The organism is Psychrobacter muriicola 2pS (assembly GCF_904846535.1).
Classification (GTDB): domain Bacteria; phylum Pseudomonadota; class Gammaproteobacteria; order Pseudomonadales; family Moraxellaceae; genus Psychrobacter; species Psychrobacter aquimaris.
Map to the genome: position 1 here is coordinate 346,029 of NZ_CAJHBC010000004.1, position 57,671 is coordinate 403,699.

45 protein-coding genes and 1 pseudogene (2 of these 46 cut by a window edge) are annotated in these 57,671 nt (G+C 42.1%); 22 read left to right on the top strand and 24 right to left on the bottom strand.

Annotation, left to right across the window (positions count from 1 at the left end):
- Positions 1-562, top strand: partial view of a DNA repair protein RecO gene (gene recO / locus JMX93_RS08330; RefSeq protein ID WP_499204425.1) — the 3' portion only. Its footprint begins 221 nt before the window's first position; 562 of the gene's 783 nt are visible here — the last part of the coding sequence; its start codon lies beyond the left edge, outside the window; the stop codon is at positions 560-562.
- 119 nt (positions 563-681) lie between these two features.
- Positions 682-1,514 (top strand): annotated as a pseudogene (locus JMX93_RS08335) (pyridoxine 5'-phosphate synthase).
- Between the two features lie 54 nt (positions 1,515-1,568).
- Here JMX93_RS08335 and JMX93_RS08340 read toward each other — a convergent pair.
- Entirely contained in the window at positions 1,569-2,297 is a 729-nt protein-coding gene (locus JMX93_RS08340; protein ID WP_499204426.1) for a GspH/FimT family pseudopilin, read from the bottom strand.
- A gap of 561 nt (positions 2,298-2,858) precedes the next feature.
- Between JMX93_RS08340 and JMX93_RS08345 the strand changes: the two genes are divergently transcribed.
- From JMX93_RS08345 to mscL, 3 genes are all read left to right on the top strand, one after another.
- Positions 2,859-4,166: an OmpA family protein gene (locus JMX93_RS08345; protein WP_193013230.1), complete on the top strand. Its 1,308-nt coding sequence runs from the start codon at positions 2,859-2,861 to the stop codon at positions 4,164-4,166.
- Positions 4,167-4,527: 361 nt separating this feature from the next.
- A complete protein-coding gene (typA, locus tag JMX93_RS08350) occupies positions 4,528-6,378 on the top strand; it encodes a translational GTPase TypA (protein ID WP_193013229.1) in 1,851 nt (616 codons plus the stop codon).
- A 287-nt stretch (positions 6,379-6,665) separates the two neighbouring features.
- A complete protein-coding gene (gene mscL / locus JMX93_RS08355) occupies positions 6,666-7,109 on the top strand; it encodes a large conductance mechanosensitive channel protein MscL (protein WP_499204427.1) in 444 nt (147 codons plus the stop codon).
- Between the two features lie 125 nt (positions 7,110-7,234).
- Here the strand turns inward: mscL and JMX93_RS08360 are convergent, their stop codons facing one another.
- The 6 genes from JMX93_RS08360 to cysM all read right to left on the bottom strand — a co-directional run bounded on the left by JMX93_RS08360 (position 7,235) and on the right by cysM (position 15,422).
- Positions 7,235-7,675: a hypothetical protein gene (locus tag JMX93_RS08360; protein WP_499204428.1), complete on the bottom strand. Its 441-nt coding sequence runs from the start codon at positions 7,673-7,675 to the stop codon at positions 7,235-7,237.
- Positions 7,676-8,003: 328 nt separating this feature from the next.
- Positions 8,004-8,942 (bottom strand): bifunctional DNA-formamidopyrimidine glycosylase/DNA-(apurinic or apyrimidinic site) lyase, encoded by a 939-nt coding sequence (gene mutM, locus JMX93_RS08365; RefSeq protein WP_499204429.1) that lies wholly within the window; start codon positions 8,940-8,942, stop codon positions 8,004-8,006.
- Positions 8,943-8,995: 53 nt separating this feature from the next.
- Positions 8,996-11,548, bottom strand: coding sequence for a RelA/SpoT family protein (locus JMX93_RS08370; RefSeq protein WP_198332486.1), 2,553 nt, complete (start codon positions 11,546-11,548; stop codon positions 8,996-8,998).
- A 384-nt stretch (positions 11,549-11,932) separates the two neighbouring features.
- Positions 11,933-13,474: a 23S rRNA (uracil(1939)-C(5))-methyltransferase RlmD gene (rlmD, locus tag JMX93_RS08375; RefSeq protein WP_499204430.1), complete on the bottom strand. Its 1,542-nt coding sequence runs from the start codon at positions 13,472-13,474 to the stop codon at positions 11,933-11,935.
- 88 nt (positions 13,475-13,562) lie between these two features.
- Positions 13,563-14,387, bottom strand: a complete 825-nt coding sequence (locus JMX93_RS08380; protein ID WP_193013224.1) for a 3'-5' exonuclease — start codon at positions 14,385-14,387, stop codon at positions 13,563-13,565.
- 60 nt (positions 14,388-14,447) lie between these two features.
- Entirely contained in the window at positions 14,448-15,422 is a 975-nt protein-coding gene (gene cysM, locus JMX93_RS08385) for a cysteine synthase CysM (protein WP_499204431.1), read from the bottom strand.
- Between the two features lie 496 nt (positions 15,423-15,918).
- Between cysM and JMX93_RS08390 the strand changes: the two genes are divergently transcribed.
- From JMX93_RS08390 to tsf, 10 genes are all read left to right on the top strand, one after another.
- Positions 15,919-19,452: an ATP-binding protein gene (locus tag JMX93_RS08390; RefSeq protein ID WP_499204432.1), complete on the top strand. Its 3,534-nt coding sequence runs from the start codon at positions 15,919-15,921 to the stop codon at positions 19,450-19,452.
- 161 nt (positions 19,453-19,613) lie between these two features.
- Positions 19,614-20,426: a crotonase/enoyl-CoA hydratase family protein gene (locus JMX93_RS08395; RefSeq protein WP_443214828.1), complete on the top strand. Its 813-nt coding sequence runs from the start codon at positions 19,614-19,616 to the stop codon at positions 20,424-20,426.
- A gap of 252 nt (positions 20,427-20,678) precedes the next feature.
- Positions 20,679-21,938, top strand: coding sequence for a multidrug effflux MFS transporter (locus tag JMX93_RS08400; protein WP_193013220.1), 1,260 nt, complete (start codon positions 20,679-20,681; stop codon positions 21,936-21,938).
- A gap of 357 nt (positions 21,939-22,295) precedes the next feature.
- The gene (locus JMX93_RS08405; RefSeq protein ID WP_496190773.1) at positions 22,296-23,180 is read left to right on the top strand and encodes a transporter substrate-binding domain-containing protein; all 885 of its coding nucleotides are present in this window, start codon (positions 22,296-22,298) and stop codon (positions 23,178-23,180) included.
- A 12-nt stretch (positions 23,181-23,192) separates the two neighbouring features.
- Positions 23,193-25,397, top strand: coding sequence for an ATP-binding protein (locus tag JMX93_RS08410; protein WP_499204433.1), 2,205 nt, complete (start codon positions 23,193-23,195; stop codon positions 25,395-25,397).
- 62 nt (positions 25,398-25,459) lie between these two features.
- A complete protein-coding gene (locus JMX93_RS08415) occupies positions 25,460-25,822 on the top strand; it encodes a response regulator (RefSeq protein WP_045443633.1) in 363 nt (120 codons plus the stop codon).
- Between the two features lie 29 nt (positions 25,823-25,851).
- The gene (locus JMX93_RS08420; protein ID WP_198332479.1) at positions 25,852-26,301 is read left to right on the top strand and encodes a chemotaxis protein CheX; all 450 of its coding nucleotides are present in this window, start codon (positions 25,852-25,854) and stop codon (positions 26,299-26,301) included.
- Positions 26,302-26,342: 41 nt separating this feature from the next.
- A complete protein-coding gene (locus JMX93_RS08425; protein ID WP_193013216.1) occupies positions 26,343-26,792 on the top strand; it encodes a chemotaxis protein CheX in 450 nt (149 codons plus the stop codon).
- A 362-nt stretch (positions 26,793-27,154) separates the two neighbouring features.
- Positions 27,155-27,952: a 30S ribosomal protein S2 gene (rpsB, locus tag JMX93_RS08430; protein WP_499204434.1), complete on the top strand. Its 798-nt coding sequence runs from the start codon at positions 27,155-27,157 to the stop codon at positions 27,950-27,952.
- A gap of 350 nt (positions 27,953-28,302) precedes the next feature.
- A complete protein-coding gene (gene tsf / locus JMX93_RS08435) occupies positions 28,303-29,187 on the top strand; it encodes a translation elongation factor Ts (protein ID WP_499204435.1) in 885 nt (294 codons plus the stop codon).
- Positions 29,188-29,397: 210 nt separating this feature from the next.
- Here the strand turns inward: tsf and JMX93_RS08440 are convergent, their stop codons facing one another.
- The 4 genes from JMX93_RS08440 to hflX all read right to left on the bottom strand — a co-directional run bounded on the left by JMX93_RS08440 (position 29,398) and on the right by hflX (position 33,659).
- Entirely contained in the window at positions 29,398-30,222 is an 825-nt protein-coding gene (locus JMX93_RS08440; RefSeq protein ID WP_499204436.1) for a lytic transglycosylase domain-containing protein, read from the bottom strand.
- Positions 30,223-30,627: 405 nt separating this feature from the next.
- On the bottom strand, positions 30,628-31,317 hold the full coding sequence (locus JMX93_RS08445) for an LrgB family protein (RefSeq protein ID WP_443214824.1): 690 nt from the start codon (positions 31,315-31,317) through the stop codon (positions 30,628-30,630).
- A 22-nt stretch (positions 31,318-31,339) separates the two neighbouring features.
- The gene (locus tag JMX93_RS08450) at positions 31,340-31,774 is read right to left on the bottom strand and encodes a CidA/LrgA family protein (RefSeq protein ID WP_499204437.1); all 435 of its coding nucleotides are present in this window, start codon (positions 31,772-31,774) and stop codon (positions 31,340-31,342) included.
- 421 nt (positions 31,775-32,195) lie between these two features.
- Complete coding sequence (hflX, locus tag JMX93_RS08455; RefSeq protein WP_499204438.1) at positions 32,196-33,659, bottom strand: ribosome rescue GTPase HflX; 1,464 nt, start codon at positions 33,657-33,659, stop codon at positions 32,196-32,198.
- 285 nt (positions 33,660-33,944) lie between these two features.
- Here hflX and JMX93_RS08460 point away from each other — a divergent pair, with 285 nt between their 5' ends.
- Positions 33,945-34,745: a lysophospholipid acyltransferase family protein gene (locus JMX93_RS08460; RefSeq protein WP_499204439.1), complete on the top strand. Its 801-nt coding sequence runs from the start codon at positions 33,945-33,947 to the stop codon at positions 34,743-34,745.
- 166 nt (positions 34,746-34,911) lie between these two features.
- Here JMX93_RS08460 and JMX93_RS08465 read toward each other — a convergent pair whose 3' ends face one another.
- Positions 34,912-35,952, bottom strand: coding sequence for an aldo/keto reductase (locus JMX93_RS08465; RefSeq protein WP_443214820.1), 1,041 nt, complete (start codon positions 35,950-35,952; stop codon positions 34,912-34,914).
- A 49-nt stretch (positions 35,953-36,001) separates the two neighbouring features.
- Positions 36,002-36,499, bottom strand: a complete 498-nt coding sequence (locus JMX93_RS08470) for an FKBP-type peptidyl-prolyl cis-trans isomerase (protein WP_443214819.1) — start codon at positions 36,497-36,499, stop codon at positions 36,002-36,004.
- Positions 36,500-36,647: 148 nt separating this feature from the next.
- Here JMX93_RS08470 and JMX93_RS08475 point away from each other — a divergent pair, with 148 nt between their 5' ends.
- Entirely contained in the window at positions 36,648-37,319 is a 672-nt protein-coding gene (locus JMX93_RS08475; RefSeq protein ID WP_443214818.1) for a DUF1294 domain-containing protein, read from the top strand.
- Positions 37,320-37,469: 150 nt separating this feature from the next.
- On the opposite strand, the gene lspA is transcribed toward JMX93_RS08475, so the two are convergent.
- The 4 genes from lspA to JMX93_RS08495 all read right to left on the bottom strand — a co-directional run bounded on the left by lspA (position 37,470) and on the right by JMX93_RS08495 (position 43,694).
- Positions 37,470-38,105: a signal peptidase II gene (gene lspA, locus JMX93_RS08480; protein WP_499204440.1), complete on the bottom strand. Its 636-nt coding sequence runs from the start codon at positions 38,103-38,105 to the stop codon at positions 37,470-37,472.
- Entirely contained in the window at positions 38,098-40,959 is a 2,862-nt protein-coding gene (ileS, locus tag JMX93_RS08485) for an isoleucine--tRNA ligase (protein ID WP_499204441.1), read from the bottom strand. The genes lspA and ileS overlap by 8 nt, the downstream gene beginning before the upstream one ends.
- A 424-nt stretch (positions 40,960-41,383) precedes the next feature.
- A complete protein-coding gene (locus JMX93_RS08490) occupies positions 41,384-41,935 on the bottom strand; it encodes a protein disulfide oxidoreductase (protein ID WP_499204442.1) in 552 nt (183 codons plus the stop codon).
- 121 nt (positions 41,936-42,056) lie between these two features.
- Positions 42,057-43,694, bottom strand: a complete 1,638-nt coding sequence (locus JMX93_RS08495; RefSeq protein WP_499204443.1) for a carbon-nitrogen hydrolase family protein — start codon at positions 43,692-43,694, stop codon at positions 42,057-42,059.
- A gap of 552 nt (positions 43,695-44,246) precedes the next feature.
- Between JMX93_RS08495 and JMX93_RS08500 the strand changes: the two genes are divergently transcribed.
- Entirely contained in the window at positions 44,247-44,876 is a 630-nt protein-coding gene (locus JMX93_RS08500) for a BLUF domain-containing protein (protein WP_499204444.1), read from the top strand.
- 121 nt (positions 44,877-44,997) lie between these two features.
- Here the strand turns inward: JMX93_RS08500 and JMX93_RS08505 are convergent, their stop codons facing one another.
- Positions 44,998-46,440 (bottom strand): D-2-hydroxyglutarate dehydrogenase, encoded by a 1,443-nt coding sequence (locus JMX93_RS08505; protein WP_499204445.1) that lies wholly within the window; start codon positions 46,438-46,440, stop codon positions 44,998-45,000.
- 481 nt (positions 46,441-46,921) lie between these two features.
- Between JMX93_RS08505 and serA the strand changes: the two genes are divergently transcribed.
- A complete protein-coding gene (serA, locus tag JMX93_RS08510; RefSeq protein ID WP_198333389.1) occupies positions 46,922-48,148 on the top strand; it encodes a phosphoglycerate dehydrogenase in 1,227 nt (408 codons plus the stop codon).
- Between the two features lie 411 nt (positions 48,149-48,559).
- On the top strand, positions 48,560-48,991 hold the full coding sequence (gene uraH / locus JMX93_RS08515; protein ID WP_198333390.1) for a hydroxyisourate hydrolase: 432 nt from the start codon (positions 48,560-48,562) through the stop codon (positions 48,989-48,991).
- Between the two features lie 109 nt (positions 48,992-49,100).
- On the opposite strand, the gene trhO is transcribed toward uraH, so the two are convergent.
- From trhO to metX, 5 genes are all read right to left on the bottom strand, one after another.
- On the bottom strand, positions 49,101-50,186 hold the full coding sequence (gene trhO / locus JMX93_RS08520) for an oxygen-dependent tRNA uridine(34) hydroxylase TrhO (RefSeq protein WP_198333391.1): 1,086 nt from the start codon (positions 50,184-50,186) through the stop codon (positions 49,101-49,103).
- A gap of 244 nt (positions 50,187-50,430) precedes the next feature.
- Positions 50,431-51,558: an HNH endonuclease gene (locus tag JMX93_RS08525; protein WP_499204446.1), complete on the bottom strand. Its 1,128-nt coding sequence runs from the start codon at positions 51,556-51,558 to the stop codon at positions 50,431-50,433.
- Between the two features lie 145 nt (positions 51,559-51,703).
- A complete protein-coding gene (locus tag JMX93_RS08530; protein WP_193013197.1) occupies positions 51,704-52,285 on the bottom strand; it encodes a tetratricopeptide repeat protein in 582 nt (193 codons plus the stop codon).
- 389 nt (positions 52,286-52,674) lie between these two features.
- The gene (gene metW, locus JMX93_RS08535; protein WP_045443684.1) at positions 52,675-53,292 is read right to left on the bottom strand and encodes a methionine biosynthesis protein MetW; all 618 of its coding nucleotides are present in this window, start codon (positions 53,290-53,292) and stop codon (positions 52,675-52,677) included.
- Positions 53,289-54,704: a homoserine O-acetyltransferase MetX gene (metX, locus tag JMX93_RS08540; protein ID WP_499204461.1), complete on the bottom strand. Its 1,416-nt coding sequence runs from the start codon at positions 54,702-54,704 to the stop codon at positions 53,289-53,291. The genes metW and metX overlap by 4 nt, the downstream gene beginning before the upstream one ends.
- 488 nt (positions 54,705-55,192) lie before the next feature.
- Between metX and hemH the strand changes: the two genes are divergently transcribed.
- On the top strand, positions 55,193-56,212 hold the full coding sequence (gene hemH, locus JMX93_RS08545) for a ferrochelatase (RefSeq protein WP_499204447.1): 1,020 nt from the start codon (positions 55,193-55,195) through the stop codon (positions 56,210-56,212).
- A gap of 199 nt (positions 56,213-56,411) precedes the next feature.
- Positions 56,412-57,227 (top strand): BPSS1780 family membrane protein, encoded by an 816-nt coding sequence (locus JMX93_RS08550; RefSeq protein WP_193013196.1) that lies wholly within the window; start codon positions 56,412-56,414, stop codon positions 57,225-57,227.
- A gap of 118 nt (positions 57,228-57,345) precedes the next feature.
- On the opposite strand, the gene JMX93_RS08555 is transcribed toward JMX93_RS08550, so the two are convergent.
- Positions 57,346-57,671, bottom strand: the 3' portion of a protein-coding gene (locus JMX93_RS08555; protein WP_499204448.1) for a hypothetical protein. The gene runs 10 nt beyond the window's last position; 326 of the gene's 336 nt are visible here — the last part of the coding sequence; its start codon lies off the right edge, out of view; its stop codon occupies positions 57,346-57,348.

Consider the following 57,671-nt stretch of genomic DNA (forward strand, 5'->3'; position numbering starts at 1 on the left):
CATGGCAAAAGATGAAAGCATTGCCACTGTTTTAGACGCACTGCCTTACGGAAATATCACCGGTCAACATCAATACGCGGCGTTGTATTTAAATGAAATACTATGGCGGCTGTTATCGACTGAATATCCGATGCCAGTATTGTGGCTACATTATCAGGATAGTCTGCGTCAGCTTAGGCAGCCTTTGAGCGCCAACGAACTACGTTTATGTTTGCGCCAATTTGAGCAGCATTTATTCAATGAGCTGGGTTTTACCTTAATGTTGACTCACGATAGTATTGAAAACATCATTGAGCCAGATGGTTCTTATCATTTTTTACCTGATGTTGGTTTAATGCTTGTCTTACAGAGTGATATACAGACTAAGCGTTTAGAGAATGCTGTTGGGCAATGTTTTTTCAAAGGTACTGATGTTATTGAGATGGCACAGTTAGGGATCACTGACAAAACTTTAAATAATTGGTCGAAAATCCATCGACACCTCATTGACCATTTACTGGACTATCAACCGTTGCAAAGTCGCATACTATGGCAGCAGCAACAGCGCTACCAATACCAATAAATAATAGTGCTATCCTCAACGTGCTATAACTAGTTCAATTAGTATTGAGACTGTCTAAAGCTTTATCTTCTGAGCACCGTTTATAAGTGAATTGGGTTTCTTTATCAAAAGAATTTCTTATGATCATTTCTTTATTACCTTCAACCAAAAATGCTTCGCAAAAACCTTTATTAGCTGTAAACATTGATCACGTGGCAACTTTGTGTCAATCGCGTGTGGTTAGTTATCCGAGCCCTTTAGCCGCCGCTCTTTGGTGCGAGAAGGCGGGAGCAGATGGTATTACTATTCATTTACGCGAAGATCGTCGTCATATTCAAGACGCAGATGTTTATGAGATAGCAGGGCAGTTGACGACTAGAATGAATTTAGAGATCGCAGCCACGAATGAGATGCTGGCGATTGCTTGTGACGTCAAACTATTTTAGGTGTGCTTAGTACCTGAAAAACGAGCAGAGTTGACAACAGAAGGTGGCCTTGATGTCGCAAAGCAGATTACGTGGTTGACAGAATATATTGGCAAATTACAAGCGGCAGGCATAAATGTTTCTTTATTCATTGACCCAGAAGAAAAGCAAATTGCTGCTGCTATAGAATGCGGCGCTAATATATTGGCAAATTACAAGCGGCAGGCATAAATGTTTCTTTATTCATTGACCCAGAAGAAAAGCAAATTGCTGCTGCTATAGAATGCGGCGCTGATGCTGTTGAGTTATATACAGGCGCTTATGCCGAGGCAATCTTGGTAGCCAATATAGACATGCAAAATGCTGAGCTTAAACGAATCAAGCAAGCTGTTGCTACTGCTCAACGCAGTGATCACCAACTCTTAATTAACGCAGGTCATGGGCTGACACGTGATAATGTGAATGCAATCACGCAAATTGAGGATGTTTATGAGTTGAATATTTGCCATGCACTCATTGCAGATGCTGTATTTGTAGGACTCGAGTAGGCTGTTATTATGATGAAAGGTGTTATGCATCAAAGTGCTTAATCATTTAATTTTTTATTGTCCACAATCAGTAGGGTGGCTCTCATTAGGCTTATAAGTAACCTGACCACCTTGACTGAACGAAATTTGATACATGGTATGATTGTAGGTAGAGGTCGGACAGTATTTTATATGGCCAAAATGTCCTCGTGGTTTACCGCTATCACCCCAAAATTTGATGTAGTGGCGTCGACTCCCAACTCGTAAACTTAGCTTACTGTATTTAGGGGTTAAAGACTGCCGAATGATCAATCGATCTATTTGTGCATCAAAGTGATTATTGTCATTTTTATCTATGAATAACAAAAGTGTCTTATCGCTGTCTCTATGGCAGCGCCCTCCAGTATCAGACAAGCAAACAATGACATTCTGTCTTCTGATATAACTCTCAGCTTTGGCTAAGGCAAGAGAAGTCTCTAACTGACTTTTAATACGTTTGGCTTCCATGCTTGCTAATTGCGTTCGTATAATTGGGGCGGCGATCGTCACTATAATCGCTAATACGCATACAGTGACGATAAGTTCAACCAGCGTGAAACCCTGCTCTCTACTACTATTAACAGTGCTTGTATCTATTGCGGTATTTGTATTGGGTGTGTTTTTCTCAAAAATCACTATACATATCTGACGCAGATAAATAATCCATCTGCTTTGCACTAGTTTATGCTTATTTGAAGCAAACACCAACAGAATAAATGCTGAGAGCATTTTATAGCGTGATGATATTTTATGCAGCAATGCCATGAGGCTTGTTACCTATAATAAGTAGTTTAGTTCAATAAAACAGTCTCACTTTTTTGAATGTTATTCAATGCAATGATTTTATAACAGTTGAGCCAATAGACTTTTAGAACCTAAAAATAATAATCGAATTTATGATGTATGAAATAATGTTGAGTGCTATAATATAAACAGAATATATGTCTACTGTCAAAAAATGTTTCAATTAGTGAATGACAGGTTTTAATAATAGAGAAAAAATACTAACTGTACTAAAATACGCTCAGACAATAGATACTGTTAGGTTTATTATCTATTGTGAACTGACATACAAAAGATAAAAAGCGTAAGGTGTGTTAGTTCTAGGTAACTTAAGCTGGTTATTGTGTTTTAGTTACGACATTATCGTGTAATAATGTGTAGCTCGTTAACGAAAAAAGTTGTAAACTGAATTGATAATCGCTAAGCTACTCCTTAATTGGTTTTGCTTTGTCACTTAAAATTCGTAAAAGATGTCTATTTTAGAGCATCTTGAGAAGCGGTTTTGCTTAACGCATCACTAAAATTATCCTTTGGAGGAAGTCCATGAAATTGAATAAAATTGCTCTAGCTCTGGTTGCTGTAGCGGCTGCACCTTTAGCAGCTAATGCAGGCGTAACTATTAGCCCATTGTTACTAGGTTACCATTACACTGGCGAAGCTCATGACGAGCAACGCGAAATTCTTAAAACTGGTAAAGATTTATACGAAAATGCTAATGGTGATACCATTGGTGATGGTACTCGTGGTAATAACAATGGTGGCGTAGCTAAAGAAAGCAGCTTATACACTGGTGCTGCACTAGGTATCGAACTAACTCCTTCTACTCAGTTCCAAGTAGAGTATGGTGTGTCAAGTGCAAACGGCGAAGCCTCTGAAGATTCTGCAAAAGCTGGTGTTAACCGCTTTGACGTAGAACAAACCATGCTTTCTGGTAACTTCTTAATTGGTACTGAAGAGTTCACAGGTTACACTGATAGCCCATTCAAGCCATATGTATTAGTCGGTGCTGGTCAGTCGAAGATTAAAGTAGAAAACCAAGAGCAATACGTTGCGACAGGTAATGCCCAGGGTACTACAGTAGGCGAAACAGTACCAGCTGGTACTGAAGTTGCAGAATCTAAAGATACTATTGGTAACCTTGGTTTAGGTGCTATGTATCGTATCAACGACGCTTTAAGCCTACGTGGTGAAGCTCGTGCGATTCATAACTTTGATAACAACTGGTGGGAAGGCATGGCTTTGGCCGGTCTAGAAGTTGTACTTGGTGGCCATTTAGCACCTACAGTAGCAGTACCACCAATGCAAGAGCCAGTTATCGACACTACTCCAGTAGTAGTAGTTGAATCTGATCTTGATTCTGATGGCGATGGCGTACCTGATAGCATCGATGCATGCCCAGGCACTCCAATGAATGTTGTTGTAGATGAGCGCGGTTGCCCAGTACCAGTAGATATTACTGATGAGCTAAAAATGGAACTACGTGTATTCTTTGATAACGATAAATCAACTATCAAAAACCAATACAAGCCAGAAATTGCTAAAGTAGCAGAGAAGATGCGTGAGTATCCTAACTCTACAGCACGTATCGAAGGTCATGCTTCTAAAACTGGTCCTTCAGCACTTTATAACCAACGTCTGTCTGAAGCTCGTGCTGTTGCAGTTAAATCTATGCTAACTAACGAATTCGGTATTGCTCCAAACCGTATCTCAACTGTTGGTTATGGTTATAACAACCCAATCGCTCCAAACGATACTGAAGAAGGTCGTGCTATGAACCGTCGTGTTTATGCCATCATCACTGGTGATAAAACAATGACTGTTGAACAAACTAAAGACATGGTTGTTCAGTAAGTAGTATTGAACCAATTATATTGTTAAATATATAGTTACAAAAAAAGTCACCTAATGGGTGGCTTTTTTTTATTTATGGATTGAGAAAGGCAAGTTATTACATAAATTTATGAAGCAATAATGTTATACTAGCTGCCCAAACATTCTGTAAATTGACAGAATGTACATTAGCATAGCTATCTGTATGATGAATTTATTAGTGTAGATAATTGATTGTATTGAAATTATTTGATTAACAGCACCTATTGTGCGGTCTTCTAAAAGTAAGTACTAAATATCTATCTATCTGATTGATGATAAAAGTTTATCCAGCGGCGCTTATTGCTACTGCATTTTTTTTAAGACGAAACGAGCATTTTATATGGCGAACGATATCAAACACCTGCGTAACATTGCAATTATTGCCCACGTTGATCACGGTAAAACGACTTTGGTTGATAAGTTATTACATCAGTCTGGTACTTTTGGCGACCGTGCAAACATTGCTGAACGTGCAATGGATTCAGGCGATATTGAGCAAGAACGTGGTATTACCATTTTGGCTAAAAATACAGCCATCCGCTGGACAGATAAGACTGATGATACTGAATATCGTATCAACATTGTTGACACCCCAGGTCACGCCGATTTTGGTGGTGAAGTTGAGCGTGTAATGTCTATGGTTGACTGTGTACTACTAGTCGTTGATGCAGTTGATGGCCCAATGCCTCAAACTCGTTTTGTAACGCAAAAAGCATTTGAGCAAGGTCTAAAGCCCATTGTTGTTATTAATAAAATTGACCGTCCTGGCTCACGTCCTGATTGGGTCATGGATCAAATCTTTGATCTTTTTGATAACTTAGGTGCAACTGATGAGCAGCTTGATTTCCCGGTTGTTTATGCTTCAGCATTGAATGGTATTGCAGGTCTAGAAGCTGACGACTTGGCTGATGATATGACGCCACTTTTCAAAACTATCGTTGATGTTGTTCAGCCTCCACAGGTTGATGCAGATGCGCCATTCCGTATGCAAATATCTAGCCTTGATTACAACAGCTTCGTTGGTGTTATTGGTATTGGTCGTATTCAGCGTGGTAAAGTTAAAACAAACACTCAAGTGACTATAATCGACAAAAATGGCAATACCCGTAATGGTCGTATTTTGAAAATTATGGGTTATCATGGTCTTGATCGTATTGATGTTGAAGATGCACAGGCTGGTGACATCGTTTGTATTACTGGTATTGATGCGCTTAATATTTCAGATACGATTTGTGATCCTAGTGCTGTCGAAGCATTACCAGCATTAACGGTTGATGAACCTACCGTTTCAATGAACTTCCAAGTAAATAACTCACCTTTTGCTGGTCGTGATGGTAAGTTTGTGACCTCGCGTAATATCCGTGAGCGTCTTGAGCGTGAATTGATTCATAACGTAGCATTACGTGTAGAAGATACAGAATCTCCTGATAAATTTAAAGTATCAGGTCGCGGTGAGCTTCATCTATCTGTACTGATTGAGAACATGCGCCGCGAAGGTTTTGAGATGGGTGTTTCAGGCCCAGAAGTTATCGTTAAAGAAGTTGATGGTAAATTACAAGAGCCGTATGAAAACGTTGTCTTTGATATCGAAGATGAGCATCAGGGTTCTATCATGGAGCAGGTTGGCTTGCGTAAAGGCGAGATGACCAATATGGAGCTTGATGGTAAAGGTCGTATGCGTATCGAAGCGACTATGCCTGCCCGTGGCTTGATTGGTTTCCGTTCTGAGTTCTTAACATTGACCTCAGGAACTGGCATCATGACGTCAAGCTTCTCACATTACGGTCCACAAAAGATCGGTGATGTTGGTGGTCGCTCGAATGGTGTCTTGGTTTCTATGGCGAAGGGTGTTTGCTTAGGTTTCGCACTGTTTAACCTGCAAAAACGCGGTAAATTATTTGCTGAGCCGCAGCTTGAAGTTTACGAAGGTATGATCGTTGGTCTTAACTCACGTAACGATGATATGGCTGTTAACCCAACGACTGCTAAGCAGTTAACCAACGTTCGTGCTAGTGGTACTGATGAAGCATTGACGTTGACTCCAGCAGTCAAGTTCACACTTGAGCAAGCGCTTGAATTCATTCAAGATGATGAATTGGTTGAAGTAACACCTAAGGCGATTCGTCTGCGTAAGCGTTACTTGACTGAAAGTGAGCGTAAGCGTCACGGCCGTGGTAAAAAAGGTGCTTAATATTGAGTCATAAATTACTGAGTAATTTATTGGATTGATATTTCATAGAAGCATTTGATGCCGTTATCATTTAATAATTGGCATCAAGATAGCTAAAAAATTAGCAGTATAAAGTGAACTTAATATGGTTCACTTTATGCTGCTTTTTTTTGTGTTGTAATTTTCAGAGAATACAGACAGAATAACCGATAGTAGTAGTGTTTTTTGCTATTCTTCTTAAGGCTCCAGATGGGGTCGACTGTTGAGATACTTATTTGATTATAGATTAGTATTTTGAGGAGAAAATAATGAGTATGGTTTCTGAGTTTAAAGAATTTGCTTTAAAAGGTAATGTGATGGACTTAGCGGTCGGTGTCATTATCGGTGGGGCATTTTCGACTATCACAACGTCCTTGGTTGAAGATATTATTATGCCAATAGTTGCCTTCATAGCAGGTGGCGAAATCAATTTCAAAAACATGTTACTAGTGTTGGGTGATGCGCCTGAAGGTGTTGCAATGACATATGATGCACTCAAACAAGCGGGCGTTCCAGTATTGGCCTATGGTAGCTTTATTACTGTTCTTATTAATTTTCTGATTTTGGCTTTCATCATTTTTATGATGGTTAGAATGGTTAACAAAATGCGTCGTAAAGAAGAAGTGCAAGAGTTGGTAAAACAACCTTCAGAAGAGGTGCAATTGCTTCGTGAAATTAGTGCTAAGTTAAGTAATACCACTGTTTCAAAATAAAATATGATGATTTGATTGAAAAAACATAAAAAAGGCTAACACGACGTTAGCCTTTTTTATGGATAATTTATAAATGCATTGTCTTTAGCACAGTTGTATCATTTAACCAGCTGTTAATATAAAGACTATGGCGTAACTACGACATAATCGTTAGTATTAATCAAAATCTCAGATGGTTGGTCAACGACAATACGGATCACATTATCATTAGTTACTTGTGATTTGTAATAGTTATCTTCAGCCACAGTACAACCTAAGCAACGTCCCATCGCGTCCCAAGGTTCAACAAAGAGTTTCTGCTGGGCCTGATCTGCGTTCCCACCGATAAGCGAGAAGGGTAGACTAACCAGATAGGCGGCAGTACCGGCAACGGCACTTACCAGTTGTAAAGGTTTACCCACCACCGTATCAACCACCATTGTCTCATAAGAGGGCCCAAAGTCGGTTTCATCAATTTCTATGGCTGCCAAGGCAGGCTGCATAGTAGCAGCCACTAAACTTAAGCTTGCAGCTATAGTAAAGGCTTTTTGCTTAACTGTACGTTGGATTTTGGCTTTAACAGTCATAACGATGTCCTAAAATGCATAATTGGTATGATTATTGGCTGCTGCTATTTCCACACAGAGACAATTTCCCTATATAAACAATGCGCAACGATAAGTAGGCTAAATATATTACAGCTATATAAACATTATGCACTATTTATGTAAGTGCTCATACTATTAAAGCAAGATGTGTGTCAATAAGCAACAAAAATGGCGCACGATATAATGATCTTAGTGCAAAATAATAGGGCACTTAGTCAGGAGAATTTTGCTGCTATATGATACGACTTAATATCTAAGTTATTGTAGTAGCTAAGGCGAAACAGATAGCAACAGTTCAACATAATATTTAAGCGATTGGCTGACAGTTGGGGCAGAACACACTGGCGCGACCATTAAGTTTGATATTCTCAAGCACAGTATCACAATGCGGACAAGCCTCCCCTTGTCTACCATAAACGTTTAATGTCTGCTGGAAGTAACCGGTTTGACCATCTGCTACGGTGAAGTCTCGTAGTGTCGAACCACCAAGCGCTATCGCCTTTTGTAAAATAACTTTAATATGATCAACCAAAACAATCATCTGAGCACGGGATAGTTGATGAGCAGGGGTGGCTGGATGAATACCTGATAAATATAGGCTTTCTGTCGCGTAGATATTACCAACACCCACGACGACTTGTTGTTCCATGATGACTGATTTTATAGCGCGCGCAATGGGCTGCTTCTTTGATTTGGCTTTGCCGATTGCTATGGTGTCAGCATTGAGATCAAGCAGGTCTGTCCGTTGAATCAATTGATATAGGTAGTCTGCGGTAAATTCATTTGATAATGGCTCAGGACCTAAATGATCTAATAGCTTAGCACCATAATCCTTGTGCCACAATACGGATCCAAAACGTCTTGGGTCATAGTAATGTAGCTGAGATTTTGTGTTATTAGCGCCCTTGAAAACGATTATTAGATGATCATGCTTGCGCTTTTCAGTACCGTAGCTGTGCTGTTGTAGGCTGCCTGACATGCCTAAGTGAACCAAAAGTTGACGCGGTACTAACGTATCAGTTTGAGCTGTAGCGTTATCATCACTGGGTAATAAAGGTACAAAGTTAAGAACCAAATATTTTGCTCGGCGCTCCACGCTATCTAGTGTGTAATCAATCAAGCTATCTAAGTCATCTGGCATCACCCAGCGCAGCTTTGGTTGATAAACTTTTATATCGATAATTTGTTGCCCTAATAATGGTGTAAGGCTAGTCTTGGTTGTTTCTACTTCAGGCAGTTCAGGCATGATGTTTTTATAATAACCTTATGATTCAATGAATGGACTTTGTGGTTGTATATTTAAGCAACAGCGCGACGAGCATGCAAGATTCCATGCTGTTGCTCTAGTTTAGCCAAGAGCTTAGACAGATGTGCCAATCCTGAAACTTCAATATGGAACTTTAAAAAGGCGATGTTATCATCATTGCTGAGCGTCTCAACTTGGCGGATATTGACATTTTCTTTGTCAATGATTTGTGTCAAATCACGCAATAGTCCACGTCTATCATACGCCTCTACATGAATGTCAACTGGTTGATAGCGTCCAGCTTGTACCCGCCAAGCAGCCTCTATTTCGCGTTCAGGATCACGCTCGATCAAGCGTAAGTATTCAGGGCAACCACGATTATGGACACTGACACCTCGTGATAAGGTGATGTAACCCGCAATCGGCTCACCATGTACAGGGTGGCAACAGCCTGCTAAATTGATTTCTATATTATCCAGCCCATCAATACGAATTTTATAAGCATCAAGTTTGCCTATACCTCTGGTATCTACGCTTGGCACAAAATCTTCTGGCGGCTTCTCAGGCTCTAAATGTAGCTGCCGAGAAATATGACTGGTGAGCTGATTAAGACCAATATCACCTGTGACCAAACCGACGATAATATCATCAGTATTATTGACGTGGAAATGCTGAGTATAGTCGTTTAAATCGATGCTATTAGGATGTACCGATAATCGCTCAAGCTCTTTACTGAGCATTTGACGACCAATCTCAATGTTCTTGTCGCGGTCTTGCTTGTTAAACCATTGACGCAGTTTTGAGCGTGCACGGTTGGTATGAATGTACCCAAGGGAAGCGACCAGCCAATCACGGTTAGGCTCACGTGATGCTTTGGTAATAATTTCGACTTGTTCGCCCGTTTTGAGCTGATAGGTTAATGGTACATAGCGCTGATTGACTCGCGCCGCTTGGGCACGATTACCAACTTGTGTATGTACATAATAAGCAAAATCAAGAACCGTTGCGCCTTTTGGCAATTCAGTAATGTCACCATCACGGCTGAAGATATAGATGCGTTCGAGCTCATCAAAATCAACAAGTTGCTCTTCTTCATCAAGCCCCATCTCATCTAGCTCTTCGCCTGTTAATAAAGACGAACGTGGCTGATTGCGTGTTTCATTATTGATCGATAATAGCTGACGCAGCGAGCTGATTCTTTGATTAAGATAATTGTCTTTTTTATTCTTCAGACCTTCTTTATAGTTGACATGGGCACACATGCCGAGCTCAGCTTCAAAGTGCATTTCATGCGTGCGAATCTGCACTTCAAGTGACTTGTTTTCAGCAATCACTGCAGTGTGTAGTGAGCGATAACCATTGGATTTAGGATTGGTAATGTAGTCATCGAATTGTTCAGGGATATAACGCCACAATCCATGTACCAATCCGAGCACGTGGTAACAGTCTGAAGGATTGGTGACCAATACCCGCAGTGCACGAATGTCATAAAGCTGATCAAATGATAAGCCTTTGAGCTTCATTTTCCGGTAGATAGAATAGATATGTTTGACGCGTCCAGAGACTTCGCCTTCGATGCTAGCCTCTGCTAATGCTTCATTGAGCTTATCTTGTACGCGCTGAATATAGGACTCGCGTTCGCTGCGTTTTTCGGAGAGCAGTTTGGCAATCTCTTTATAGCGTTCAGGCGCAAGGTAGCGAAAGGCTAAGTCTTCCAGCTCCCATTTAAGTTGCGCGATGCCCAAGCGATGCGCTAGCGGGGCATAAATAGTCATTACTTCACGCGCCACGCGATTCTGCCGCTCTTCATTAGAAAAGGTTAATTCGCGCATGGCAAAGGTACGCTCAGCCAATTTGATAAGCACGACGCGCACATCATTGGTGACGGAAATTAGCATGCTATAAATATTAGATAGCTGGTCGCGCTGGTTGTTTACGAAGTGATCTTCTAGACGCTTATTGCTTTCAATAATCTCAGACAGCTTACCCATTGCCAAGGTATCTTTGACTAAGGTGGATATGTCTACACCGAATTTTTTTTCAATATCAGCAAGGCTTATGATTGATTTTCGCGCACTGCGATAGAGCATCGCAGCCACAAGGGCATCTTCATCTTGGTAAAGATAGGTCAATATGTCTGTCATGCCAATACCAGTGACATATGCACCTGAGCGCTCAGATTCGCTGGTATTCATATGATTGCGAATGAATTCACAAGCAGCACTCAGATTGGGTACAGATTCTTGTCCGATACGCTTGGCGACGTTGTCTAACCAAGTGGGAACGTCGATGTTGACTTGATCTAGATCAATCGCTTCTAGCTCTTTGTCTGCGAGAGCGTTGTTTTTATCTAAAAGTGGGTTATCAGAATACTCATTCTCAAGCTTTGGATCATGACTATGAAAAGCATGCAGAGCTGAGCGATCAAAAGTGGTGTGTAGCTTATGAGTGGACAGCTGGTATTTAATATCGAGGGGGATTTGGGCATAGCTATTGGCAGACTGGTGCGAGCGTTGGCTCGCGACCAGTTGAGCGGCAAGTGCTGCACTATCGGCTTGCGTGGTCTGTCCATCCACCAGCGGTAATCCTTCACGAATTTTTACCATAGCCGACTCCTCTTAGCTATTTTGAATTGATTATAACCTCATCTACTATGCACACACGTTGAACTTACGATTCATAAAGTGTCAGCTATAAACCAATACAACTGCTAAAAAATCTGTTTTTTAGCAGTTATAAAATGCGCGTAAAATATATAAAGCTATGAGTGCAAACGTCCACCAGGTTTGGAGTAAACCAGCCTAGGAAGATTGTTTGTTATTATCTCATTTTGAGGTAACAAATCAAGCGAGGCTATGTAATGTCTGCGGTTAATCAGGATAAATAACCATCATTTGTTGTCACTGATTGATTCAAATGGTATATCAGTGCTGGTGACTTCTATGATGGCTATGTAATATTCTGAACCGCTGATGTGAGGGAAAATAGAATCAAACCGCTACTTTTTCAAAACGAGCGATGGACTCAACATGACCGGTATGACAGAACATATCCATTACCCCAGCATCAGTCAGACGATAGCCTTGTTCTAGCAATGCTTTTGTATCGCGGGCTAGGGTTGCAGGGTTGCAAGAGACGTAAACAATTCTCTCAGCATTAAATTTCGGCAAATACTGCATAATTTCCCAAGCACCAGAACGCGGTGGATCGATCAATAGCGCATCAAAACCTTGATTGGCCCAAGGTTTATCAGTACAGTCTTGCGTCAAATCTTGGCTATAAAATTCTGTATTATTGATGCCATTGCGACGTGCGTTATCGGCTGCACGTGCGGTCATCGCTTCGCTGCCTTCAACACCGACCACAGAACCCGTCTCACCAACGAGACGCGCGAGTGGCAAGCTAAAGTTGCCTAGACCGCTGAATAAATCCAGTACGCGTTCACCTGCTTTTAAGTCTAATAAATCACAAGCAAGCTTGGTCATTTGACGATTCACAGACAGATTAACTTGGGTAAAATCTGTCGGGATAAACTCAAAAGTCAGATCGTATTCTGGCAGTTGATAATACAAACGACCAAATTGCTCGCTTAGATCATCAGCATCTGTTAGTGCAATACGCTGGATGCTATCAGCGCCTTTCGACTGTAGATATAGTTGCCAATTACGCGCCGCAAAAAATACTTTTAATTTGTCTATATCAGCATCTGACAGCGGTTCTAAGTTGCGCACGATAAGGGCAACGGGCTGATTACCATCTGGCAGCTCAGGTATTTCCTCACCCATGGCCAACTCAAGCTGGGCAATCTTGTTACGACTCTCTAGCGTACTAATCAATGTTTTTAAGTTTTCAATCTCAAAACCAATTCTTGGATCTAAAATATGACACTCATTTAATTCTGCTAAAAAGTTACTTGAGCGCTCACGAAAGCCGACAAGCGCAGTTTCTTTTTTGACGACATAACGTACGCCCAATCGTGCTTTGGTACGATAACCAAGACGATCACCAACCACTGGTGCAAGCCAGTTATCAGGCGCGACATTGGCTTGATGCATCAACATTTCGGCCAGTACGGACTGCTTAAAGTTTATTTGTGCCTCTGGCTCCCAGTGCTGCAAGTTGCAGCCGCCGCAGACGCCAAAATGTGGGCAAGGCGGCACAGCACGTTCAGGATTTGGATTGGCAGTGATGCTGATTGCATCGCCTTCCTCAAAACTGGCACGGCTATTGGTTATTTTGACCAATGCGCTTTCACCTGGCAACGCAAAACTGACAAAGACTGTTTTGCCATGCTTGTCTTCAGCGTGGCCATCATCAACCCCAAAACCATTGCCATAGATGGCAACACCGCGACCATCATGCGACAATCTATCAACGGTAAAAGGAATCGGCTCTGCATCTTTTAGACGGCGGCGTGTCTTTGATGAGGGCTTAGATTTTTTCTTATTAGGCGGAGTAGTAATCGTTTGGGTATCGCTCGTCGGTGGTGTAACATCAGAGGTTATAGACGTTTTTGAATCGGTGGGTTGCATAAACCTGCCTTAATAATAAATGATAAATAACTAAAAAAATGAGGATAAACGCGATGTCTTATAACGCGCCTTCTTATAACTTCATTTGTTATGATGTGGGTGCAGATGACCAATCAGCGATGAAGTCTTGATGACGAGCATGACCATCCGCTTGGGTATATTTTACCAAATAGTCGTAGCTCTGCTGCTGCCAGGCGTCAAAGCCTTGTGAAGATAACTGTCCTGTCAGACGTAACCAGCGCAAATAGATGAGCCATGTATTCATGACGTCAGACTCGCAATATATCGATAAGGTTTGCCAGTCATTAGTACTGACGAGCTCACCAACCATGCTACCGTCAACGGCTGTTTTACCCGGCAGACCATATAAGCTTGCCACTACGTCCATGGCTTCGCGGCGGCTGGCACCGTACTGGCTAAATCTGTCCATCAAATCAAGGTGACGCGTGTGGAAGCGATTGACGTAATTATCAAAACGCATGTTTTTGATGCGCTCGCCTTCTTCAAATAACCATGGCGCTGATAAATCGTATTGCATAGCGCGATATATCAGTACAGGAATATCAAAACCTGAGCCATTCCAACTAATAAGCTGTGGCAGTTTTTCAAGATCACTAAATGCTCGAAAAAATTTGGCAAGGATGTCTTTTTCACTAAATTTATCAGCGGTCAATGAGAACAACGACAACTTGCCATCTTTGATATATAAAGCTGAGATACAGACGATACGCTGCAGTGGCAAGCGCATAAAGTCATGCCCAGCTTCTTGTATTCGAAGCGCTGTGAGTGCGCTCAACGCATCTGCATCATTCAAATCTGCCAATTGCGGGTAGATACGGCGCGCCGCATCCGTATCAGCGACAGTTTCGATATCAAAGACCAATATAGGGTCGGATGGTAGAGCTTGTGACATAAGAAATCCTGATTAAACCAACTAAACTGAGCAGCGTTGTCTGTGCGTTAATTAATTTATTTATGTGCGGTTATCGACATTACTGTCGTCAATATTGTTGTCGTTAATATTGTATAAACCCGTCGACAAATAACGATCGCCGCGATCACAAACAATAAAGGCGATGACAGCATCAGGGTTTTCTTTACCGACTTGTACGGCAGCCCATGCTGCGGCACCTGATGAAACCCCCGCGAAAATACCTTCGGTCTTGGCCAGTTTGCGCATATAAACTTCTGCGATACGCTGATCCACATCCATGACTTCATCAACCAAATCTGCGTTAAAGATACCTGGCATGTAAGCCGCAGGCCAGCGACGAATGCCAGCAATCGAAGCTTCTTCATCAGGCTGTAGTCCGATGATTTTGATATCTGGATTTTGTTCTTTAAGGTATTGCGATACACCGGTAATGGTACCAGTGGTGCCCATTGAGCTAATAAAATGAGTAATTTTACCTTCGGTTTGCGCCCACAGTTCAGGCCCTGTGGTCAGGTAATGGGCTTGACTGTTATCAGGGTTATTAAACTGATCCAATACGATGCCTTTGCCATTTGCTTGCATTTGCAGCGCCAAATCACGTGCTGCTTCCATGCCTTCATCGACTTCGATCAACGTCGCGCCGTAAGCAATCATGGCATCTTTGCGCTCTTGAGTTGAATTGGTTGGCATCAGCAGCGTTATCGGATAGCCACGCATCGCCGCGACCATGGCTAAAGCGATACCAGTATTGCCACTCGTGGCTTCAATCAACATGTCACCAGCCTTGATGTCACCGCGCTGTTCTGCTTGATAGATCATATTAAAAGCAGGACGATCTTTAACAGAACCCGCTGGATTGTTACCTTCAAGCTTGGCCAGTAATACAGCACCATTGGTCAGTTGCTCTTGCTCAGGTAAGCGCTGTAATTTAACCAATGGCGTCTGACCGACGCAATCAGCAAGCTTGGTGACTTGAGTAATGAAATTAGGGTTGGAAATAGCCGTTGCGGACATAAAGTATCCTTGTTAATTTTTAAAATTGATTTTTAAATAACCGTTTATTTTTAATTGTCATTTTGATTTTTGAATAAATATTTTGATACGGCTGCCATCGAGTTAATTGGATGATCTAGTCGTTAATGGTATTTCTGTCGCTTTAACCAAATAGCAATAAATGAAAAGTTGCGTCATTATATCATTTTGTTTTTGGCTACGCTGAAGGCATCAAGAGATTTTGGTAAATGAATGGTGTTTAAAAAGGGTTGGACAGTTAAAATGCTTTTCGCCATAGCCATTCACCATAATTAATGAAATGCGTTATAGTTATGGCAATATATAGGTACGGCAATAATAAGTAACCACGAAATTTTATCATGAGTGTGTAGTTATCATTTTTGAGATGAGGATAGCTTTAAAATGAGAATAGCCCCTAAAAATTTTATTATTGGCTAAAACTGCTTACCGCCGCTATTGATTCATAGTGCAATTTTCTGTAGAGAGTAAAGCTAGTATGGCATACAAAAAACGTTTTGATACCAGCAGTGCGTATGGTCAGTTGATTATATTGGTGTTTTTACCCATTTGTATCTTGGCAGCGGTGGGCGGTATTTTGGTCTTTTACGAAACCATGCGTGCCAGCAATTCAGAACAAGAAGTATTGGCGGAGGCGGTGCTGATTCGTTATACCCCAGCGATTGCAGAGCTAATCCCTGAGCTGTTAGCGAAAGAGCGTCAGCAAGCAGACGGCGAACCCAATGCGGATAGCGAAGTCAGTGCCGATGATGCCACTCAAACGACCATCACGAAGCTTGAGGAAATCCAAGATAAGCTGGGTCGTATGCAGTCTGAGCAACATGTACAGCGTATTGCGATCATCAATGAAAGCAATCAAGTTCTCGCCGCAGTCGGTTATGGACTGAATGAAGCATGGCCTGCAATAGACACAAAAGAGAAGTTTTTATCGCAGCAACCAACGCCTATTGGAACTGCTTATGGCAGTGTGTTAGGGGAGTTTGAAGGACAAAAACTGTGGCTGGTCGTCGATATGGACAACGAGCCACTCTATATCGCCCGCTATCGTATCGCCATGGCGTTAGTGATTACCGGCTTGTTCACCATTTTGATTTTATTGCTGAGTTTAAATATTTATTCAAAGCGCTGGATAGCACCAATTTATGAGCTGCGTTTGCAGTTGCAGCGTACCCATGTGGACAATCTGTATCAGCCTATTCCTGTTGAATCAGATGGTGAGCTGAACCTATTACAGCAAGACTTGGTCAAAACGCTACGCCGCCTGCATAGAAGCTTTCAGGAATTAAAAGACCATGCCGAGCAAACCGAGGATGATTTGCGCCTCGCGTTTGATGAGATGGAAATGCAAAACATCTCTATTCGTAATGCGCGTGATGCGGCAATTTCAACCAGTCAAGCCAAATCTGCATTTTTGGCCAATATCAGCCACGAGCTGCGCACGCCATTAAACAGTATCGATGGCTTTATCAATTTGCTGGCAAGGCATGGTGAATTAAATCCCGAACAAGATTTGTACGTGCAAACCATACGTAAGTCATCGGCACACTTGCTCGCCTTGGTTAACGATGTTTTGGATTTCTCTAAGATTGAAGCAGGCAAGCTGGTACTTGACCGTCATGAGTTTGACCTTTATGACACTATTTATGATGTGGTCGATATGCTTTCGCCCGTATCCGCAGAAAAAGGTCTGCGCATGGCGGTGCTGTTTTATAATGACGTGCCGATGCGCATCAATGGCGATGCCCTGCGCCTCAAGCAAGTATTGACCAATATCGTGGGCAATGCAATTAAATTTACTGACAGTGGCGATGTAGTGGTGCGCGTCAGCTTGGATGATCATCGTGATAATTATCTCATGATTAGTGTGCAAGATAGCGGCAAGGGCATCTCTTTAGCCGATCAAAAGATGCTGTTCCAAAGCTTTAGCCAAGGTGACCCTTCAATCACTCGTCAGTATGGCGGCACAGGGTTAGGTCTGGTTATATCCAAGCAATTAACGCGGCTGATGGGCGGTGATATTGGCTTTCATGATAATGCGCAAGAGAATATTGCCAATCAGGGCGCGACGTTTTGGTTTCGGATGCCAGCGCATGTCGATGTGTTAGAAGCCGCTACTGGTCAGACAATTGAGCTTCCAGTCTTGGCTCCGCTGGCGAGTGAGACCGATGAGTTTAATGTATTGGTATGGATCAATCATACCGCCTCTATCCAAGTGCTCAAAGCCAGCTTGCAATATCTGCCGATTAAATTGACTCAAGCCAACTCCTTACCAGGCGTACTTGAGTCATTAAAAGAGCGTGGCAACTATTGGGATTGGGTCATCGTCGATGATGACACCCAAGACGATATGATGGCATTACTCAAACAGATTCGTCTGCATTATCAAGGTAAGCTTGCGGTATTTGGCTATCAAGTTGCCGCCGATCAAGCATTATTAAATCGTTATCATGCCAATATTTTGTATGAGCCTTTAGACAAAAGACAGCTTTATGCCATGCTCGACACCCAAAATCGCAGTACCACAAAAAGTGTGCAAGAACCACGCTGGAAAGGGGTAACAGTACTGGCAGTAGACGATCATCTGCCCAATCTGTTGGTGCTGGATGCATTGCTTAGTGAGCTTGGTATTCAGGTCATCACAGCGAGTAGTGGGTTTGAGGCAATAGAAATTATCAGCAAACAACAAACCAAAAATATTAAAACCACGAAAAATGATAAGCAAAGTCTTTCGAATAAAACGCAAATCTCTAAAGCTGAAACGCGCGATGAGGTGAACAAAAAATCAAGTAGTGCGCTTTATGAAGAGGTGAATTCTGAGGATAAGGTCGCTATTCAGGATAAAGATCATATTGATCTAATATTCATGGACATCCAAATGCCGCGTATGTCAGGGCATGAAGCCGCAAGACAAATTCGCAATATTGAAAATGATGATAGCCGTATCCCGATTATTGCGTTGACTGCCCATGGTTTGGCTGATGAGCGAGACAAACTGATAGCCAGTGGCATCAATGACTATGTGGGTAAGCCCATTAGCCAGCCTCAGTTATTACAAGTGCTGCAAAAATGGCTTGGACGCACGACGACAATGCCGCAGTTAACAGCGTTACCTGATACCAATCTGCACAGTACTGATGTGCAGACCTTCGAGTTATCAAACGAGAATTCACACTCTAGCGATTTACAGAATAGGGAGGCTGAAACGTATTCAACGTGGCCCTCGGACTCTACAACCATTGCTTATCCTATGGTGAAAGGTGATGAAAATAATCGTTATAGCGGCTCAGATGGAGGCAATGAGCAAAAAATAACTCGTCCTTTATCATTGAAGAAAATTCGTGATAATTACTTGCGAGACAGTCAACCCCGCGAAGACTATAGACGCGAAACACCGCGCGAAACCCAGCCACGCTATGAGAACTTGCGCTTACACAAACAAGGACAAACGCCACTATTAAATCCATCGGAAAAATCGACAAACAGTGCTCACGATGGAGTGGCAACGCCTACAGATTCCAACAGATATGAGCAAGAAACAAAGAATTGGGAAAGCAGTCACCACCATCTAAGCCATAATTATTTAGGGGCTAATGAGGGTGATGGGTTTGCTATTTTAGACTGGCAAGACGCGCTGACCCGCTCAGCGAATAAGCCTGACTTGGCAGCCAAGCTTATCATTATGATGCTTGATACTATCAATGATGAAAAGCAGGCACTGACGCAAGCTTGGGACGCCCGTGATCGCAGTATGCTGGCGCAAATTGCCCATCGTATATTAGGCGGCAGTCGTTATACGGGTGTGCCGCAATTACGTCAAGCCAGTCAAGACCTAGAAGATAAATGCTTGCTGAATGTCCAGCACACCACACCTGCGCAGTTTGCCATGCTTGAGCCATATTATGCCGCATTAATAACAGCGTTAAATAATTTGCAGGCGCTAGATTTGTCAGCCTATCCTCAGCTCAATTACCATCGTTTGAGTGAAAATGATATGACATGGAAAATGATTTAGAACTGATGATTTTATGATATTAAGGGTTAATCGAATCGTTGCAGTCAGTTATTGATGAGGTAGCGTCGTAATAAGGCTGCTAATATTGTTGCTATCAGCTTTAGAAGTATTGGCATCATACTTAGATGCCATTTCTATTTTATTCATCAATAAGGATTGTTATGAACGCGATTGCCACTTACCAATATGAAACCTTACAAGTTAGTATGACCGACAATATACTCACGGTGACGTTGAATCGCCCACACAAAAAAAATGCTATGAGCTTTAAAGTCGTGAATGAGTTGATTGCCGTTGCAGAACGCATTGGTAAAGACAAAACGATACGTGCGGTGATTCTCAATGGCGCTGAAGGCACGTTTTGTGCAGGCATTGACTTGGGTGATTTGAATCATCCAAAAAATCAAGCGTTCGCCGTTTGGGAGCTGGTAAAGCCATGGCAGAGCTCATTCCAGCGTGTTTGTCTGGTGTGGCGCGATGTGCCTGTACCGGTCATTGCTGTATTAGAAGGCTATTGTATCGGTGCAGGGCTCCAGCTAGCACTGGCTTGTGATGTGCGCATCAGTCATCCAGATTGCAAACTGTCTATTATGGAAGCTAAATGGGGGTTAGTACCAGACATGGGTCTGACGCAATCAGCGTTTGGCGTGGTACGTGAAGATGTCCTAAAAGAGCTTGCCATGAGTGCGCGTATCGTTGCAGCCAGTGAAGGCAAAGTATTGGGGCTCGTCAGCCATTGTAGTGAAACGCCACTTGAGCAAGCACAACAGCTCGCTGCCGAATTTGCAGAGCGCTCTCCTGATGCGGTGTTGGCGAGTAAGCGTGTTGTCAACGCTATGTTCCAACAGCCAGCTACTACTTTATATAAAGAAAAAGTTTGGCAGCTTAAAATGATGCTTGGTCGTAATCGCAAGCTTGCACTGAGAAAAGCCAAGCAGGCCAGTACTGTGTTTGGCAAGCGGCAATTCCGTTAACAGATTTTGGATTCAAAATTTTTAGGCATATTTTGATATATTGGTTTGATTGTTGTTGGGGTTTGTTTTGTTAATTTCATGTTTCTATTGAAATAAGAGCGGATAGTGCGATATAACACTGTCCGCTTGCATAGATACATGTAGAAGTGCACTATTGTCGTTAATAGTCGTTGTTTTTAGCATAGAAGAAACGTCAAGAATAAAGATAGTATGAATAATAAAATAATAATCCCTATATAAAATGGTCTAAATATGTCTGCTCCAAAATCTTCCCTACCCAATAAACCTATTGCTTCTGAGCGAGTACGCTCTGCTGATTTGCCTGTTGCATGGATTATGATGCTTGGACTTATCGTAGCGGTAGGGCCGTTATCCATCGATATGTATTTGCCAGCGTTACCCTCCATGGCTGATGACTTTGGCGTATCCACAGCCTTTATGGCCAACTCTGTTCCTGCCTATTTTTTAGGCTTGGTATTTGGTCAGCTGTTCTATGGCCCTTTTAGTGATCGCGTTGGTCGTGTTAAGCCTTTGTATATTGGTATGACGCTATATGTCATCGCCTCAATTGTTTGTGCGACCACTGATAACGAATATGTATTATTTGTTGGGCGTACCATGCAAGCACTAGGCGCTTGTGTGGGCGCGGTGGTCACCCGTGCCGCAATTCGTGATCGATTGACTGCCAAACAAACCGCAAAAGCATTTTCTATTATGATTTTGGTGATGGGCTTAGCACCAATATTAGCGCCATCGCTTGGTGCGCTATTTCTACAGTTTTTTAGCTGGCACTCCATTTTTTGGTTTTTGGCAGCCTTTGGTACGCTCAATTTATTGCTGACTAAGTTTTTCTTCTTTGAAACATTAACGGAAGAGAATCGCAATGTGCGCCCTGCTAAAGAAGTCCTTAGCCAGTACTGGGATTTATTGAAAGATCCAACCTTTAATTATCCAGCGATTGGTGGTGGTCTATTGATGGGGGCAATGTTTGTCTATATCAGCTCGGCCTCTGAGCTGATTATGGATACTTATGGCGTCTCAGCGACACATTTTGGTTGGCTGTTTGGGATGAATGCTGCTGGTTTTGTGGCTCTAACTCAACTGAACCAGTGGCTCACTAATCGCTTTCGCATTTTGAGTATTTTGCGCTTTGGTGCGATGATGCAGGTTATTTCTGCAGGCGTGCTATTTATAATAGGTCTATTTTTGGGTACTGATGCTTGGTTGCCATTGGTACTCGCCTGTATTTTCTTCTGTATCGCAGGCTTAGGTCTAACCCAGCCAAATGCTTCTGCTATTGCGCTCGCGTTTCAAAAACGCCGAGCTGGTATGGCAAGTGCGCTACAAGGCTCGCTCATGTTTTCAGTCGGTATCTTTGGTGGGTTATTATTAAACCTGTTTCCAGTTAATCCCGTGCTCAAAATTGGTATTGCCATGTTTGCACTGATGAGTCTTGGTTCCTTTTTAGTCTGGCAGATAGACCGTAATTTGAATCTTGATGATGCGGAATAAGCTAGAAGCTTAACTATTCTTTTGCTGGATTTTAAAAAGCATTTATACATTTACTTTGTATAAATGCTTTTTTTTGTGTCTTTTTCATTCTGTTATTTGTATAAAACTTCTTATGAAACAAGGCTATATTACGATTTCGATAATATATTAATAGACTTATGTAAGACATTAATATCCTTTATTTGCCATATACAACAAATTGTACGTAATAACTAAACATTATTATTGCAATTGTAAAATTAGGTAAGTATTATCTAACGTAACTTTGTGTAAAAAAATATTGTTAAGATATTACATTACCTTTCTGAATCCTCATTTATTAAATTGTACAACCACGTGAAGCTTTAAGGGTAGATTATGATGCAGTTATATCGAGTGTTACCAATTGTATTGAGTGTTGGCCTGTTTGGCTGCGGTAATTCTTCCACTCAAGAAAATGCCAATGCGACTGGTACGCCAGTAACAGAAAATAAAGACAGCTTTGTTAGTAATCTGCCTGACACGGCGCCAACATTAAAGGTCGCCATGACAGGTGATTTACCGCCTTTCTCATTTCAAGATGACTATGGCAACATGCAAGGCACTGACGTTGACTCCATTAGAGCTATTGGAGAAGAGCAAGGCTTTAAGGTCGAGTTTTATAAAGAAACTTGGCAAGATATGTTTGATAGCGTGGAGTCGGGAAAACGTGATTTAGCTATTTCTGGTATTTCTTATAAAGACGATCGAGCGGTAAGATATGGTCTATCAACGCCTTACTTTTTTAACCCAGCTACCATCATGTACTTGGAAGGTAAGTTTGATATAAAAGGACTAGACGATATAAAGGGTCTAAAAACCGGTACTTTGGCAGGTTCTAAAGAAGAAGATACTCTAAAACAGATGGGTAACTCGGTTGAGTTGGTTTCAAGATCCACTGCATTTTTGGCTTATCAGGACTTAATACAAGGTAAGACTGATGTTTTCTTATACGACATGCCAGTGTTGCAGTACATCATAAAAGGTTATCCAGAGCATAAAGTGAAGATTGTACCTTATGAAGCGGCAGACGCGCCTTCAGCGCAACAAGTAGTACTAATGGCAAAAGAAAATACTCAGTTGATTAATACGGTTAATGAAGGTATTGCTAAACTAAAAGAAAAAGGGACATTTAAAGAAATTGAAGAGCGCTGGTTAGGTGAAGCTGTACCTGCATCTGCTGATAAGAGCAACTCTGATACTAATACTACGCAATTGAACTAAGGAACTCTGAAGATGGCAACCACCTCCAATGTTGACAATAAGCGCTATCAAGGTCTGATCATTTCAATTGCACTTTTTTTATCGCTCATCGGTGCCTTGTTAGCATTTACGTTTTATACCTCAAATTTATTAGAAAGAAACACCGCTTTAATTGACCAGACCAACCAAGTCGCTAATAGCGCGCAGGCAGTAATTAAGGATCTTTTTGACTTAGATAATAGTTATGGTGAAGATACCAACTCTCCACACATACAACGAGTGCTGAGCCGTTTAGAGCAAAATACTGCGTTGATTACTAGCTCTATTGCGGCCATTGAGCAAGGTGCGACGATCACTGATGTTGATGGCAAGACTTATGATCTGCCGAAGATTGATAGCAATGCACAAGCAAACATTACCGCTGCTAAGGAGCAGTGGAAAGCGTTAGAACCTAAGATTCAAGCATATCTCAAAGATGCTGATAATATTATGGTTTCCTCTGAAGATGATCTGATCCAAGCCGTTGAGCAAGCAAAGACATCAAGTCTATTGGTTAACGATTCGTTAGACAATCTTACTAAAGACGTGTTCAACAGTGCAGAGCGTCAGGCGACTACTATTCGTCTTATTCAGGTACTTGGTGTTGCTGCTGTCTTTACGTACTTCTTGATCTTTGTATTCTTCTTTGTGCGTCGTTTACGTGAGACGGATGCTGAAGCGTTCGCGGCCCGTCGTGAAACGCAAGAGATTATGGAAACAGTAAATACAGGACTATTCTTGCTTGATAAAGATTTAAGTATTGGTCAGCAGCATTCTCGCGCACTGAATGATATTATCGGTGCCGATAGCTTGGCAGGAGAGAACTTTACCAACGTTTTACGTGGTCGTATTTCTGATAAAGATCTGAAAACCACACAGCAATTTATTGAACAGCTCTATAATCCACGAGTCAAAGAAAAACTGGTGGATTCTCTCAATCCGTTGCATAAGGTCATGTTACACAATGCTTCTGGAGATAAAGCACAGAATAATCGCTTCTTAGACTTTAAGTTCTCACGTGTTTATGACAACAAAGACATTGCCCGTATTTTGGTTAACGTCAACGATGTATCAGATGCTGTTTACCTAGAGCAACGTCTAGAAAAAGAGCGTTCGCAAAATGATATGCAGATTGAGATGCTCACCACTATTCTGAATGTAAATCCAAAGATTATTAATGAGTTTATTGATAATACTCAGATGCATATTGAGAAGATGAACAATATTTTGAAAAATCCTGGTAGTTCGCAATACGAGCTTGAAGGCAAACTAAAAGCCATCTATCGCGAAATGCATAGCTTAAAAGGTGAAGCTTCTGCTCTGAAACTGCATAGCTTTACCAAGATTGCCTCAGATGCGGAAGACAAACTGCACGCGTTGCAAAATCAAGGTCAGCTGTCGGGTAATGATTTCCTACCATTGGCGGTACATTTAGATGACTTATTAAGCCTATCAAATACTATTGCGACCTTGGGTGAGCGTATTAACCGTTCAGCACCTGCGCCAACTGCAAAGGGGGTAGATGACAATGCTACTCAAAATAGTATGCCAAAAACGGTGGTGACTGAAAGTCAGGCATCAAATCCTTCAATCGGTAGCATAGATACCGGTGGTGGTCAGAATATCGATCTGGATAATAAAGCGACTGATGATCAGCTTTCTTTTTATAAAGCATTTGCAAAAGATATCGCCGCAAGACAAGGCAAGCAAGTAGAGCTAAAGAGTAATACGTTGATGCAAGCGGACATACCAGCACATCTTGCAAAGCCGATTAAAGAGATTAGCATTCAGTTGCTACGTAATGCTGTAGTGCATGGTATTGAAGCACCAAGCGTCCGTCATTCGACTGGTAAGGCCGCGGTAGGAACGATTGATTTAGAATTAAAAGACAACGGCTCAGATTTCATGCTGATGGTGCAAGATGATGGTCAAGGTATTGATTATGACAGTATTCGTGCCAAGTTAAGCAAAGAAGGTCGTTTTAGTACTGAAGAAGCCAGCCAGCTCAGTCAAAGCGATCTGCTCAAACAACTGTTTTCTTCGGGTTTTTCTACTAAAGAACACGCAGATGAAGATGGTGGACGCGGTGTCGGTCTCGATATCATTAAAGCAAAAGTAAAAGATTATGATGGCAAGCTTAATGTAAACAGCGAATTCGGTCAGATGACACGGTTTGTTATTACTTTACCAAAAGCTTAATTAGAAACAGCAGGTATATTGTCAAGGATGACAAGCACTTCATTAAAGGTAATAGATCAGTTATGCATAAGTTAATGATTGTTGATGATTCAAATATTATTAGAAATCGTATTCAACGCGCGTACGATTCAGGGCAGTTTATGCTGGTTGCGACGGCAACCAGTGGTGTTCAAGCCATCGAAAAATTCAATGTACATCGTCCTGATGTAATCACCATGGACTTGACCATGCCGCAAATGGACGGACTTGAATGCATTGAGAAAATCATTGCGATTGATCCTGAAGTACGTATTTTAGTGGTGTCAGCCCTGTCTGATAAAGCCACTGGCATTGAAGCATTGTCGTTGGGTGCCAGCGGATTTTTGTGCAAGCCTTTTTCAGAAGAAGAGCTTGTAGAGTCCTTGTATGAGCTGATGCAAGACTAAACCATTCAACGACTTAAGTAGATGTCATTATGAAAGAACAAAAGCTACAGATTTTTTTAAGTATTATTAGTAACTACTTTAATCAGTTTGGGGGGGAGGAGCTTGTCGCTGACACCCCATATCTGTTAGAGAACAAACAGCCAAAAGTCCATGATTATACGGGTGTGATCGGTATATCGGGTGGACAAAAAGGCGTGGTGTATTTTTCGGCAACCCGTGATTTACTGTCTTCAATATTGGATAGCATGGGTGAAACCGATAAGAGTGATGAAAACTACATCGATTTGGCTGGTGAAGTGGCCAACACTATCGCAGGCAATGCGCGTAAAGAGTTTGGCTCAGAGTTCCATATTTCTGTGCCGTTTGTATTTAAAGGCTCTCCACAAAGTATTGTGTTGCCGAATGATGAGCGTTCTTTTATCATTCCCATCACTTGGAACTCGCAAATAGGCGAGATTGTGGTCTGTTTGCAGGATTAACGTTGCTGCCACCGCGTCATAAAGATGGATATTAATATATTATGGTTAAAGTAGAAAAATTGGGTGTGTTTCTGAGCTCAATCAATGCATTTTTTGCACAAATTGATGGCTCAGAAGTGTCCATTGATACCCCTTATTTAAATCATAACAAGAGTGCTGTTGGTTATGATTATAGTGGTGTTATCGAGATATCAGGACCTATCGGAGGCTGTGTGTATGTGAGTGCGCCAAGCGTGATGTTGCGAGAGGTCATAAAAGTAATGGGCGAGCCTGACTCATCAATCACGATGATGAAAGATTTGTTGGGTGAGATGGCCAACACTATCTCTGGTAATGCTCGTACGGAGTTTGGCTCGGAGTTTATTATCTCTCCGCCACATATCGTTGAAAGCGCACCAAGCGTGTCTTATTTGCCAAAAGATCGTCAAAGTTATGTCACACCATTTACGTGGCGTGGTTACAAAGCGGTCATTGGTATCTGTATCGCTTAATCTACAGCTGCTCACTTATTAAGTAAAAAAACGACGTTAATGCGTCGTTTTTTTATGCGTTATCATCTACTTAAACAGAATAATAGCACTAGCAGTCGCTGAGTATTTTATGATAAAATACAGCGCAGCTATTTTTATAATTTAGTATTATTTTTTAAGTTCTAATTATATATATGGCTCAATTTTTTAAACCAACCAATGACACACACATCATGGCAAAAAATTGCTGGGTGTTTGGCGACTTGATTAATTTGCAAAAAAGTTAGTGCTGTCCCAATAAACATTAACCGTTAGCAGATGCGTGTCGCTAGATAGGCAGTTTTTGTGATGTGGAGGCATAACCCAACCAATAGGAATTTCATATGTCTACAAAGAATCCAACCAAAATCGAAATGCGCGACTTACTACAAGCCGGCGCTCACTTTGGTCACCAAACACGTTTTTGGAACCCAAAAATGGGACCATACATCTTTGGTGCCCGTAACAAGATTCACATCATCAACCTTGAGCACACAGTAAAAGCGTTTAACGAAGCATTGACTTACGTAAACGGCCTAGCTGCTAAGAAAAACAAAGTATTGTTTGTTGGTACGAAACGCGCTGCAAGCGGCATCATCCGTGAACAAGCTACCCGCGCTGGCATGCCATACGTTGACCATCGCTGGTTAGGTGGTATGTTGACTAACTGGAAAACACTTCGCCAGTCAATCAATCGTCTAAAAGAGCTTGAAAAGCAAGCAGAAGACGGTACTTTCGCCAAGCTTACTAAGCGTGAAGCGTTAGAGCGTACTCGCGATATGGAAAAACTTGAGCGTTCACTAGGTGGTATTAAAGATATGGGCGGCCTACCTGACGCAATCTTCGTTGTAGACGTAGATCATGAAGCGATTGCTATCAAAGAAGCTAAAAATCTAGGTATCCCAGTTATCGGTATCGTTGATACGAATTCTAGCCCAGATAACGTTGATTACATCATCCCAGCAAACGATGATGCTATCCGTGCTGTGACCTTGTATGTGACTTCTATGGCTGATGCGATTATCGCTGGTAAAGAATACGCACAGACTCAAGCAGGCGGCAAAGCTGAGCAAGAAGCACCTGCTACTGAAGAAGCACCAGCTGAAGCCAAAGCAGAAGAAGCGGCGACTCCAGCAGAATAATTGGCTGACCCAAAAGGTTTAACTTTGTAAGGATAGCTTGATAGTTACGCTATCTGCATCCATATCAAGTTATTAACAGCGTATAAGCTCACAATAGGCATGATGTAGTTTTACTCGTCATGCCTTATTGTTGATGGAACACTCGTTAATAAGCGAGTATTATCGCTTATGTATGCCCTCGTGATGCATAATATCTATTATTACAATGATGTCTGTTATCACGATCAACCATAAGTGCTTCCATTACTATAAGAGCGATATAGTACTAATAGATAGCAAAGATATATCCTATAGAAATTAAGCACTCCCATACATAACAATACTCACATACATAATAAAAGGTAACTCTTATGTCAGAAGTAAAAGTATCTGCCAAAATGGTAAAAGAATTGCGTGACCGTACTGGTCTTGGCATGATGGAATGTAAAAAAGCGTTAGAAGAATCAAACGGCGATGTCGAAACTGCCATTGATAACCTACGTAAATCTGGTCAAGCAAAAGCTGCTAAAAAAGCTGGTAACATTGCAGCTGACGGCGCTATCATCATCGCTCAAGGCGATAACAAAGCATTCTTATTAGAAGTAAATTGCCAAACTGACTTCGTTGCAAAAGACGAAAACTTTACGGCATTTGCAGAAGCAGTAGCGAACATTGCACTAGAAAACAATGTGATTGACGTAGCCGCTATCGCTGAATTGCCTTATGGTAATGGTCAGACTGTTGAAGAAGCTCGTGTATCTTTGGTACAAAAAATCGGCGAAAATATCCAAGTACGCCGAGTTGAAGTATTAGAAGGTAGCAACCTTGCTTCATACCGTCATGGTCTACGTATTGGTGTTGTGGTATCTTTTGAAGGCGGCAACGCAGATACTGGCAAAAACCTTGCCATGCATATCGCTGCGTTTAACCCAGTTGCGGTTGATGACGAAGACGTCGCTGCTGATTTATTAGCGCGTGAAAAAGACATCATCGAAGCAAAAGCTCGTGAGTCTGGCAAGCCTGATAACATCGTTGAAAAAATGATCGAAGGTGGCCTACGTAAGTACCTAGAAGAAGTTACTTTATTGCGTCAGCCATATGTTATGGACAACGAGAAGAAAGTTGGTGATGTACTAAAAGCTGAAGGCGTAAAAGTACTTGCTTTCAAACGTCTAGAAGTTGGTGAAGGCATCGAGAAAAAGCAAGAAGACTTCGCTGCTGAAGTTGCTGCAACACAAGCACTGGCTAACAAGTAATTTTTAAACTCTGCTAAGAATCACGGTGAGTACTAAACTTTTAGTTTGGTACTCACCGATCAGCTTTATTATTAATCTTGTATCGAACGCAAAAAATATGACAAGATAGGTTATAAATTAATAGATAAAGTGCCTTAGCACAAAAAAGCCCGTTAATTATATTAACGGGCTTTTTTACGTTTGGATTCAAATGTTTATGCAGTCTTCATTCTAACGCAATGCGTCATACGCTGAGTTGGCATAGCTGGCACTATTGCTATTACTACTAGTGCCATAGCTGACATTTTGTAGACCATTACTCATGGTCGTATTATTTGTTTGGTTACTGGCATTCATAGTCGCACCAGACAAACCTGAGTCATTTTTATATAAGCTATGATAACGGCTCATCACGCTTTTGACATAGTTACGGGTTTCTTTAAAAGGTGGAATGCCACCGTATTTATCAACGTTGCCTTCCCCTGCATTGTAGCCAGCAACTGCGTGTTCGACATTATTGTTAAAGCGGCGCATTAGCCAAGCGATATATTTGGCTGAGCCTTCGATATTATCAGCAGGGTTCCAAGGATTGCTTACTTTAAAGCGGCGAGCCGTGGCAGGCATTAGCTGCATGAGACCTTGCGCACCGACAGGTGAGCGGGCATTGGGGTTGAATGCTGATTCCGTGTGCATCATCGCTTTCATAAGCCCAGGATCTACGCCATGACGCTCGGCAGAAGCACGGATATAGCTGTCATAAGCGTTACGGCTACCGCTACTACTGGCAGCGCTGCTACCATAATTATTACTGCTGCTATTACCACTACCGTCATACATCTTAGAATCTTTGTAGTAAGTGACTTTCACTTTTTTGGTAAATTTATCAAAATTACCACTTGGATTGACGTTAGTGAGTAAGACTTGTCCGCCCTTGTCTTTGTAGATATACATATTACCTGCTTGAGCGGCAACAGATAAAGATAGGCTGGATAGGGCAACGGCGGTCAATAAAATAGGAGACAAGCAGCGAGTCACTAAGGTTGCAACATTTATCATAGGGTTATCACTTTTCATCGAGTAATAGCAAATTGCTTTGCCTATAGGCGCGTCGTTCTGCGCATTTAAGCGGTTATCGTGCTTGTAGGATTTTATCGCTGTAAACGATATAGCACCCTAGCAAAAATCACGTCTAACTAGAAACCACTCGCATTGGATACAAAAAATAATAGTTGCTTACTATAACATATAATAACTTTTCGACGCATGCGATTATCAGTACAAAGTATAAAAGTCACTTTTAATTTGTAAAAAAATCAACACACTAACGCTTCTAAGTATGGTGATTGAGTATCTGCTTTACTGTTTTTAGGCGTATGCTACGTGAGTATTCTGGCTGTGGTAATAACTGAATTATGAGAAATAAAAGCTATTTGGAGCACTGGGAAGCTTCTTTGAACAGGGTTATATAGAAAGCGCACTGATAAAAATAGGTACCCAGACAGCGGTGACCAGACCGTTTACTGCCAATCCAAATGCGGCATAACGTCCAGCAGTGTGGCTAATTTGCCAAGCTTCTACGGTACCAAAAGCATGCGCTGCCAATCCAAGTGCCAAGCCCTTGGCACGGTCATCATCGATACCGCGAAATAAGAAACGCGCCAAAGTACCACCGATAAGCCCTGAGACAATAATAATCAAATTTGCCATTGCCAGTGGTGCTTTAATTAAATCTGCGATACTCAGACCGATTGGGGTGGTCACTGAACGCGTTGCGAAAGCGAGTATGGTGTCATGACTTAATGAAAATAAATAAGCCAACGACATCGGCAGCAATGCACCGACGACGCTCGCAAGAATGACTATGAGAGTAAGCTTTTTGACTGGCAGACCTTTAAAGTTCATTGCTGCTAATGGTACTGCCAACAGTACGGTGACATATCCCAATAGGTGATCAAATACAGGCTTGGCAACATCATAATAATCGTTGTAGTCCCATTGTAGGATAAACAAAAATAAAAGAACAAGCGCCAACGCCGTAATCACCATCGGCAACCATGAGAGCTTACGTGCCAGTACACGAGCGGTCACATGGGCGATTAGCGTTAATAATATCGCCGCAAGGGTTGCCACAAACACGTTATCAAAAGTCATTGCATTTCCTTGTTCATACAGCTTATAGCTGTCCTTTGTGCTCTTCAACGGTGGTGCTATTGATACCAGCATCGTGATTGAGCCAACGGTTGGCAAGTATGGCAAGTCCCCAAAGCGGTATGAGTGTGCTAATAATCATCGTCAGCATAACGCCCCACAGCTCATCACCTAAAGCGAATAGCAGTAAGCCTGCACCTGCAGACACGGGCAAAAAAGCAAAACCGCTATCCACCAATAAAGTATTACTGGCTTGGGTGAGCCAACTGGGCAAACCTTTGAGTAGTCGCCATGCCATCAAAATAAAGAACATGGCGACCAGCCCAACGATGTTGGCAGCCTTTTCTATTCCTGCCAATTGACAGATGATAACGGCTGATTCACGAACCACGATGACCATCGTGAGTGTTAGGGCTAAGGCAAGCCATAGCGGCAAATGGGCGGAGTGAGTAGATTTCATAAGAAATACTGGCCGATTTAGAAATAGATAGGGTAGGAGCAACGATATAGGTCACAGCACTCTAACAAGCGTGTTCTATATATCAATGATATTAATATTGGTTGAACCTATAGCCGATGATTATATAGAGAGTAGGCAAACTAATAAAGCTTATAGAGTATCGTCAATGCGATTATAAATAGCAACAGTGCTAAACTCGCTTAATATACTGATTGCATTATTTGCGCTCGAATGCCTTGTGCTCACTGTAAACGACATCGACTATGGTAGCGCTTTTTCGTGATCGGGTAACTTATAAATTTTAGTGCTATGTGCCCCAAAAAAAGGACAATATCAATGGATATCATCCTTTTCTCATTTATGAAATCATTTTGAAAAGAGAGTTATTTTAAGAAATCGATTATTTTACAGATTCAGTCATTTATATCTTTGAGTCAGGAGTTTCCGCTTCTACTGCTAATTCCTCTGACTTAGCAGCTTCAGAATTCAGTGCATCAAACTCATCAAACGCTTTTTCTTCTGCTTCGGTCATCGTCTGCTCTTCAGCCTCATCAGGCTTTTCGAACTCTTCAAGTACTGGCATCAGTAATGTGGCTTGCGCTAATGGCAATACATCTAAAGGCTCTAAATTGGCCTGACCCAGTAGTTGTCTTAGCGTATCGCTTGGTAAGCGAATCGTTAAGCACTCATGACCTGTATCATCATAGCTTTCTTCTAAGATGACACCCAGCTCATATAAGGCATTTTTTAACTGACCTGCATGATAAGGTAAGGTCAACTCAAAGGTGGTGAGTGTGCCAGTGAGTAACTGTTGGACAGCTAACGACAACTCTTCCATGCCTAGATTTTCTCTAGAAGAAACATAGACGCGATTGGGTTGTCCTTCGCTAGCATAACCAATATGTGCAGGCTCATCTGTCAAATCGATTTTATTGTAAACATTGAGCACCGGCACATCATTATTAATCTCTGCTAATACGTCTTTTACCGCCTGAATTTGCTCATGCATGTCTTCGCTGGAAGAATCGATGACGTGTAACAATAAATCTGCTTCTAACGTCTCTTCTAGGGTAGCATGAAAGGATTCGACCAATTCATGTGGCAGATGACGGACAAAACCTACTGTATCGACTAGCACTACGCGACCAACACCCTGCCAGTCTAAACGGCGTAAAGTCGGATCGAGCGTGGCAAATAATTTATCCGCTGCATAGATGTTTTCGTCGACCAAGCGATTAAATAGCGTTGATTTACCAGCGTTGGTGTAACCGACGAGTGAAATAGTCGGTACATCTGATTTTTGGCGGCGGGCTCGACCTTGCGCACGAGTCTGTCTGACTTTCTCGATTCTGCTTTTAAGCTGATTCACTCGCACTTGTAGTAAGCGACGATCGGTCTCAAGCTGGGTTTCACCTGGTCCACGTAGACCAATACCGCCTTTCTGGCGCTCCAAATGCGTCCAACCTCGTACCAAACGCGTCGATAAATGGTTGAGCTGTGCCAGCTCTACTTGCAGCTTGCCTTCATACGTACGGGCACGCTGCGCGAAAATGTCCAAAATCAAACCAGTACGATCAAGTACGCGACATTTTACCAAGGCTTCAATATTACGCTCTTGTGATGGCGATAAGCTGTGGTTGAATAAGACGATGTCCGCATCATGTTCGCGCACCAATTCTGCTATTTCTTCTGCTTTACCGCTACCAACGAAGTATCTAGCATCGGGTCTTTGACGTGAGCCTGTGACCAGTGCTAAACGGTCAGCCCCTGCTGAGTCTGCTAATAGCTCAAATTCACCTAGATCATCAGGATCTTGAATTTGGCGGATGTCTAAATGTACTATAATGGCGCGCTCGCCACCTTCGTGTCTTTCAAAATAATCCAAAGAGTATCACCTATTTAATAAAGTAAATATATCGCTATTATCAATTCAGTAAACGTCGATATAGCGTTCATATGGCCATATATATGTGGTCTCATCACTTAATATTAAAGCGTCTTAGCACAATTAACGATAGTTTTATGTTACAGCATAAATGAAAGCCATATACAAATCAGTGGACAAAATAGAACTCAGTGAACAAATCGTCACTGACTGAATAAATTTTGTTATACTCATGGCGCTTGTTTACGATATATAATCATAAGTTTTTAACCACGAGGGACACAGATGAGCCAATCTAAGTCAGGCTTCTCACTCAGACAACAGTTGGGGCGCGGCAAGCAAATTGCTGGCATGACCACGACTATCGCTGGTGGATTGCGCGCCGCCCAACGTATTGGCGCATTTAAGCAGCCACCACGCGAAAAATTGCCACGCTATATTCAAGCCTTTTGCCGCAAAATGGCAGGCTCTTTTGGCGTCAAGGTTGTGGCAGTCGAGCGGGTAGAGCAACACCATGGATTATGGGTATCCAATCATGTGTCATGGATGGATATCCCTGTGGTGGGTACACTGAGTCCTGCTTTTTTCTTATCCAAAGCCGAAATCGGTGAATGGCCTATATTTGGTAAGTTGGCTCATGCGGCAGGCACAGTATTTATTGAGCGTGGTTCCGGTGATGCAGGGTCGGTCGCCGCCCAAATCGCCAGTTTTTTGACCAAGGGATTTTCGGTCATCTTTTTTCCAGAGGCGACCACCACGGATGGTAAGAAAGTCAAGCGTATTCATGGCACGTTGCTACAAGCGGCCATAGATGCTGACGTGCCCGTACGCCCATTGGTAATTGCGTATGTCAATAAAGACGGCACGTTAAGTGAAGAGTTGCCTTACTATGGCAAGCTTACGATGAAAGAAAGCATAAAAAAGGTGCTCGATAGTAAAGATGTGACGGCTTACGTACTGCCACTGGAGCCCATAGATCCCAAAGGGCTGAGCAAAAGTGAATTGACTGACTTATTACAAGCACGTATGCAAGAAGGTTTGGCTGAACTACATTCGCGAGTATTAACGAAAGTCGCTAAAATATAAAGCGGTGACAGCATAATATTTGCAAATATCGAACATGTCCCATAAAAAGGCGCAAGTCGCAGTTATAAACTGAGCGATTTGCGCCTTTTTTGTCGATTATAAATACGACAGCCTCAATGAGCTAAAGTCTGGTTTGTATTAGACTATAGTGTCACATCAAGCTAAATTATGGTGATGGATTGGGATGCTGTGTATGCACCGCTTCAATCGCTTCCAATACTTCTGAGCTTAAGGTTAAATGGATACTATCGATATTGGATTTTAGCTGCTCGATCGTAGTAGCGCCAATAATGTTACTGGTGACAAATGAGCGTGAGTTAACGAAAGCCAATGCCATCTGTGCCATATCTAAACCTGCATCTGCCGCTATTTTGGCGTATTGAGCAGTGGCTGATAGCGCTTCTTCATTGGTATAGCGCGCAAAGCGATCATACATCGTCAGACGCGCACCCGCTGGACGTTTGCCATCGAGATATTTACCAGATAAGACACCAAAGCCAAGCGGTGAATAAGCCAGTAGACCCACATTCTCACGATGCGTAATCTCGGCCATAGCGACTTCATATAAGCGGTTTAGCAAACTATAAGGATTTTGCACAGTTATAGGGGCGATCAAACCATTTTTATCAGCCTCCCATAGATAGCGCATCACACCCCAAGCGGTATCGTTCGATAACCCATAAGCGCGAATACGACCCTTTTTAATCTCATCATTTAACGCTTGAATGGTCTCTAGAAATGGCGTCAAATCATCTAGAGATTGCGCAGCCATCTCTTCTGTATAACCGCGCTGACTAAAAAAATTCGCTTGGCGTTCAGGCCAATGGAGCTGGTAAATATCAATATAATCGGTCTGCAAACGTTCAAGATTGCCATCGATGGCGCTGCTAATATGTTCGGCATTAAAACGCGTTTGCCCATCACGCAAAAAATCCATCGGTGATATTTTGCTGGCAAGAATGACTTTATCCCGCTGTTTGGTTTTATTAAACCACGTGCCCATGAAACGTTCTGTATCACCTTGCTTGTCTTTATCTGGCGGAGATGGATACATTTCCGCCGTATCCCAAAAATTCACCCCTTCGCTTAACGCCATGTCCATTTGCTCATGCGCGTCGCTTTCGCTATTTTGCTGTCCCCATGTCATCGTTCCTAAGCAGATTTTAGAAACTTTTTCATTGAGTTGTGGCAACATTTGATATTGCATATGAATGTCCTTTGTAAATGTGTTTTTATAGCTGACAGTTTTTAAGCCATTACATTAGCTTAATGCCAGTGACACCAGGCGGGGTCACTTTAAAGATTTTTACTTTAAATAACAGTGATTGTCCGGCAAGGGGATGATTAAAATCCACTTCGACTTGATCGTCATCGATAGCACTGATCGTACCGGGAAGCGTGTTTTTGCCTTTGTCTTCAAACTCTACCAGCATGCCGATTTCTGGATTATCAGCGACTAGCGCAAACTGAGTACGGCTAAAATGTTGGATATTGTCAGGGTTCCAATCGCCAAAAGCCTGCTCCGGCTCAAGGTGGGCAGAGCGCGTATCACCTGCGCGTAGGTTCATCAGAACTTGCTCAAAACCAGGTAATAAACTTTCATCACCAATGGTGAGCGTCACAGGCGCGTCACGGCTAAAGGTAGAGTCAATCACCGTACCATTCTCTAGTGAGACTTCAAAGTGCAGCTTTACAAGGCTGCCAAACGTGATACGGGTGTCTTCATTGGGATTGATAAATTGTGAGTCGGTCATAGTCAACAGCCATTTATGATGGGATTAGGAATTGTTTTGGCAAATAATATAAGAAATGATAAGCCATCTGGGAGGGTATGTAAGCGTAAATAGTGTAACGCAAATAGTGTAATATATTTGGCAATTCTAAGAGATGGCAGGGGTTTTTATGGTAAATAAGCAACAAGGTCACATTAAAAAGTGGCAAGACGACAAGGGCTTTGGTTTTATCGAAACACAGAGTGGTGATTCAATATTCTTTCATATCAATGAGTTCAAAGCGCGCCGTCGCCCTGAGGTCGGTGAGCCAGTTGTTTTTACGTTTGGGCAAGACAATCAAGGGCGTATGCAAGCAAAAGATGTACAAGAACTGAGCTTTGTGCAACAGAAAATGGCACAAAAAAATCAGCAAATCCGTCAGCGTAATGCTAAACGTAGTCATCAAGCAAACTTTGAAGCGGGACAAAAGAAACGTTTGTTCCTCGGTGTGGGCTTTTATGGCGTTTTAATCTTGCTGGCAGCAACCAATAAATTGAGCTGGCTAGTCGTTGCTTGGTATGCCGCGCTAGGAATTATAACCTATGGGATATATGCCAAAGATAAAGCGGCTGCCCAAAGTGGTGATTGGCGAACGCCTGAATCAACGCTGCATCTATTGAGCGCGCTTGGCGGCTGGGTGGGCGCGATGGTTGCACAGACGTATCTACGTCACAAATCACAAAAGCCTGAGTTTCGAGTCACTTATTATTTGACCGTCGTTATCAATATGGCGGGGTTGTTGTTTCTGTTGGCAGGTGATGGGTTAGAGACTTTGGTAGATTTATTGTCAGAGTTCATATAAAAACGATGTGGTTGTTGCCATAGTTGGCTGCATCAATGTACAGATAACAAAATTTCTATTAAGAATAGCAGACAAAAAAAGGTGGGTTACGAATACGTAAACCACCTTTTCTACTTATAAATTGAACTGTATTGATAATACGATTTGAAATTATGACCGTGGCATTTCACGCTTTTTTTCTAAAAACAGCATATCAATGACAATCAATGCCACACCGATACTGATGCCCATATCTGCAATATTAAAGATAGGATAATGCCAGACATCTGCATTGTGTACATGGATAAAGTCGATAACGTGACCATGCAGCAAGCGGTCAATGAGATTGCCAACCGCACCGCCGAGCACTAGCGCTAGACCTGTCGATAGTAGCTTGGCTTGGCGCGGGGCTTTTATCAGGTAGCCAATTAAGAACAATGACATCAATAATGCCAGTCCTGAAAAAAACCACTTCTGCCAACCACCAGCATCCGCCAAAAAGCTGAAAGCAGCACCATAGTTGTATGCCAATGTCCAATTCAGAAATGGCTCAATCACAGGTACTGGCTCATGAAAAGTCAGCTTAGTTTCAGCCAACCATTTCGTCCATTGATCGATGATTAGCACGACCAAAGATAGGAGATACCAAGTAAATGCGCGACGGCCATTCGCAATCATTTTTGGTGTCTTCGTCAAACGACTTTTTGGTGTCGTTGAGCTGCCTGTGGCTGCATGAGCTGGCTCAGGTGATTTATCGACTTCACTATATCGCGGCTTGTTTTCTGATGATTCTGTTGAGTTAGGCATAGTAGCGCACCTCGCCATCACCGCTGACGTTAGTCACGCAGCGCGCGCATAATTCTGGATGTGCGCTATCGGTACCGATATCATCACGGATATGCCAGCAGCGTACGCACTTAGTGCCAGTTGCGGCACTCACGTTGACCACTAAATCGATAGCTTCATCAGCATTGCTATCTGTTTGCTCTGTAATATTATCATTAGTTGCAGCAGGAGCGTCGCTCATTGGTTTCAAAGTTGCGCTACTAGTGATTAGTACAAAGCGCAGCTCTTCATCCAGCTTGGCCAAGCTTTCATGCATCGCCCCATCGGCATAAAGATTGACATCGGCAGACAAGTTAGCATTGATGATTTTTTCACCACGTGCGGTTTCGATATGTTTGTTCACCATATCTTTGGCTAGCATAATGCGCTGCCAGTCATCATTGCTGATGGCACTTAGCTCAAACGTTGGGAAAGCATACCATTCCTGAGTAAATACGTAGCCGTCTTTATCAGCATCACGTTGGTTCAGGACTTCCCAAGCCTCTTGTGCAGTGAATGACAAGATCGGTGTGATCCAGCGAATAAGCGCGTGAGTGATATGATAGATAGCTGTCTGCGCAGAGCGACGAGGCTGTCCATCCGCCTGCGTGGTGTACTGACGATCTTTGATGATATCTAAATAGAAGCTACCCAAGTCTTGCGAACAAAACGCCGTCACGTGCTGGGTGACTTGGTGAAAGTCCATCGCATCATAAGCGCTAATGATTTGCGCTTGTACCGCTTGGGCACGCTCAATGATGAATTTATCAAGGCTGACCAACTCATTAACATCGACGCTGTTGGTCGCTGGATCAAAGTCATCAGTGTTGGCAAGTAAGAAGCGTAGAGTATTACGGATACGGCGATATTGATCTATTGCCCCTTTAAATGATGCTTTACCAGCACTCATCTCATAACGATAATCGCTAGACGCAATCCACAGACGCAGCATGTCCGCGCCTGTCTTGTTGATCTCTTCTTGCGGAGTGATGATATTGCCAAGTGACTTACTCATCTTGCGACCATTTTCATCGACTACAAAACCATGCGTCAATACTTGCTTAAATGGTGGGCGACCGTACATGGCTTCTGAGGTCAATAATGAGGTCTGGAACCAACCGCGATGTTGATCTGAACCTTCTAAATACATATCAGCAGGATTGGTTAATTCATCGCGCTGTTCAAGCACGGCAAAATGTGTCGTCCCTGAGTCAAACCAAACGTCTAATGTGTCGGTTGCTTTATCATAGTCAGCAGCCTCGTTACCCAAGAAGTCTTCACAGCTGGCATCAAACCAAGCTTCCACACCGCCTGCGTTAATCTTTTGTGCAGCGACTTCCATCAGCTCAAGTGTGTTTGGATGCAGCTCGCCTGTTTCTTTATGAGTAAAGAAAGTAATCGGCACGCCCCATGTACGCTGACGTGAGATACACCAATCTGGGCGACCCGTCATCATGGCTTCAATGCGGTTTTGTCCCCATGCTGGCGTCCAGTTGACTTTAGGAATATCAGTAAGCGCCTGCTCACGTAAGCCCTTGGTTTCCATATTGATAAACCACTGCGGCGTTGCGCGGAAAATAATCGGTGACTTATGACGCCAGCAGTGCGGATAGCTGTGTTCAATTTTGGTATGGCTGATTAGATGACCATTGTCATGCAGTGCGGCGATGATTTTTGGATTGGCTTTATAAATGTGCTCGCCTGCAAATACTGCCGCGCTGTCTAAATAGACACCAGTGCCACTGACTGGGTTTTCCACTGGTAAGTTATATTTAAGACCCACGATATAATCGTCAAGACCGTGACCGGGTGCCGTATGGACGAGGCCAGTACCGCTATCGGTGGTCACGTGATCGCCTAAGATTAATGGCACTTGGCGCTCTTCAATCAGTGGATGCTGAGCGCGTAAACCTTCAAGCTCACTGCCTGATACGGTTGCTAGGATGCCGTTATTGTCTAATTTAAGCTCTGTTAAGGCAGTTTCGACAAGGTCTGCCGCTAGTAGCAGATTGCCTTTTTCGGTAGCAACCACGCTATAGTTATGCTCAGGATGTACTGAGATGGCTTGGTTAGCAGGCAGTGTCCACGGCGTAGTAGTCCAAATAACAGCGGCGATGTTACCCGCTACGCCAGCCAACGGGGCAACCTTATCGGTATCCAAAACATCAAAGCTCACATAGATAGCATCAGACACTTTATCTTGGTATTCCACTTCCGCTTCTGCTAGGGCAGAGCTACAGTCCAAGCACCAGTTGACTGGCTTCATACCGCGAGTGACATGACCATTGTCATAAATTTTGGCAAGGGCGCGTACGATGTTGGCTTCTTGGTGGAAGTTCATCGTTAGATAAGGGTTGTCCCAATCGCCAAATACGCCTAGACGTTTAAAATCTGCCTTTTGCAATTCAATCTGGGTGCTCGCATATTCACGGCATAGACCGCGGAACTCAGTCGCCGATACTTTTTGACCGACCTTACCAACTTTGGCTTCGACCTTTTGCTCGATAGGCAGACCATGACAGTCCCAACCGGGGACGTAAGGGGCATCAAAGCCTGATAGCGTTTTTGACTTCACGATAATGTCTTTGAGTACTTTATTAACCGCGTGACCCAGGTGAATCTGACCGTTGGCGTATGGAGGGCCATCGTGCAAAATGTATTTGGTCGCCCCAGCACGTGCCTGACGAATTTTGCCGTATACATCATCCGCTTCCCAAGCAGCAAGCCAATCTGGCTCGCGCTTGGCAAGGTTTGCACGCATCGCAAATGGCGTATCGGCAAGGTTTAGCGTGTCTTTATAATCCTGGCTTGGCGTATCAGTACTTTTATCAGTCATAGAAGGTGTCTTTTTAGAAGATGGATTAAAAATCGATGTAAAGTCAGATGTGACATTTAGGGTAATGCTTAGCTGGCTGCTTAACCGTTGATGATCGCTTTCTCGCTTATAATATATCGCTATGCATCAACGTCATAAATATGCTCACGTCAATAATAAATGCTATCGAGACGAATGCAACATAAAATATGCTTATGAATAATAAAATACCGTGATAGCAATAAACTAAAAAGAGGCAATGAGATTGCCAGCTATTATATGACAAAAAGGCTAGGGTAAAAAGAGCTGGTCAGTATTGTCCTTATTTTAGCCAAAACCAATCATTTATATGAGTAACGCATCACCTATCGAATCATATGGATGGCAAATGCCATTGTCTATCGATTGGACTCTAAACAATTGAACTCTAAACAGCAGGCTAGCGTTAAAAAACCGATGATAACCATAAGCGCAATTTCAGTGACCATAAGGGTTGAATGCCAGTCAAACCTTGAGTCATCTCGCCATCTTTTAAGATGACATACGAAGGCGTCACTTGTCCTTGCCAATCGGCGAAGATACTGCCTTCTTGATCGTTTATCGTCGTAAAGCGATAGCTGTTTTCATTAAGGTAGCGGTGCAGTTCTTGGTTAGTACCTGATTTAATGGCAATCGTAACGACCGGATAATCATTTGCGGCGGCAAGTTTATCTATGGTCGGCGAGGTGACACTACAAATGGGACACCACGTGCCCCAAAAATACACCAACGTTGGTTGTTCATTGCTCAGCGCCGCTAAGTCAACGACTTGCCCTTGATAATCGGTCAGTTGCAATTGCGGGTTGGCGGGCATGATAGGTTGTCGCCACCAATTAATAGCGGTATAAATGACAGCAAATACTAAGCCATATATGAGTAGGTTTTTAGCGATAGACAACACCTTTTGCTTGGGTGTTTTCTTTGGCTTCTCAATTGTCTTTTCAATATCAGTTGTCATAGTGGCTACTTTTCTACTCTACATATTTTTGATAGATAAAAATAAACGGCTGAAATGTCAGCCGTATTACTCGTAAATTCTATTAAAACGTATATCAGTGTTGGCTTATTAAAGTGACTGATTAAGATTTCTGCGCACGGTTTTGTAGTGGGTCACCTAAAAGTACGCTACCAGAGTTTTCACGGCGCTCATCATCACTCAGCTTACTGGCAGATACTTTAGATTTTCTCTTCCACTTCAAACTATACAGGTCATCACGGCGATCAAGCAGATTATGTACCGAGCCTTCGTTACGGACATGAATAAGCTTGTCTAAGTTCACATCTGAAAAGAATACCATCTCCGTGTTGGCCGTCGTTTCTGCCATAATCGCATCATGCGGGAATGCAAAATCTGACGGTGAGAAGATAGAGGACTGCGCGTACTGAATATCCAAACTCTCAACTTGTGGTAAGTTACCTACTGAACCGCAAATCATCACATAACATTCGTTTTCAATCGCACGTGCTTGGGCGCAGTGGCGCACGCGTAGATAGCCGTTTTGCGTGTCTGTCCAAAATGGCACGAATAAGATATCCATATCATCAAGTGCCATGAGGCGGGCAAGCTCAGGGAATTCAACGTCATAACAGACCAAAATACCAATACGACCGGCATCGGTATCAAACACCTTAACTTCGTCACCGCCTTCAATGACCCAAGCGCTACGCTCATGCGGGGTAATATGGATTTTGCGCTGCTCTTCAACCGTACCATCGCGGCGGCACAAGTAGCTGACATTGTATAACGTATCGTCCTCATCCAAGTACGGCATAGAGCCTGTAATAACGTTAACGTTATAGCTGACTGCCAAATGCGATATCTCATTTTTGAACCATTCGGTATAACCGGCCAAAAAGCGAATAGCGACGTTTTGATCCGTCGATTCACATAATCCCATCAATGGTGCGTTAAAAAACTCTGGTAAACAAGCAAAGTCAGAATTGTAATCAGCCATAATATCCACAAAGAACTCAACTTGCTGCAGCAGCTCTTCAGGTGACTCGACTTCACGCATTTGCCATTGGATACCACCAATACGTACCTCAGACTTACGAGTGTTTGGCTTATAGTCTTGCGGCTCGTAATAAATATTTGCCCACTCAAGCAGAGTAGCGAAACCTTTAGATTGTTTATCGTCGGGCAGGTAAGCAGTCAAGATACGCTTGACGATAAAGCCATTTGAGAGTTGGAAAGATAATGCAGAATCATGAATTTCACGAGCTGCGACGGCTTCAATATATTCGCCAGGTGTGAGATCTTGATGGTTGTGATAGTTCGGGATACGACCACCAGCCAAAATAGCTCGGAAGTTTAGCTGGCGACACAGCTCTTTACGGGCGTCATATAATCGACGTCCTAGACGATAACCACGATACTCAGGATCGATCAAGGCGTCTAAGCCGTAAATAGCATCGCCTTCGGGATTGTCTCTGATAATCTCTTTGTGCCCAATTAGATCATCATAGGTATGCGGGTTAGAAAACGTAGCATAATCAACACGCATAGATAACACGATACCAATCAATTGATCATGGTCAAACAACGCAATTTGACCTTCGGGGAAAGCATCAATCAAGGTATGAATCGTGTTCTTTGACCATGCACCACCCAAGTTGACATAGACACGATCCATCAGTGCTTTTAATTGCGGATAGTCTTTTTTCTTAATTTCAGCGATGGTGAGATGAAAGTCGTCTAGTTTTTCTATTTTGCTCATAATTTTCCTGTTTTAGCTCTTTATTAATTTTGGTGGTATTAAATAGCATGCGTTGCCGCAATGTAGCTGGCAAATTTTTGTGTAACAAAAGCGATAAAAATATTCCAATCATAAAATATTATCGTTACAATAATTTATCATTGTATTTACAATAAGTTATGACGATATTTTATCTTATGGCTGCTGTCAGCTTTAACATCACTGAGGTGTTTTTAAACCTCATATCATTTTAAAGTGAATATAAAAAATGTTCATAATTTTCGTAAACAGTCGTCAGAATTAATATAAGCCAAGTGTTTAGCGCAGTTTTTAACCTGAGGATAGCAGTTTGGTGGTCATATTAGCCTAACAATATTTTTAAACAGCGTTTCTTAGAGCGCTTCGTTTTGATCTATCTGTTTTGCTCGTTATCATAACAACCTACTCCAGCAATGACAGTCTAACGTGGTAATTATTTGCTACGTTTTTGTGAGTCGATATCTTTTTTTTATTAGGGCATCGTTGTTTTGTTTGTTTGGCCGTATTTAAACGGTTTTTTAGGATTATTTTATTATGCCCTTAAATCACAACGATAGAGTCAGTGAGTGGGATGACATAGAAGACTCAGCGCTGGTGCAATTGGTCTATGCCAGCAGTCTGACGTTAGTCTCACGTTTAAGCGCCTCTATATTTGATGAAGTGGAATGTCATGCGCGTAATTATAACCAACAGCATGGCATCACAGGGACTCTATGTTATGGTAGTGGTCACTTTTTGCAATGTATCGAAGGTGAGAAAGCGCACGTATTTGCACTAAAGCAACGCATATTTGCAGATAAGCGTCACAAGAATACTGAGATATTGCTATTGCAGACGATAGAACATCGGCGTTTTGCTGATTGGCGTATGCGCTTGTTATTTTTAGAGCGTTGGTTGTGGTCACCTGCGACCAAACAACAAGCCGCGCAGTTAACACACTATTTTCCATTTACGCCGCATAATTGGTCGTCTGATCGTACCGAGAATTTTTTGCAAATTATTAAAACCTTTGATACACCGCCACATATTAAAGCGGCTGGTATTACCTATAATGCGCTGGGCAACATGTTTCGTCATATCGCAGCGCCGCACCAAGCATTTTTAATCGTTCAAGGTTTTTTAAGTGTGTTATTAGTGGTAGCGCTGGTCTTGTTATATCTATGAGTTGAATGTCACAAATTCGTGAGCTTTTAGAATATCGATAGTTTGTAGAATCCATGAAAAAAAGACGCTAGCCCTTTGGGTTTAGCGTCTTTTTATTTAAGATAAGTGATGAGAGTGCTAATTACATATCAAAAATCTTGCCACGGTTCATAATATTATTTGGATCAAAGACTTTTTTGACTTCTCGTAAGTAATCAATCTCAGTCTCGCTGCGGCTATAATTTAGATAAGGCTTTTTAGTCATACCAACGCCATGCTCAGCAGAGACCGAACCGCCATACTTTTGCACCGTCTCAAACACGTATTTGTTGACGATTTGGCATTCGGCAAAGAAATCATCTTTGCTCATGTTCTCAGGCTTCAAGATATTAAGATGCAAATTACCATCACCGATATGACCGAACCAGCAAACCTCAAAGTCAGGGTAGTTACTGCTGACGATATGATCAATCTCGGTGATAAATTCAGGTACATAGCTTATCAGTACGGATACATCGTTCTTATAAGGGGTAAATACCGAGATAGTCTCAGAGATATATTCACGCAATTTCCACAGCTCTTCAGCCTGTGCGAGGCTTTGGCTCATGACACCATCGACGACCCAACCTTGTTCCATGCAATGTTCAAATATCGCCATGGCTTTATCCATGATCGGCTCGTACGGCGCTTCAAACTCTAATAGCGTATAAAACTTAGTACGCGACTCAAACGGCTCTTGTACTTGACCGTGTGCCATCAGTTTATCAATCGCCACATCATCGAAGAATTCAAATGCAGTCAAATCAATCTGTGCTTGGAAAGCAGATAACACATTCATAACATCATTAAAGCTGTCCATACCCAGCACCATGACATTTAAGTCTTGGGGCTGACGCTCAAGTTTAATTTGTGCGTGAGTGATGAGGCCAAGCGTACCTTCACTACCGATAAACAGTTGACGTAAATCATAACCCGTAGCGTTCTTGACCATACCGCGGTTGAGCTGCAAGATATCACCTTTACCAGTGACTACTGTCAGCCCCATAATCCATTGACGAGTCATGCCGTAGCGTATGACTTTGATACCGCCGGCATTGGTGCCGATATTGCCACCTATTTGACTTGAGCCAGCTGAGGCAAAGTCGACAGGGTAGTAGAGGTCTTTTGATTCTGCGAACTGTTGCAACTGCTGAGTAATGACGCCCGCTTCGACTTCAACTATTCGATCGGCCGGATAGAACTGTCCGATACGGTTCATCTTATCCATACTAACGACTATTTCACCATTAGCGGCGACTGCGCCAGCTGATAGACCAGTACGACCACCACTTGGCGTTAGAACAACACTGTACTGATTGGCAAGAAGTACGATAGATTGTACTTGTTCGGTGGTCTTTGGAAAGACGATGGCGGCAGCTGCTGGTGCAAAATGCTTGGTCCAGTCTTTGCCCCAATGCTCTAGGCTTTCAGCGTCGGTTTTGATTTGGCTGGCGTCAAACTGATGGGTATCTATCAGAGTGCTCAAAATGCTTTGAACGGCAGCTGTATAAGTGTCAGAGGTGCTTTGGCTAGATAAAGAAGTCATGGTCAAATCTCGGTATAAACGTAAGCGCTATGCATAAAGGGGATTATTATATCGCTAAATTGATATAAACATAGCCACATAGGTATGTTTATATAGTATGTATTCATTTAATTATAAGTGAGCAAGTGAAGCAATGATAGAAAGATGTCATGCTGCGTATTTTTATGGATATAAATGGCAAAAAACAGTTTAATAAACGTCGAACAGCGTCATTTACTATAGCATAAAAAGTTTTCAGGCTTGATAACCAATAATTCATCTAATCTGCTAACATCGCCGCCCAATTTTGTGTAAGATATCCAGACTGTTTTCGTTTCACCCACCACATAGTTAAAGCGTTTGTAAGTGGTTACGGCGTTAACCTCATTTAATGTACTTAGTGTATTGTTTGCGCTTGATGGCTTTATACCTACTTTAAACGGCTTCGACTACAGATTATCCCTCAGATAATTTTATAAGACAATTATAGGACAGTTCTCATATGGCGTTATCACTACAAAAAGACAAAATCCGGTTTTTATTGCTTGAAGGTCTACATGACAATGCTTTAAAGGTATTGGAAGGAGCTGGTTATCATAATATCGAGAATATCAGTCACGCTTTAGATCAAGATGAGCTGATCGAAAAGATTAAAGACGCTCACTTTATTGGTATCCGTTCGCGTACGCAATTGACACGTGAAGTACTTGAGCATGCGCACAAGCTAATCGGTATTGGCTGCTTTTGTATCGGTACCAACCAAGTAGACTTAGACGCCGCTCGTGATTTGGGTATTCCCGTCTTTAACGCGCCATACTCAAATACCCGCTCGGTGGCTGAGCTGGTATTGGCCGAAGCTATCATGTTATATCGCGGTATCCCTGAAAAGAATGCCACTGTACATCGCGGTGGTTGGGGCAAGTCTGCGACCAATTCACATGAAGTGCGTGGTAAGACTATCGGTATCGTCGGTTATGGTTCTATCGGCTCGCAACTGTCTGTTTTGGCAGAAAGCTTTGGTATGAAAGTCATTTATCATGATGCCGTGACCAAATTACCACTGGGTAATGCGGTACAAGTAGGTAGCTTAGAAGAGCTACTATCAACGGCTGACATCGTGACTTTGCATGTGCCTGATGTACCAAGTACGCGCTATATGATGAAAGCTGAGCAGTTCGCGCATATGAAAGACGGCAGCTACTTTATCAATGCCGCTCGTGGTACTTGCGTAGAAATTGATGACTTAGCCGCTGTGCTTGAATCTGGTAAGATATTGGGCGCGGCGATCGACGTATTCCCAAAAGAACCAAAATCTGCTGACGAAGAGTTTGAATCACCACTGCGTAAATTTGATAACGTCATCTTGACGCCGCACATTGGTGGCTCAACCCAAGAAGCACAGGCCAATATCGGACTGGAAGTTGCTGATAAATTTGTTAGATACTCTGACCAAGGTGACACCGCGACAGCCGTGAACTTTCCAGAAGTATCGATTCCGTTCAAAGAGAATTCGCATCGTCTGTTACACATCCACAAAAACGTGCCAGGCGTATTGTCTCAGATCAACCGTTTGTTTGCAGAAGCAGGGATTAACATCCTAGCACAGAGCCTAATGACAGAAGGCGATGTCGGCTATCTAGTTATGGATGTTGATTATAACGATTCAACAGCCGCGCTAGATCAGTTGAAAGACGTAGAAGAAACGATTCGCGTGCGTATTTTATTTTAAATAAGATTTATATACAAGAATCGCCATAAGCATAGCAATAGCAGACCATCATTCAGATAGTCTGCTATTTTTTTGTCTTAAATCAAGCGGTTGGAATGTTCAATCACGATATTGATATTTTTATTTATGAGTAATATCAGGTATAGCTAATGTAATTTTTACATTCACTATACTTGTTGTTATATAAGTTAACATTATCTTAATTATATTGTCTGATTGATAACCTAAACTACACCAGTACATTAAAGCTATAATGCTGAATATAGTTTGAATGAACAATATGATTAATTATGTTTTCGAGGTAAATCACGGTTATGTTCTGCGGACAAGCATATTTTAAAATGGGCAAATAGCTTGTTGCTTAAGAAGATAATTCATTTAACACATACAATCGATTGAATAGGATCATTCATGAAAAACAACTTACTCAAGGCAGCTGCATTTGGTAGTATATTAGCTATGACTGCAACGGCTAGTCATGCTGCTGGTGATCAAGAGAAATATCAATTATCTAGTCATATCTTAGATATTAGCACGGGCAAACCAGCACCAAACGTTAACGTAAAACTGATGATGCAAGAGAAAACCGGTAGCTGGAAATTGCTTAATACGCAAAAGACTGATAATAATGGTCGTATCGGCAATTTCCTACCGAATCAAGACGGCGTTGAGCATGACGGTACTTATAAGTTGATTTTTGAGACGACTCCTTATTTCCGAAATCAAGGTTTAGAATCTTTCTATCCGTATGTTGAAGTCAACTTCAATATCGAAGGCGATAACCATTACCATGTGCCAATCACTTTATCTCCATACGGCTATAGCACTTACCGCGGTAGCTAAGCCGTATATACGTACTAAGTAAGTCATAAGTCAGTACTAATAAAGCAAAAAGGACGCCCCAATCAAATATTTGATTGGGGCGTCCTTTTTGCTTTCATCAATTCTAAATTTATTCAGCGTTAGCTTTATTGGCTTCCTCTGCTTGACGACGTGCTTCAATCTTAGCGGCTTTGCGTTTCTCAATCACATCAATCACATCACTACCAATATGCGCTTCGCCACGTTTCTTCGCCAGCTGCATTTGATGCTCGCGCTCACGGAAACGGGCTTTTTGCTCATCAGTGGCTTTGTCGATACAGTGTGGGCATGACTCGCCTTTGATATAAGCAAGGCTTTGCATGTCATCGACAGTAATGGGCATACGGCAGGCGAAGCATTGCTCATAGTTGCCTTTTTCTAAGTTATGATTGACCGACACACGGTTATCAAAAACGAAGCAATCGCCTTGCCACATAGAGTCGCTGGCTGGAATTTCTTCTAGATACTTTAGAATGCCGCCCTCTAAATGATACACCTCTTCAAAGCCTTGCTCACGCATATAAGCAGTAGACTTCTCACAGCGTATACCACCTGTACAGAACATCGCGACTTTTTTATGTTTGGCTGGATCCATCTCTTTTGCCACGTACTCTGGGAACTCGCGGAACGTCTCTGTATTTGGATTAACTGCATTTTGGAACGTACCGATTTTAACTTCATAATCATTACGGGTGTCGATAAGAATGACGTCAGGGTCTGAGATTAACGCATTCCATTCGCTTGGCTTGACATAGCGTCCAACCGACTGCAATGGATCAATATTCTCTACGCCCATGGTGACGATTTCTTTTTTGAGCTTCACTTTGGTACGATAAAAAGGTTGGGCATCGGTATAAGATTCTTTAAAGGTAAAGCTGCCAATCGCTTCGATACTGCGCAGATACTCAAGGACGTTATCGATACCTTGGCGTGTGCCAGAAATCGTACCATTAATGCCTTCATTGGCAATCAATAACGTGCCTTTGACATCATTATCGAGCATGTTATTTAAAATTGGCTCGCGGTATTGCTCAAAGTCAGCAAAACGCGTGAACTTATATAGAGCGGCAACGACAATATTATTAGTGACGCTATCGTAGGCAGGGGCTGATTTGTTGTCGGTGACAGTGCTGTTTTGAATATTGCTATCTATATTATGGTCTTGAAGGGTACTCATGTTTTTCTCCTGCTGGCTAGGTCGCAAACCTAGTGCGTTGGGTTTAAAATATCTTTTCAGTTTAAAGCATTAAAAAAATTGTGGAATTGATTAATGCGCGCGTAGTGTAGCAAATTTTGGCAGGGTTTTGAATAGTTTGTAGATTGACTTGATGTTATGGAAAATATTTAACCATTCATGAATATGACAAAAGATAAAAAAGTCCAGTAAAATACTGAGCTTTATATGAAAAATTTAGTATTTTTCAGCTTTGTTTATAGATAGATTTTCTATGATATTGTAAATATCTCTTATGCTCAGACGAAATATTTGATAGCTTCATCTCTTTATTGATAGATAAGGCTTGAAGGTCATCGTCACTAATTTTATTTGAGATTAATATATGACCTAAATCATCGAAACTTATAAAACCTGCATCAAAACACACATCCAAATTTGGTGATAGAAGTAAGCCGTTGTAAAGGCTAAGACGTTCTATATCTCCGCATTCAGACCAAGGTTTGATATGAGATGCTCTTAATAGTTTTAGTTCCTTACATCCAGTGACAGCACAAGCAGACCAATATTCGATAAGACTTTGTCTAAATTGACCTTGACCAATACGTGATTTTACAATTGAGTCTCTTTCTGTACTACTAAGACTTAAATACTCACTAACATCAGCAAGCTTATCTTCTTTTTCCATTTGTGCAGAAAGCATCCAAGCAAACGAATGAGCATCTAATAAGCTAACCTCATTTTTGAGTTCTTCAATTAACATTATTTTGATAGTACTAATAAGTTGCAAATAAATAAAGTAATTTTCCCAAGAACAACGTTGACTAGTTTTGAACTCTATTCCTAATAATGAGAATGCTCTATCAAAATAAGTAGGTGCGATAGGTAAGTATTTTGAGTGATCTTTAATAAAATAAAGATAAGCTAAAAGAGAATAGTTCCTTCCAAAAATTTTAATCAACTCATCAAATATTTGTTCGTCATTTGATGAATGATAAAGGTTAAATAAAACGCTCTCAATTACTTCTGTCTTAACGGGGTTACCAATTGCTTCAAAAAGTGGTTGATGTGGTCGATTTTGTTCGCCATAGCGATTTTGCCATGGAACTAAATTATTATCTGAAAACTCAATGGCCTCGATGGTTGCCAATATAATTTTCCCACTTCCGATATCATAGTTTTTCCATGTATGAAACGAAAGCTTATTGCGAGCAACTCTGTAAATCTGATACTTATATCCTTCTTGTTGATCTGTATAAGGATGTGAAGCAAAAGACATAAAAGGTATATTTGACTTTTCTTCTACAAACTTTATAAAAGCATCGTACTGTTTTTCAAAGAGGTATGGGTTTGTTATTGGGGTAACTGTTTGCATAACATTCCTTCGATTTAGGAGGCTACAAGTTTATCAGGCGTATATGATTGAACTGATTTCACTTTATATAAATTTTTTGCTTTCGTACACAAAAAATCCAGCTCAAAGGCTGGATTTTTATTCGCTAAAATACTCAGTTTGGGAGTTACTTACTTTGGAACCAAGTATCGGCTTTGCTACGAGCACTAGCGATGTCTGAGCTTGATAAGTTCAAGGCCAATTGTCCGATTTTACCGCGTGCTTTATTACGTACTTTTTCATCTAGCATGCCATCACGGGCAGCCAAATCGTACCATTTATAAGCATCGACTAGATTTTTTTGCTTTTCATCTAACAAAGCAAGTGTATAGCTGGCACGGTTATCGCCGCGCATGGCCGCTTTTTCTAGCCAAACACGGGCTTGTTGCAGGTTAGGTTGGACACCTTCACCACGTAGATACATGATGGCAAGGTTCAACTGAGCAGGGGCAACGCCTTGCTGAGCCGCTTTGGTATACCACTGGATGGCTTGTTTAGTATTCTGTGCAACGCCTTCGCCTTTCTGTAAGCGCTTGGCTAAATAAAACTGAGCATGATCGTTACCTTGGGCAGCACGGTTAGACAATTCACTGACTGGCATTAGCTCAAAACGTGAAGTATCAAGTGGCACATTTGATATTAACTCAGCGTTTGCTAGACCTGCACAAGAAAATAAGGCAGTAAACAACGCAGCTTTTAATAATTTCATAGCAGCTCCAAAATTAGGCAGTTAATAAGCAAAAAAAGTTGCACCGCTAAAACGGTTTAGACGGCGATAACAATTAGGTGAAATCTTGCGATACCAACTTACCTAATCATTAGCAATATAATTAATCGATGTAGTGTGGCAAATTCCTTTAATCGAACCGATAAACGGTCAGAATCAGGGTGCGATTGACACTATTTTGCTAGCTTAACACCCAAACTTACGAAACTCAAATACTAATTACATGGTTTAATGCTTATTCATACCGCATTGTCCTCAATAAAATCATAGAGTTACTTAAGCGTAAGAATAAATTAACCTGTCATTAAGGTTAAAATTTGTATTTATGAACCGTGCTACTTCTTTCAATCAATACTAAGTAGACAAAAATATTATTCAGGTTTTTGTTTGGTGACACGATAGATAGCGACGTCTGCCAATAGGTTGGGTGCTTGGCGTATCAATGCTTTCATAAGTGGTGTATGACCTTTTTCAGAATCGCTGACGGCAAAACGGTTGACGATATGAATATCATGCTGTGCACAAAGCTGCTCAAAATCTTTAAAAGTACATAGATGAATATTGGGAGTGTTATACCACTCATAAGGCAATGCTTCTGAGACAGGCATCATTCCTTTAAGCCCTAAATGAATGCGGTTTTGCCAATGGGCAAAATTGGGGAAGGTGATGACGGCTTCGCGGGCAACACGTAGCATGTCAAGTAAGAGCACATCAGGCGATTTTACCGCTTGCAGCGCCCGTGCCATGACGACGGTATCGAAACTGTTATCAGCGAAGCGTGCCAGACCATCATTCAGATCTTGCTCGATGATAGATAAGCCTTTGGCGATACCATCATTGATTTTTTCTTCGTCAATTTCAAGCCCGTAGCCAGTTACGCCACGATTTTGTTGTAAATGCGCGAGTAGCTCACCATTACCGCAGCCCAAGTCCAGTACATGTGAGTGCGGCGCAATCCAGCGCTCAGCCAATTGATGATCCATTCTCATGAGCGTGCTCCTGCTTTTTGCTGGCTGTTTTGATTTGTACTTTTTGCTGGCTGTTTTGATTTGCTACCAGTGATAAATGGCGCAGTCAAAAATCCTCGGACGGCACCCATATAACGAGGAATATCAAATAAGAAAGAATCATGACCATGCGGCGCATCGACATTGATATAGTTAACGGGTTTGCCAGTGGCCATCAGTGCATCGACAATCTCTTGTGAGCGCTCGGGTGCAAAACGCCAATCCGTGGTAAATGAGACCACCAAGTATTGGCATTGCGTATGGGCAAAGGCCGCTTTGAGCGCAGACAGCTCTTGTTGGCGATTCTGTTCACTCTCATCTATCGTTGCCACCGTATCTTCTAACGCATGTTGCATATTTTTTTTACTAGATTCCACTGATGTGACGATCGAGTCTTCAAGTTGCGCTGCTGATTCTATAGCGTTTGTTGCCATGGCTGATGGATAATCACGTGTTGGATCAAAATAATCTAAGGCTTTGGTCATGAGCAAATAAGTATTGGCATCGAAATTTTCGCTAAAGCGCTCGCCTTGATAGCGTAGATAGCTTTCCACTTGGAACTCAACATCGTAGCCATACATAAATTTGCCAGATTTTAAATCACGACCAAACTTTGCCTTCATCGCGTCATCGGTCAAGTAGGTGATATGCCCAACCATCCGAGCCAATATTAGTCCGCGACGAGGGTAGGTGCCTGCTTGTAAATAACGTCCCTCTTTAAAATCAGGGTCAGATAAAATGGACTGGCGTGCCACTTCGTTGAAAGCGATGTTTTGGGCTGAGAGCTTTGGCGTACTGGCGATGACCACACAGCGTTTTAACCGATTTGGATAATCAACTGACCATTGCAGCGCCTGCATACCACCCATGGATCCACCAACGACGGCATGCCAAACGTCAATACCGAGACGGTCTGAGAGCATCGCTTGGGTTTTTACCCAGTCTTTAATAGTGACGAGCGGAAAGTCAGGTCCATAAACTTGTGGTTCGCTGCTTTGATTACTTTTGTTTAAATTGTTTTTGTCTAAATGGTTCTGGTCTGAATCGATGCTGTCAGGATTAATGGTCGTTGGACCGGTAGAGCCGAAACAGCTGCCGATGTTATTGACACATACGACATAAAACTGATTGGTATCGATGGCTTTGTTAGGGCCAATCATATTGTCCCACCAGCCAGCCTTTTTATCATCAGCACTATGAAAACCTGCCGCGTGATGACTGCCTGATAGGGCGTGGCAAATGAGTACCGCGTTTGATTTGTCGCTATTTAGCGTGCCATAAGTTTCGATGATTAAATCAAACGATGGCAAAGTACGATTACATTCTAACGTCAACGGCTCAGCGAAATGAAAAATCTGAGGCGTGACAATTCCAACTGAACTGACTGAGTCCATGGGATTAACTAGGCTCGCCGAATGAAGCGTATCTGTCGGGGACTGGTCACTGGTATTATTAGGGCGTGCGTTCAAAGCTACCTCGCAAGACAACAATCATCAATAAAATAAAAAGGGCAAACTGTCGATAGGCAGTGTTGCCAATACTGCTTTGCCGACACTGTTTTCTAAATGTTTTTCTTACAATGTGCTTGCCTATTGTATGGTGATGCGCGTAGGAGTACAACCGTCGAGCGAGTCTTTTGAGCATAGTCTTTTAAGCATAGTTTTTAGGGAAAATGAGTGGTAGACAGAGAAGGGTTGGGGTCAATTAATAATTGAAGAATATTAATAAATAGTAACTAAGTATCAAATTGTATAAGTGTGCTTTTACCCTGCGTTATTAATGGATAAAATGCTACACTAATAAAGCATTTATTCAATCATGACTTAATAATCTTTTATCGCATATTCTTCTTTAATTAACCTAATAATAAAATAGTGCTGCTATGAAACCTGAACTGCCTCCCCGTATTGCCGTCCTATTAGTGAACTTAGGTACGCCAGATGAGCCAACAGCGCCTGCCGTACGTCGTTACTTAAAACAGTTTTTGTCTGATCCCCGTGTCATCGAGATTCCTAAGTTTTTGTGGGCGATTATTCTCAATTTATTTGTATTGCCAAGCCGTCCTAAACGTGTGGCAAAAGCTTATGCCAGTATTTGGGAAGGCGACTCACCGATTCGTAAGATATTAAAAAGCCAAGTGGAGCTATTAGAACCACGGCTTGCAAATAGTGCCGCGCCATTTCGGGTTTCTGTCCATCCGGCGATGAGCTATGGCAATCCTGGTCTGCCTGATGTGATGGATACTTTGCGCGGTGAATGCGTTGATCACTTTGTTATCTTGCCATTATTTCCGCAATATTCGGCTTCCTCTGGTGGCGCTGTTTATGATGCGCTGACGAAGTGGACGCTCAAGCAGCGCAATTTGCCGAACTATACCATCGTCAAAGATTACTTTGCGCATCCGCTGTACATCCAAGCATTGGCCGATTCGATTCGCCGTTTTCAAGCAGAGCATGGCAAGCCTGACAAGCTGATGTTTAGCTTTCACGGTATCCCGCAGCCTTATGCTGATAAAGGCGATCCGTATCCTAAGCGTTGTAAATGTACCGCTGCACAAGTGGCTCATGCGCTTGGCCTAAAGGATGATGAATGGATTATCAGTTTTCAATCACGCTTTGGTAAGCAAGAATGGGTCAAGCCCTATACCGATGTGGTACTAGAAGATTGGGGCAAGTCAGGTGTGCGCTCGGTACAAGTCATTAGTCCGGCTTTTTCTGCTGATTGTCTGGAAACGCTAGAAGAGCTTGCCATTGAGAACCGTGAAAACTTTCTCCACGCGGGTGGACAAGAATATCACTATATTCCTGCATTGAACTTGGATGAGGCGCACATTGATTTGCTTGAAGCGCTTAGTGCGCCATTGGTCAAAGGCTGGGCGGGAACGCTAGATGGTTGGGCTTAATTGACTGTATTTGTAAATCATAAAAAATGCCGGACATCATGTTCGGTATTTTTTTGGCTAAATAATTTTAATGAAGTTGATTAAAATAGAATAAAGTTGGGATTTTTTGTGACTGATATGTAAAAATAGGCCAAACAAAATTTTGTTTTATTGCCATTGTTAATTTTACGTTTGCTTAACTTTATTTTTGAGGATAAACATGTCCAGCTTTAACGATTCACAACCCTCTGTGTCTCTACAAAAACCTAACGGCCAACCACCGAAATTACCGCCAACGGACGAGTATGGTGGCCTATTACCGCAGTTATTGGCAGAACCTCGAATGTGCCAAGCAGGATGGGGTATAAGTTGGATTACCAAAGCATTTGCAATATTTAAAGATCAATTCTTATTATGGTTAGCTATAGGTGTTGCTTATTTAGTCATTGCTATGATTGGCAGTAGCGTACCCGTGATAAATTTCATTTTCCCTTTTCTTTCCTTTGTTTTTGTTGGTGGAATAATAAAAGGCTGCGCCGATCAAGCTGTAGGCAACGAGCTGAGATTTGATCATCTTTTTTCAGCCTTTTATACGCATCTCAAGCCATTAATTATTTTATTCGTATTGTATTTAGTGGCTATTATTGTTGCAATGATACCTATGCTGATTATATTCGGCGGTATGGCTTTGTCTTTAGGTCAGGAGTCAAGTGACGTTGCTATTGTAGGTATAGTATTGGGTTCTTTACTACTTTTTATACTATTATTTCCTGTACTTATGGCTATCTGGTTTGCACCTGCTTTAATTGTGCTTCACAACATTGAGCCCGTTCAGGCAATGAAAATGAGTTTTAAAGGGTGTTTAAAAAACATCTTACCATTTTTAGTTTTTTGGTTGATTGCTCCTATAATAATGATATTGATGGTAGTTTTTACACTAGGACTAGGTCTTCTAGTACTGTTTCCAATAGGTATGATTACCTACTACACTAGTTACCGAGACGTTTGGACAGATCAGCCCTTGTCAGCGGTATAGTTGATTGCTTAACAGACCCTAGTATCAGAAGTACTGTAAGCACCATAAAAAAGCACGCCCGTTATATTGAGCGTGCTTTTTTATGGTGTGAGAGCTTTTTTATCATGAGAGAGCTTAGTTAAAAGTCGTCATCGTTACTACGTTCCGCCGCCTCTCTATCAGCGATATCGACAATGTCAGGATAGTCGCTGTCATCCAAATTGTCGTCCACTAATACTTCGTCGATCCGTGATTCGTCTATATTTTGGCGATGCATGGGGGTTAGTCCTTGAATCACATCACTTCCAGCTTGCGAGTTGTCAAATCCTGCGCTATTGTCAATTACATCATCATTATCAATGGTATGTAACATAGGATCGTCTAAATCAATTTCTTGGCTGTTATCATTGATGTCCGTATCGTCTTGAATATGATCCATTGCATCTGGTAATGGGCTTTTTGAAT

Bases quoted from the DNA above. Each gene is read 5' to 3' on its own strand.
- JMX93_RS08340 (WP_499204426.1), bottom strand. From the start codon at position 2,297: ATGGCATTGCTGCATAAAATATCATCACGCTATAAAATGCTCTCAGCA.
- JMX93_RS08345 (WP_193013230.1), top strand. From the start codon at position 2,859: ATGAAATTGAATAAAATTGCTCTAGCTCTGGTTGCTGTAGCGGCTGCA.
- typA (WP_193013229.1), top strand. From the start codon at position 4,528: ATGGCGAACGATATCAAACACCTGCGTAACATTGCAATTATTGCCCAC.
- mscL (WP_499204427.1), top strand. From the start codon at position 6,666: ATGAGTATGGTTTCTGAGTTTAAAGAATTTGCTTTAAAAGGTAATGTG.
- JMX93_RS08360 (WP_499204428.1), bottom strand. From the start codon at position 7,675: ATGACTGTTAAAGCCAAAATCCAACGTACAGTTAAGCAAAAAGCCTTT.
- mutM (WP_499204429.1), bottom strand. From the start codon at position 8,942: ATGCCTGAACTGCCTGAAGTAGAAACAACCAAGACTAGCCTTACACCA.
- JMX93_RS08370 (WP_198332486.1), bottom strand. From the start codon at position 11,548: ATGGTAAAAATTCGTGAAGGATTACCGCTGGTGGATGGACAGACCACG.
- rlmD (WP_499204430.1), bottom strand. From the start codon at position 13,474: ATGCAACCCACCGATTCAAAAACGTCTATAACCTCTGATGTTACACCA.
- JMX93_RS08380 (WP_193013224.1), bottom strand. From the start codon at position 14,387: ATGTCACAAGCTCTACCATCCGACCCTATATTGGTCTTTGATATCGAA.
- cysM (WP_499204431.1), bottom strand. From the start codon at position 15,422: ATGTCCGCAACGGCTATTTCCAACCCTAATTTCATTACTCAAGTCACC.
- JMX93_RS08390 (WP_499204432.1), top strand. From the start codon at position 15,919: ATGGCATACAAAAAACGTTTTGATACCAGCAGTGCGTATGGTCAGTTG.
- JMX93_RS08395 (WP_443214828.1), top strand. From the start codon at position 19,614: ATGAACGCGATTGCCACTTACCAATATGAAACCTTACAAGTTAGTATG.
- JMX93_RS08400 (WP_193013220.1), top strand. From the start codon at position 20,679: ATGTCTGCTCCAAAATCTTCCCTACCCAATAAACCTATTGCTTCTGAG.
- JMX93_RS08405 (WP_496190773.1), top strand. From the start codon at position 22,296: ATGATGCAGTTATATCGAGTGTTACCAATTGTATTGAGTGTTGGCCTG.
- JMX93_RS08410 (WP_499204433.1), top strand. From the start codon at position 23,193: ATGGCAACCACCTCCAATGTTGACAATAAGCGCTATCAAGGTCTGATC.
- JMX93_RS08415 (WP_045443633.1), top strand. From the start codon at position 25,460: ATGCATAAGTTAATGATTGTTGATGATTCAAATATTATTAGAAATCGT.
- JMX93_RS08420 (WP_198332479.1), top strand. From the start codon at position 25,852: ATGAAAGAACAAAAGCTACAGATTTTTTTAAGTATTATTAGTAACTAC.
- JMX93_RS08425 (WP_193013216.1), top strand. From the start codon at position 26,343: ATGGTTAAAGTAGAAAAATTGGGTGTGTTTCTGAGCTCAATCAATGCA.
- rpsB (WP_499204434.1), top strand. From the start codon at position 27,155: ATGTCTACAAAGAATCCAACCAAAATCGAAATGCGCGACTTACTACAA.
- tsf (WP_499204435.1), top strand. From the start codon at position 28,303: ATGTCAGAAGTAAAAGTATCTGCCAAAATGGTAAAAGAATTGCGTGAC.
- JMX93_RS08440 (WP_499204436.1), bottom strand. From the start codon at position 30,222: ATGATAAATGTTGCAACCTTAGTGACTCGCTGCTTGTCTCCTATTTTA.
- JMX93_RS08445 (WP_443214824.1), bottom strand. From the start codon at position 31,317: ATGACTTTTGATAACGTGTTTGTGGCAACCCTTGCGGCGATATTATTA.
- JMX93_RS08450 (WP_499204437.1), bottom strand. From the start codon at position 31,774: ATGAAATCTACTCACTCCGCCCATTTGCCGCTATGGCTTGCCTTAGCC.
- JMX93_RS08460 (WP_499204439.1), top strand. From the start codon at position 33,945: ATGAGCCAATCTAAGTCAGGCTTCTCACTCAGACAACAGTTGGGGCGC.
- JMX93_RS08465 (WP_443214820.1), bottom strand. From the start codon at position 35,952: ATGCAATATCAAATGTTGCCACAACTCAATGAAAAAGTTTCTAAAATC.
- JMX93_RS08470 (WP_443214819.1), bottom strand. From the start codon at position 36,499: ATGACCGACTCACAATTTATCAATCCCAATGAAGACACCCGTATCACG.
- JMX93_RS08475 (WP_443214818.1), top strand. From the start codon at position 36,648: ATGGTAAATAAGCAACAAGGTCACATTAAAAAGTGGCAAGACGACAAG.
- lspA (WP_499204440.1), bottom strand. From the start codon at position 38,105: ATGCCTAACTCAACAGAATCATCAGAAAACAAGCCGCGATATAGTGAA.
- ileS (WP_499204441.1), bottom strand. From the start codon at position 40,959: ATGACTGATAAAAGTACTGATACGCCAAGCCAGGATTATAAAGACACG.
- JMX93_RS08490 (WP_499204442.1), bottom strand. From the start codon at position 41,935: ATGACAACTGATATTGAAAAGACAATTGAGAAGCCAAAGAAAACACCC.
- JMX93_RS08495 (WP_499204443.1), bottom strand. From the start codon at position 43,694: ATGAGCAAAATAGAAAAACTAGACGACTTTCATCTCACCATCGCTGAA.
- JMX93_RS08500 (WP_499204444.1), top strand. From the start codon at position 44,247: ATGCCCTTAAATCACAACGATAGAGTCAGTGAGTGGGATGACATAGAA.
- JMX93_RS08505 (WP_499204445.1), bottom strand. From the start codon at position 46,440: ATGACTTCTTTATCTAGCCAAAGCACCTCTGACACTTATACAGCTGCC.
- serA (WP_198333389.1), top strand. From the start codon at position 46,922: ATGGCGTTATCACTACAAAAAGACAAAATCCGGTTTTTATTGCTTGAA.
- uraH (WP_198333390.1), top strand. From the start codon at position 48,560: ATGAAAAACAACTTACTCAAGGCAGCTGCATTTGGTAGTATATTAGCT.
- trhO (WP_198333391.1), bottom strand. From the start codon at position 50,186: ATGAGTACCCTTCAAGACCATAATATAGATAGCAATATTCAAAACAGC.
- JMX93_RS08525 (WP_499204446.1), bottom strand. From the start codon at position 51,558: ATGCAAACAGTTACCCCAATAACAAACCCATACCTCTTTGAAAAACAG.
- JMX93_RS08530 (WP_193013197.1), bottom strand. From the start codon at position 52,285: ATGAAATTATTAAAAGCTGCGTTGTTTACTGCCTTATTTTCTTGTGCA.
- metW (WP_045443684.1), bottom strand. From the start codon at position 53,292: ATGAGAATGGATCATCAATTGGCTGAGCGCTGGATTGCGCCGCACTCA.
- metX (WP_499204461.1), bottom strand. From the start codon at position 54,704: ATGGACTCAGTCAGTTCAGTTGGAATTGTCACGCCTCAGATTTTTCAT.
- hemH (WP_499204447.1), top strand. From the start codon at position 55,193: ATGAAACCTGAACTGCCTCCCCGTATTGCCGTCCTATTAGTGAACTTA.
- JMX93_RS08550 (WP_193013196.1), top strand. From the start codon at position 56,412: ATGTCCAGCTTTAACGATTCACAACCCTCTGTGTCTCTACAAAAACCT.